The following is a 55,712-nucleotide window of genomic DNA, read 5'->3' as shown; positions in this document are numbered from 1 at the left end:
AACTGTTTAACGATATAGATAGCCAAGCGCTGGTAACGCTTGGGGTGATCCTGGCCAGCACCATCCTGCTGATTGTAGCCAGCCAACGTGGGTTGAACTGGCTCGCAAACCGCCTGCACGGCCAATTGCGCTTTCGAGTTTTTGCCCTGGTGCCGCTTACGCGACTGCTAATTTTAATAGCAGCGCTCGCCATTATTGTGCCAATCGTTATCGAGCCTTCACTACGCAATATGGTCACGCTGCTGGGGGCAGTTGGTTTAGCCATTGGCTTTGCCCTGAAAGACTATGTCAGCAGCCTGATTGCTGGGGTGGTATCTGCTGTGGAGCTACCGTACCGGCCCGGCGACTGGGTCAAAATTGATGGCACTTACGGTGAAGTGAAGCATGTCGGGATGCGTACGGTGGAAGTCCAAACGCCGGACGATGACCTGGTTGCCGTGCCGCATTTAAAGCTGTGGGATACCGCCATCTATAACGCTAACAACGGCGGCACCAGCCTACAGTGCGTGGCGAGTTTTTACCTACACCCTGAGCATGAAGCCGGTTGGGTACGTAAGGCGCTGCGGGATGTAGCGCTGACCAGCGCGTACTTAAAGTTTGACCAACCGATTATTGTGGTAGCCGAGGAGAAGCCCTGGGGCACCCATTACCGCATCCGGGCTTACCCCGTTGACCCCCGTCAGCAGTTTCTGTTTATCACTGATTTAACGGTGCGCGGCAAAACAGTGCTTAGTGCTGCTGGCATTCAACCAGCGCTGCTGCCGCCGGATGCGGCACTGGATGCATGAGTTGGATGAATAAAAGCAACCCGACCGCTGGCAGAGATGCCAGCGGCCGAAGGGTGGATCTTTGTACCGAAAGATGCGTTAAGCGAATAGCCGTTTAAGCGTTCTCTTCCGGCAGTTCGGCGCTGTGGAAGACGTTCTGCACGTCGTCCAGATCGTTCAACATGCCCAGCAGTTTTTCAAACATCGCTACGTCATCGCCTTCAATCGGCGTGGTGGTTTGCGGCAGGAACTGGATCTCGTCGACTTCAAAGTCGATTTCGCCGAAGGCATCCAGCAGCGCCTGCTTGGCTTTGGCGTAGTCGGTGTGCGGCGCAAACACCGTGATACGCCCCTCTTCCTGCTCGATGTCAGTCACGTCCACATCCGCTTCCATCAGCGCTTCCAGCACCGCTTCTTCATCGCTGCCGTTAAAGGAGAAAATTGCACAGTGGTCGAACATATGGCTTACGCTGCCCGGCGTGCCGATCTTGCTCTTGGTTTTGGTGAAGCAGCCGCGCACATCGCCAAAGGTGCGGTTGGGGTTGTCGGTGAGGCAGTCGACAATCACCATGGCGTTGCCGGGGCCAAAGCCCTCGTAGCGCGCCGGGGAGAAGTCTTCGCCACCCGCGCCGCTGGCTTTATCCAAGGCTTTATCAATGACGTGGGACGGCACCTGGTCTTTCTTGGCACGCTCCATCAAACCGCGCAGCGCGAGGTTACCGTTGGGGTCCGTGCCGCCTGCTTTGGCACAGACGTAAATTTCACGTCCATACTTGCTGTAAACCTTGGTTTTCGCAGCGGCCGTTTTGGCCATGGATTCCTTACGGTTTTGAAACGCCCTACCCATATTGAAGTCCTTTATTAGCCATGAATCGCCTGCATGGCAGGCGTCATCGTGTTCAAAAAAGGGAAAATTTTACCCAACAGCGTACCATGCTAACAGCGTTATTTAAGCGCCTTGGAGGTTTCAGCAGCGCTAGGTAGGGTAGCAGCGCCCAACCTGTCCATCATTGGCCTCCGATTAATCCGGCTTTGGCGTATACTGGCCTGCTCATAACAATGCCATCCATGGAGGAGAAGATGCCGCTAACACTCTGGCTTTCGCTGGCTGCCATTTGTGCGATGGGGGCCATGTCGCCTGGGCCTAGCTTAGCGCTGGTGCTGCGCCATACCTTGGGAGGTGGCCGCGTACCGGGGATGACGGCTGCTATCTTTCATGCATTAGGCGTGGGGTTTTACGCGCTGCTCACCGTGCTGGGCTTGGGTGCTGTGATGGTACGCTTTCCCGAGCTTTTTCAGGTCATTACCTGGTGTGGCGCTGCCTATTTGGCGTGGCTGGGGATAAAAGCATTGCGGGCGGGCCGTAGTGGCTCGCTTGCGCCGGGCGCCGTGACCACCACGCCGCGCCAGGCAGCCAAAGAGGCGGTGCTGGTGGCTTTAGGTAATCCGAAGCTAATCATCTTTTTTGTGGCGCTATTAAGCCAGTTTGTAACGCCAGAGATGAGCCTGCTTGCCAAGGCGATTATTGTTGCCACGGCTATTATTATTGATGGTGGTTGGTACGTGCTGGTAGCCGTGGGGCTTTCTCACTCCCGGGTGCTGCCGTGGCTGCAGCGCCACGCCCACTGGATTAACCGCATTACCGGCGTGCTGCTGATTGCGCTGGCGCTTCGGGTAGTGGCGGGCCCCATCATTTAATCTCCGGGCTGGTGTCACTACCGTTGCCGTGGCAAGGTAAGGTGTATGCTGGCAAAGGCATTTTAGAGGCCTGGCGATGACGATTTACGAGCAGGATTGTTATACCCACCAAGGTGAGCCTTTCAACCTGCGCGCCCTGCGCGGACAGGTGTTACTGGTGGTGAACGTGGCCAGCCAGTGCGGCTTTACCCCTCAGTTAAAAGAGCTTGAGGGGCTGTATCAGCGCTATCGGGATCGCGGCTTTATGGTGTTGGGTTTTCCCTGCAACCAGTTTGGCCGTCAGTCGCCTGAGAGTGCTGAGGCGTTTTGCGCCTTTGGCGAGCAGCAGTTCGGGGTGAGTTTTCCGCTGTTGGAGAAGGTGAAGGTCAACGGCCCCGATGCCCACCCGCTATTTGTACAGCTCAAGCGGGAGGCGCCAGGGATTTTGGGCACCAAAGCTGTAAAGTGGAATTTCACCAAGTTTCTGGTAGGCCGAGATGGCAAGGTCATCGCCCGCTTTGGCCCCAAGGATCATGGGCTAACGCTGCGCTTAGCCCTGGAGGCCGCTCTGGATAAAGAGTGATCAGCCAGCCGTTAAACGTCTCCACGCGCGACCATGAGGCGTTGCATTAACTCATTCCAGCGATGGCGAACCATCATGGTTGTCAGACCGGAAAAGAGCGCCCAGCTTTTGCGCCGCCAGCCTTTCAGTTTCAGATTGTGGTTCACCAGCTGCTTCATCAGTTTGTAGTCATCGAACTTGCGCCACTCGCTGGCGACGGAGAGCTGGTGGCGTGACATCACTGGCGCCAACTCTAAGCGCAGCATCCACTCCAACTCCTTGAGCGACATTTGGTGCTGTTCGATCACCTCGATCATACGGGCATAGTCGCGCTCGCTGGGTTCGCGATCAAGCCAGAGAGGGGCGAGTGCTAGCCACACATCGCCTCGCTCATCGACTAGCTGCTGTGCATTCATTCAAGATCCCGTCGGCTGGTGGTGGGCAGGCCGCTATCCTGCCGCGAATGGCGGATAAGCTCAAGAGCGGACAGGGCGCGCCGAGACCGCTAGAATACCCCCATTGATAACCCGGCACCGTCGTGCCGGACGCGATACTCATCTGACAAAGGGGTCCAATGTGATCATTAAACCGAAAGTGCGTGGCTTTATCTGTACCACCACCCACCCGAAAGGCTGCGAGCAGAACGTTCTCGAGCAGATCGAAGCGACCCGCGCCCGTGGTTTGGATAAAAGCCAAGGCCCGAAAAAAGTGCTGGTGATCGGTGCCTCTAGCGGTTACGGCCTAGCGGCACGTATCACCGCCGCCTTTGGTTACGGCGCTGACACCCTGGGGGTGTTTTTTGAAAAGCCAGGCACCGAGAAGAAGCCGGGCACCGCTGGCTGGTACAACAGCGCCGCGTTCGACAAATTTGCCAAGCAGGAAGGCCTGTACAGTAAATCCATCAATGGCGATGCGTTTTCCCACGAAGCGCGGGAAAAAGCCATCGAGCTGATCAAGCAGGACATGGGTGAGATTGACCTCGTGGTCTACTCGCTGGCCTCGCCGGTACGTAAGCTGCCGGATACGGGTGAAGTCAAGCGCTCCAGCCTGAAGCCGATTGGTGAGACCTATCGCGCTACGGCCATTGATACCAATAAAGACGCGATCATTGAAGCCGAAGTAGAACCAGCGACCCAGCAAGAGATCGATGACACCATCACCGTGATGGGCGGCGAAGATTGGGAGCTGTGGATGAGCGCGCTGGATGACGCGGGCGTGCTGGCCAAAGGCGCACGCAGCGTTGCCTTTAGCTACATCGGCACCGAAATTACCTGGCCTATTTACTGGCACGGCGCCCTGGGTAAAGCCAAAGAGGACCTGGACCGCGCGGCGGCAGCCATTGATGCCAAGCTGAAAGAGAGCGGCGGCGGTGCCAACGTGGCCGTGCTGAAATCCGTCGTTACCCAGGCCAGCGCTGCGATTCCCGTGATGCCGCTGTATATCGCCATGGTCTACCGCATCATGAAAGAGCAGGGCCTCCACGAAGGCACCATCGACCAGCTGAACCGCCTGTTCGGCGAGCGTCTGTACTCTGGCCAGCCCGGCGAGATGGCTACCGACGATCAGGGCCGCCTGCGCCTGGACGACTGGGAGCTGCGCGACGACGTTCAAAAAGCCTGCCAAGATCTGTGGCCGGAAGTCACCACCGAGAACTTATTCGATATTACCGACTATGCTGGTTACAAGCATGAGTTCTTGAAGCTGTTTGGCTTCGAACGTAACGATGTGGACTACGACGCCGATGTGAACCCGGAAGTCGAGTTTGATGTCGTAACGCTATAGGGCAACGCGCGACGGGTAACGCTTGCCGCCGCGCTGTTGATCATCTAACCGGATAGGATGAGGTGCTGTATGGATACCAGAGAGAGCAAAACCCGGGAAGAAGAGAAAGAGCATGTGTTAAGCGAGCGCATACCTGAAGATTTCGAGACCTCGCAGCCCCAACAACAGCCAGAAGCGAAAAAGTCCGCTAATGGGCTGCATAAAATGCTGCCGTTAATCATCGTGATTATGGGCATCATCGTCGCTGGCATTGTGATGCTGGGGCTGGGCAATAGCGGCGGCTAAATCTTGCGCTTTTGCGGTATATATCGCCGGGCCTATGGCCCGGCGATGTGCGTTTAAGCCCTTTGGTTTTGCATTCTGGGCGATGACTACGCCAAGTGATCAATTTAATGTTTGTAAGCTTTTGCGCCTATCTCCTACTAAAAAGTCGTTAACCTAAGTACAACGTTGCTGTTTCTTACCATTTTACATTGCGTTTCAGCGCTGTGGTTAACTAGTTTGCAAAGTGTACTTCAGGAAAAAGTGCACTTCAGCAAAAGGAGAGAGGGTATGAAACGGACAGCACTTGTAGTCGCCATTGGTACGGTATGCGCTAGCTTGTCAGGCGTTGCTTTAGCACAAAACGATGACCAAACCGATGCCTCGACCACGCGGGATATGTCGCAACAGCGGCAGAACGAAGTGGCCGAACAGCAGCGCCAAGATGGTCAAAACCAAGATAGCCAAAACCAAAATGGCAACGAGACGATGGATGTCACGGTTGACCAAGCGCCTGCGGATGTTCAGGTTCAGCAGGAGTCGCCCAACATCAAGGTCGAGCAGTCCAAGCCCGATGTCACCATTGAGCAGCCTAAGCCCGAAGTAACCATTGAGCAGCCCGAGCCGGAAGTGACGGTAGAAGAGGCGGAGCCAAACGTCACCGTTGAACAGCGCGGCGAGCCGGAGGTGACGGTCGAGCAGGCCGATAACGCCGACGTAGAGGTGAACCGGGGTGACGAAGAGCGTGACCAAGAACAGCCGTCAGCGCAACAGCAGAACCAGCAGGTTGTGCAGGAAGACGTTCAGCAGAGCGATCAGGGTAATTCGCTGATGGCAGAGCGCGCACGGGACCTGGAAGGCATGACCGTTGCTAACCAGCAGGGGGATGAAGTGGGTGAAATCCAGCACATCGCCCGTCATCAAGAGAGTGGCGAGCTGTTTGCGATTGTTTCGATCGGCGGCATCTGGGGATTCGGCGCCAGTGACGTAGCGCTTCCCGTGAAAGAGATGCAGCGCGAAGGTGATCGTTTGATCGTCAACACCGACTACGGTAGCGAAGAGATCGAAGCGTCCGCCGACGAATACCGCGATAGCGACTACCAGATTATCGATAACCAAACCACGCTCTCCGACGCCGAAGAGAACAGGTAACACTCACTCGCTATAGCCCTGCGACGTCTTTTTTGAGATAGCGACAGCAGGCGCTGCCTTCAGTGGCACAATTGGGTAAGATGTTGGTCATACAAATGACCCAGTTAGCCAGCGGCGGTTTTCATGCAGCGCAATAGGCAGCATAGCGAATTCACATGCATTCCAGTACGTTAACGCCACCCCCTAGCCACCGCAGGCGGGTGGCGTTTGTGCTGCTGCCGGGGTTTTCGCTGTTGGCCCACGCCGGCGCCATCGAGCCGCTGCAAATGGCCAACCAGCTAAGCGGCCAGATGCTGTACCACACCGTGACCCTCAGCCTGGATGAAGAGCCGGTACGCAGCGGCGCACAGCTATCACTGCTGGCACAGCACACGCTGGCCGAGCCCCTTGGTCCGCTGGATCTGTTGCTGGTGTGTGCGCCCACGCCGCTGCCTTACGCGCTGCCACCTAAACTCAATGAGTGGCTGCGTAGCCACCAGGGGCGCGGCGTTGCTATCGGCGGTTTGGCTGGAGGCACCGAGGTGCTCGCCCGCAGCGGGCTGCTGGAAGGCTACCGCGCCACCCTGCCTTGGCAGCGTTTTGACGCCTTTGCCCAAGCCTACCCCCAGGTGACGCTCTCCCAGCAGCTGTTTGAAATTGATCGTGACCGTCTCACCTGCGCGGGTGGCACCGCTGCAATGGACATGATGCTAACGCTAATTGGCAAGCATCATGGCCCGCGCCTAGCCGAGCAGGTCTCCGAACAGTTCGTCTGCGACCGTATTCGCTTGGCCGATGAACGCCAGCACGTACCGCTGCGTAACCGTTTGGGCCACGCGCCCCAGAGCTTGGTGGATGCGGTGACTCTCATGGAAGCCAATATCGAAGAGCCACTTTCGACGCTGGAACTCGCCGAGCATCTAGGCATTTCTCGACGTCAGTTGGAGCGCCTGTTCAAGAAGTACCTGCAGGCGGTGCCCAGCCGCTACTATTTGGATTTGCGCCTGCAGGATGCCCGCAAGCAGCTAAGAGAGAGCGACCGTCCGGTAGGGGATATCGCCCTGATGACGGGGTTCTCTTCCGGCGCGCACTTTTCCACCGCCTACCGTAACCACTTTGGTATTACCCCGCGGGAAGAGCGGCTGGGTTGAGCGCAGCTTTTCATAATTTACCGTCCCAATACTGAAAGCAGGGCGTCCATCGCCCCCCGTATACTGAATCCATCGCTTACTCCACTGGAGGTACTGTCCCATGAGCCACACCCCGAGCCGTCAAGATTTCGACCACTACATGACGCCTAACTACGCGCCGCAGCAGATTATTCCGGTACGTGGGGAAGGCAGCCGCTTGTGGGACCAAGAGGGGCGTGAGTACATTGATTTCGCCGGCGGTATCGCGGTGAACTCCCTGGGCCACTGCCATCCGGTGCTGGTCAATGCGCTGAAAGAGCAGGGCGAAAAGCTTTGGCATCTCTCCAACGTATTCACCAACGAACCGGCGCTCAAGCTGGCCAAAACCCTTACCGAGCGCACCTTTGCCGATAAGGTCTTTTTATGCTCCTCCGGCGGTGAAGCCAATGAAGCCGCGCTGAAGCTGGCCCGCCGCTGGGCGGTAGACCACCACGGCGAGCATAAAGACAAAATCATTTCGTTCTACCAGTCGTTCCATGGCCGCACGTTCTTTACCGTGAGCGTAGGCGGCCAGCCCAAGTACTCCCAAGGCTTTGGCCCGGTGCCGGGCGGTATTCTCCACGCCGACTTCAACGACCTGGAGAGCGTTCGCAAGCTCGTGGGCGACGACACATGCGCCATTATGGTTGAGCCGATGCAGGGCGAGGGCGGCATCGTCCCCGCGACCCAAGAGTTCCTGCAGGGCCTGCGCGATCTGTGTGACGAGCACAACGCGCTGCTGATTTTCGATGAAGTGCAAACCGGCGTTGGCCGCAGCGGCGAGCTCTACGCCTACAAGAACTTTGGTATCACGCCAGACATTCTCACCAGCGCCAAATCCCTGGGCGGCGGCTTCCCGATTGGTGCCACGCTGACCACCGATGCCATCGCCAAATCGCTGGCCATCGGTACCCACGGCTCTACCTACGGCGGCAACGCGCTGGCCTCAGCGGTAGCGCTGGCGGCGGTTGAGTTCATCGATACGCCGGAGGTGCTGCAAGGTGTTAAACATCGCCACGACCTGTTCCGCGAGCACCTGGAAACCATCAACCGCAAGCACGGCGTCTTCAAAGAGATCCGTGGCATGGGCCTGCTGATGGGTGCCCAGATGTCGGATGCCTTCGAAGGCCGCGCCAAGGATATTCTGCCGCTAGCGATTGAAGAGGGCGTGATGGCGCTGATTGCCGGCCCCAACGTGCTGCGGATGGCCCCCTCGCTGGTGATTCCCGAGGAAGACATTACCGAAGGCATGGCGCGCTTAGAGCGCGCCATTGAGCGACTTGTTGCCAGCGCATGAGCAGGCAGCAAGTCACACAAGAGGGGGCGATCAATATGTTGGTAATCCGACCGGTCACGCTGGCTGACCTTCCCGCCTTGGAGCAACTGGCAGAGCACGCGGTGCCACGGCTTACCAACCTGCCTGCCAATCGTGAACGCCTTGAGGAGCGCATTGTGCGCTCCCAGGAAGCATTTGCCAGCGATATCGAGTTCCCCGGTAACGAGCACTATATGTTCGTGTTGGCGGATGATAGCCGCAACGACGTGCTGGGCACGGCCACCATCCGTGCCCAAGCGGGGGCCGCCGAGGCCTACTACACCTACCGCCAGGAGACGCTGATTCACGCGTCCCAGCAGCTCAACGTGCGCCGCGAGGTGCAAACGCTGGCGCTTTCCCATGAAGCTTCGGATGCCACGCTGCTTTGCGCGCTGTCGCTCAACCCGCGCTACAAAGGCACCAGCGCGGAGAGCCTGCTGCGCCGGGCGCGGCTGATGTTCATCGCCCAGTACCCGGAACGCTTCTCGCGGATTCTGGCGGTGGCCTTTCCCGGCTATTTGGATAGCCAGAACGAATCCCCCTTTTGGGAGAGCGTGGGCCGCCACTTCTTTGCCCGCAGCTTTCAAGAGATGAATCACATGGCGGGCGTGCGCTCGAAAAGCTTTATTGCTGAAGTGATGCCGCAGTTTCCGCTCTACTTACCGCTACTCACGCCCCAGGCCCGCGCTGCGATTGGCCGCGAGCACCCGGCCCATGAAGAGGCGCTGGCGGAAATGTTGGCTGAAGGCTTCGTGCGCTCCCGGCATGTGGATATTTTCGACGCGGGCCCCATCGTCAAAGCCGAGCGCGAACGCTTAGAAACGTTCCGCCGTGCCGCCTGGCACCCGGTACGAATACGCCCCGAGCATGCGCTGCCGGATGCCGAACCGGCGATGATTGCTAATCAAACGCTGGGCGATTTCCGCTGCATCGTAGCGCGCTATGCGCTTTCGCCTACGGGGCAGCTGATGCTCTCCCCGCAGCATGCCGAATGCTTAGGGGTGGAAGAGGGGCGGGCGGTGCTGGCCGCGCCGTTAACCCTGCCCAGCGCGGTAGATGCGCTTGATGAAGGAGAGATGTAATGCGCATTCGACCCATTGCCCGGGATGACCTGGATGGCCTCCAGGCGCTTGCACAGCAGGCAGGCGTAGGCTTTACCTCGCTGCCGGATAACCGTGAGTTTCTGGCCGGTAAAATCGAGTCCGCCGCCCGCGCGTTTGAAGAGCGCACCCCTATTGATGACCGTCTCTACTTCTTCGTGCTGGAAGATGAAACCAACGGCGAGCTGGCGGGCTGCTGCGCCATCGAAGGCCAGGTAGGGCGCGAAGTGCCGTTCTACAACTACCGGCTCGGCACACTGGCGCACTCGTCAGTACAGCTTGATCTACATCGCACCATCGACACGCTGTTTTTAAGCTCCGACCACACCGGCGACGCCGAAGTGTGTTCGCTATTTCTGCGCCCGGAGTATCGCGGCGAGGCCAACAAACATCTGCGTAACGGAGCGCTGCTCTCCAAGGCGCGCTGGCTGTTCATTGCCCAGTTCCGCGACCGCTTTCCGCAGAAAGTGCTGGCCGAGATGCGCGGCGTGTTCGATGACAACAACGTCAGCCCCTTCTGGGAAAGCCTGGGGAAACACTTCTTCCCCATGGATTTCAACGAAGCCGACCGCTTGACCGGCCTGGGCCAGAAGAGCTTTATCGGCGAGCTGATGCCCAAGTTCCCGATCTACACCACCTTCATGTCGGAAGAGGCGCGGGCGTGTATCGGCCAGGTGCATAGGCATACTCGGCCAGCGCTGGAGATGCTCAAAAAAGAGGGGCTGCGCTGGGAAGGCTACATCGACATCTTCGATGGTGGCCCCACCGTCGAGGCGTACATTGACGACGTGCGGGCGATTCGCAACTCGCAGCTTTATCAGGTGGAAGTCTCCTCTAACGCGCCACAAGAGAGCGTTAGCCGCTGGCTGGCGGCGTCTACCCAGATGCTGAGCTTTACCGCTAGCTGGATAGGCCGCGGCCCGGCAGATGGCAGCACGATTGTGCTCACCCCCGAGGAAGCCGAGCGGTTAGGTGTCTCCACCGGTGACGCCATTCGCCTGTTGGAAACCTAATATTAGACTTAAGCGCCCCCCCACTCGACCCACGCCAACGACGACAAAACTCAGCGAAGGAGAGCATGATGCACCCCCAAAACATGCACGCCCAACAGCAGCAACTGATCAACGGCGCCTGGGTAACGGGTGAAGCCGACCCCTTTACCAAGCACGACCCCGTGGCGGGAACGTTGCTGTGGCAAGGGGCAGCTGCCTCTAGCAGCCAGGTGGGTGCGGCGGTAGACGCGGCCCGTGCGGCGTTCCCCGCTTGGGCGCGCACGCCCTTTGCTGAGCGGCAGGCGCTGGTGGAGCGCTTTGTGGACGTATTGACCGCCCGCCGGGAAGACTTGGCCATTGCCATCGCCTCGGAAACCGGCAAGCCATTGTGGGAAGCACGCACCGAAGCAGGCGCGATGATTGGTAAGGTCGCGCTCTCTATTAAGGCGTACCACGAGCGCACCGGGGAGCGCGAAAAAGAAGTGGGCAGCGCCAAAGCGGTACTGCGCCACCGCCCCCACGGCGTCATGGCGGTGTTTGGCCCCTATAACTTCCCGGGCCACCTGCCCAACGGCCACATGGTGCCTGCCCTGCTAGCGGGTAACACCGTGGTGTTCAAGCCCAGCGACCAAACCCCGCTCACTGCGGATTTCACCCTGCAGTGCTGGTTAGAAGCCGGGCTGCCTGCCGGAGTGATCAACCTCGTGCAGGGCGGTGTTCCGGTCGGGCAGGCGCTCTCCGCCCACCCCGGCATCGATGGCTTGCTGTTTACCGGCAGCGCCAAAGTGGGTGGAATGCTGCAGCAGCAGTTTGCCGGGCAGCTGGATAAAATCCTCGCGCTGGAATTAGGCGGCAATAACCCGCTGGTGGTGAAGGACGTCGACGACGAGCGTGCGGCGGTACTGACGATTCTACAGTCGGCGTTTCTCTCCGGCGGCCAGCGCTGCACCTGCGCCCGCCGCTTGATGGTGCCCCAGGGCGAGGTGGGCGACCGGCTGATCGATGCACTCTCGGATGCTATCGCCAAGCTGCACGTGGCCGGGCAGTTCGATGAAGAACCCGCGCCGTTTTATGGCGGCTTGGTGAGCGTTGCCGCAGCCAATGGCCTGCTCAACGCCCAGGATGAACTGGAAGCCATGGGCGGCACGGTCATTAACCGTATGCAGCGCCTCAAAGAGAACACCAGCCTACTTAGCCCCGCGCTGATCGACGTGACGGGCCTGGACGTGCCCGACGAGGAGCACTTCGGCCCGCTGCTGAAAATCCATCGCTACGCGGATTGGGATGAGGCGCTGACCCTTGCTAACGACACCCGCTACGGCCTTTCTGCAGGGCTGATCGGCGGTGAGCAGGCGGATTGGGACGACTTCCTGCTGCGTATTCGCGCTGGTATCGTGAACTGGAACCGCCAGACCACCGGTGCCTCTGGCGATGCGCCCTTCGGCGGCGTAGGCGACAGCGGCAACCACCGCCCCAGCGCCTACTACGCGGCGGATTACTGCGCCTATCCGGTCGCTTCCATGGAAGCCGATAGCCTGGAAATGCCCGAAACCCTGCCACCGGGAGTCAACCTATGAGCGTGAATAGCATCCGCGAAGTCAACTTCGATGGCTTGGTAGGGCTTACCCACAACTACTCGGGGCTTGCCCACGGCAACGTAGCCTCCATGAGCCACGGTGGCTTGGTCTCCAACCCCAAAGAGGGGGCGCTGCAGGGGCTGGCCAAAATGAAGTCGCTGATGGACGCAGGCTACGCCCAGGGCGTGCTGCCTCCCCAGCAGCGCCCGGATTTGGGCGCGCTGCGAGAGTTGGGCTTTAGTGGCAGCAATAGCGAGATCCTCGCCCAAGCCGCAAAACAAGCGCCGCAGCTGCTGCGGGCAGTATGTTCAGCCTCCAGTATGTGGACGGCTAACGCAGGCACAATTACCCCCAGCGTCGATGCGCCGGATGGTCGGGTGCACTTTACCCCCGCCAACCTGCAATCCAGCTTCCACCGTTACCTGGAGCCGAAAACCACTGGCCGGGTGCTACAGGCGATTTTCCGCGATGAGCAGCGTTTTGCTCATCATCCGGTGCTGCCCGCTACGCCCGCGTTTTCCGATGAAGGGGCGGCCAACCACACTCGCCTGTGCGGTGAATACGGTGAGCCAGGCGTTCATCTTTTCGTTTACGGCCGTCAAGCGTTTGGCGACGCGAGTAGCAGTGGGCGCCAACCCAAGCGCTATCCCGCCCGCCAAACCCTGGAAGCCAGCCAAGCGGTGGCTCGTCAGCACGGGCTGAGCGAGGCGCAAACCGTCTTCGCCCAGCAGCATCCGGAGGCCATCGATGCCGGGGTATTCCACAACGATGTGATTGCCGTGGGTAACGGCCCGGTGTTGCTCTATCACGAAATGGCGTTTCTCGATGAAGAGCGCACGCTGGACGAGCTGCGCGCCAAGATGAGCACGCCGCTGATTCCCGTTCGGGTGCCGGTGGAAGCGGTGAGCATGGAAGACGCGGTGGCATCGTACCTGTTCAACTCCCAGTTGCTCTCCAACACGGATGGCACCATGACCCTGGTGGTGCCCAGCGAGTGCCAAGAGCGCGAAGCCGTGTGGCGCACGATTCAGGACTTCATCCTGGCGGGCAATAACCCCATTGGCGAAGTGATTGTCAAAGACGTGAAGCAAAGCATGCGTAACGGCGGCGGCCCCGCTTGCCTGCGCTTGCGGGTGGTGCTAACGGAAGCCGAGCGCGCCGCCCTTACCGGTCGGGTACTGCTCAACGATGCACTTTATAGCGACCTCACCGCCTGGGTGAACCGCCACTACCGCGACCGCCTCACCAGTGACGATCTTGCTGACCCACAGCTGGCGACAGAAGTGCTTACTGCGCTGGACGAGCTGACTCAGCTCCTGCAAATCGGGCCGGTGTATCCGTTTCAGTTGGGGTAGGTAGGGGGTAGGAAGTGGACGTGTGGTTCTTTCGCCTTTCAGCTCCCTAGGGTCTCATGCGTTTGGACAAGCGGGTGTCTTAATCTGTTAACGTGCATCGTCTACGCTTAACGTAAAGCAACTTAATGCACATACAAAGGCACTGTAATGAGCCACGCATTGACTGGACATAACCGCCCTCAGCAGGTCATCGAGGCAATTCAACAGGCGAATGCGCCGCTAAGTGCGGCTCATCGGCAGGCGAAATACGCCAAAATGGCGGCCTCTCCCTATCGTTTCTTTCGCGGCTCCAACCACCTCTATTGGCAAGACGTATGGCACGACTGGCGCTTTGCGCTGTTCGGCGGTTGGCCTAATACCCAAACGTGGCTGCAGGGCGACGCTCACGCCTACAACTTTGGCGCCTATGGGCATCACGATGACCAAGTGCGCTATGGCATGGACGACTTCGACGATGCGCTGATTGGTGATTACCAATATGACGTGTGGCGGCTAGCAATTAGCCTGGTGTTGGATGCCCGTGAAAACGTTGAGCTAAACCCCAAGGCAATTGATAAATCGCTTAAAAAATTGTTGGAAGGGTATATGGAAACCCTTGCTGCCCACCGTGAGGAAGAAGTGCCAATCCACGCGATTACGCTGGATAGCGCCAAGGATCCGCTCAAGTCGTTTATGGGCAAGGTGGCCGACAAGCAGAGCCGTGCGCGCATGCTGGAGAAGTGGACAACACTAGACTCTGAGAAAGGACGGCTGTTCGCCGAGCGCCCTGGCAAGCTGGCGAACCTACCTGCTGATGTGGCAAGCCAGCTACGCCGCATCATCGAGCAGGAGTACCAGCAAACGCTGCAGCACCCCATTAAGGAGAGCGATCCTCAGCACTTCTTTGTCAAAGACACCGCCCGGCGTTTAGATGCAGGTACCGGATCGCTAGGAGTGGAGCGTTATTACGTGCTGATTGAGGGCGGGGCGGACCATGAACACGATGATGTGATTCTAGACATCAAGGAGCAGGTCACGCCAGAAGCCTACCGTCTGATGGATAAAGCGCAGCAGCAGGCATGGCGTAAACTGTTCCCCAATGAGGGCATTCGCCATGCCGCGGCGTTTCATGCTATTGCCGAGCACCCGGACGCCTACCTTGGCTGGTTGACTATGAACGGCAAAGTGTTTTCGGTACGTGAACGCTCTCCGTTCAAAAAAGACTACCCCACCCACAAGCTCTCTGGCGGTAAAGCCTACCGCAAGCTGGCGCGTCAATGGGGCGAAATTTTAGCGCGTGAACACTTACGCGGTGCGCAGGCGCTGAATCGCGGTAAAACCGTTCCGTTTGCCGACGCAGTATGTCGGCGTTTAGATGGGCGCGAGGAGCAGTTTATCGAGGTGGTCTCTACCCTGGCTAAAGCCTACGCCGACTGTGTGGCTCAAGACTATCAAGTGTTTATGGAACACTTTTTGGCCACCGACACCGCTTAGCTCTCAGGCGATACAGTATCGGTGGCTTAGCGCTTAACTAGCTACTGCTGCTGGCACCACCGACAATGCCACTTCTTAAGCCGCTTTCCTGACCGGAGCGGCTTTTTAGATGATTCGCCACGGTGTCTTCTGGGGAGCCTGCCATCTCACGGAACATACCCATGGAACCCAGCAGGGCCGAAGACTCGTAAGGTACGAATACCCGCTCACCGTCTTTGGCCATGGTGGGCAGCACCTTGATGTAACTTTGGCCAAGCAGATAACCCACCACCGTGCGCTTGTTCTCTTCGCTATCGCCGATGGCGCTAAGCACCAGCTTGATGGACTCTTGCTCACCCTGGGCACGTAGAATGGCGGACTCTTTATCACCCTGGGCGTTTAAGATGGCCGATTCGCGCTGGCCTTGTGCCATCGCAATGGCGGCCGATTTTTCCCCTTCGGCTTCGGTGACAGTAGCGCGCCGTTTCCGCTCAGCCGCCATCTGCAGGCGCATGGCAGATTCGACCTCTTCTGGCATAGCAATATCCTGCACTTCTACCCTAGAGATTTTAACGCCCCATTTAGACGCAGGTTCCTCCATCGCCGCCTGAATCTCGTTGTTGACCTCCGCGCGGGACTCAAACAGTTTATCCAGCTCCATTTTGCCGACCACCGAGCGTAGCGTGGTTTTCGCCAAAACCTCCACGGCTTGGCTCATGTTTTCGACTTCATAGACCGCCCGCTTGGGGTCAATGATCTGGTAATACAGCGCGCCATTAATGCGTACCGTGACGTTGTCCGTGGTGACCACAGGTTGGCCAGGGAAATCCATCACCGTTTCGCGGCGGTCAATGCGAGTCTCATCGGTGGTAATGGCGGTGTACTCTTCGCCCATTTTGCGATACCGCAGCATGGTGATGGCACGGGGCTGTTCAATAAATGGAATGATGATGTTAATACCGCTTTCTAGCACGCGATGAAAAGAGCCGAGGCGTTCAATCACCATCACTTCTGATTGGCGAACAATCACCAAGCCTTTCGTAATGATCAAAATGCCAATCACGACAATGATCAGGCTAATCAATAGGCCAGGGCTAATTGGTAAATCCATGTTAAGTCTCCTTGGTGTTGGGTGTGGCGCGTTTAATATCGTCTGTGTCAGCTGATGGCAAACTCACCAGTGCGGTCGTGCCATCAAAGTGTTTAAACACGACCTGAGTGCCTGGTGGCAGCTCTGTTTGACCGCTCTCAAGCACTCGTAAGCGGTAAAAATCGCCGTTCACTTTGATGCCCGTGGCATTGTCGAACTCACGAATCAGTGTGGTATAGCGGTTGCCTTTTTCGACTCCTGTGCCGGTGGTCCCATAAGCAACGCCTTTGGGAGAGAAGCGTGGCCGAATAACCATCACGCCCAATGGCACCAACACACCGCTGAAAATCCCCATGCTGAGCAACTGCCAGGGCAGCGATAGCCCCAATGCCGTTACAGCGGCGGTGAGTGCGGCGGCAATACCTAGTGCAAGCAGCACCATTGCACCAGAGGTCAGCTCAGCCAGGCTCAATAAAAGGGCGAGTACCAGCCAACTGTAAGCGGGGTTCCAGTCCATAGGTGTTCCTCGTATTAACAATAGATGTTGAGGGGTAACGTATCACCGCTTTGGTGACGACATAAACAAAGTTTAGTTGTTTTAAGTAGATAGTTTGCCGGAGTGGGTTGAGTGTTATCCTGCGCGTCTGGTGCGCTATTTATCATCCATGTCGTTGGTAGAAAGGTGTTGATGGAAAGGGTTTTGGTGAAAAGCGAATTAAGGAGAGCCGCGTGTCGGGCGTGATTTATTGGTTGGATATGGCGGGAGTGATTGTGTTTGCCCTGTCGGGGGTAATTTTGGCCTGCCGCTCGCGGATGGATCCGTTCGGCATGCTGGTGCTGGCGGCGGTGACCGGTATTGGGGGCGGGACGTTGCGCGATTTAGTGCTGGGCGTGCGGCCGGTGTTTTGGGTGACTGACCCGACCTACCTGTGGGTGATTTTGGCCACGGTGGGCGTGTCGCTGGTGGGGTTTCACTATATCCACCGGCTATCTCGAGGCTTTTTGCCGGTGGCGGATGCCTTTGGGCTAGCGCTGTTTACCGTGATCGGGACGCATAAAGCGCTGCTGCTGGGTACCTCCGGCGTGGTGGCAGTGCTGATGGGCATGATGACCGGGGTGGCGGGCGGCATGATTCGTGATGTGCTGGCCCAACGGGTACCGATGGTGCTGCGCGAAGAAATTTATGCCACCGCCGCCATGGCGGGCGGAATCGTCTATGTGGCGTTCCAAGCACTGAATGCGCCGCTCACGTTAGCGATTGCCGCCGCCTTGAGTGTAACGCTAGGCCTGCGCTTAGCCGCTATTCATTGGCACTTGGCGCTGCCGGTATTTGCCTGGGTAACGGTGCCGCCTAAAAACCATGACGAAGCCGCCGCACCTCTTTCTACACCGCAAAAGGCCAAAGAGCGTGTGCGGATGATTCGTCGGGAGCGCACGCGCCGTTAAGGCCTAGGGAGGCGCTGGGCTTCTCGCCAGCGTTCAAACCAGCGCTTGGCTTGCACTACCCGCAGGGTCGGCTCGCTGTCGTTTAGCTCTACGCCGAGGCCCACGGCACCAAGCCGAGCATAGAGCGCGCCATTGGCTTGGCCGTCCGCTAAGGTCACATCGGAAAGTAGCCGCAGCGGCCCGCCTGTGAGTATGAGGTCATGCAAGTGGATTTGCTCGCCGCTCACCGTGAGCTCAGCGCTGCCGTTGATATCATGCACGTTAAGCAGCCTGCCTAGCCAGTCGCTCTCCCTGGCACGGGCGAGAAATAGCCGTGCCAGCAGGCCGGTATCGCGCATTCCTAAACGCAGTTGGCTGGTGAGCTGTATTGGGTCGCCCCAGTCTAGCTGCGCTTGTTCCATGGTGAGCTGAACCCACCAGCCTGCATCCTGAGTGCCGTTGTCGCTCTGGCGAAAAACATTTTCCAGGCGCAGGTAGGAGTCGTTGGCGGTGAAGCGGCGTGTTTCGATATTTCCTTCGGTGAGCTGTAAGTGCAGTGTCATGTCTCCGCGCAGGCGCTGCTCCAGTAGCGCCATTTCTGTCTCGAAAGCGCGTAGCGTGATATCGCCTTGGGCACGCAGCCCTTCTAACAGCCACTCACTGGTGAGGCTGGCACTGCCGGAGAGCAGTTGAATGCCCGCGTCTTCCGGCAGATAGCGGTTGTAGCGGGTAATATCGGGCACCTCGGTAATAGGGAGGGCAACGCGGGTGGTGAAGTATTCTGGAGCAGGGGTGTCCAGCACGTCACGAAAGCGGTCGGTTTGAGTGGTGAGGGCAAAGTGGCGGCCTTCCAAGTGTGGCCGGTCGTCATCCTTACGCCTTAATGCAAACTGCGGAATGCCCAGCGAAAGCTGTGCCTGCTCGGGGCTATCTAACTGGGCGGTGAGTTCGCCGCGCCCGCTGGCTAAGTAGTCGAGAAATGTCACTTCAAGCTGGTTGGCATTGACTCGCAGCCGCGTAGGGGCTTGCAGCGTGTCATCGATAAAGGCGCCCTGCAAAAAGAGCTGGCCGTTGCCGGAAAGCGCTACGCCGTGGGCATCCGGTAAAAACGTATTGAGAAAACCTAGCCGTTGCACGCTGCCTTCCAGCATGAACCGCCCGCTGGGAGTGGCGTTTTGGCGCTGAAAGCGGCCGTCGCGTAGCACTAGCGTACTCTCTAGCGTCTCGCTGGGACTCTGTGGGTCGGCCACCTGCCAGCTTAACCGCGAGCCGCTGATATCCAGTGCCGTGCCATCCAGCGCCGCTTGGCGGATAGCCAGTGTGAGCTGGGCGTTGCTTACTAAGGTGCCGCTCTGCTCGCTGTATTGCCAGCCGGTGGTCAGTGCGTTGCCAGCCAGGTGAAGCTCTCCGTTAAGCTGCTCGGTGGTAACGCGTAGCTGCCCGTGGCTGGTGGCGGTACCGCTATTTAACGTCAGCGGGGAAGGGCTGGGCAGCAGCGAGGCAAGATAAGGCTGCAGTGCTTGGATATTTGGCAGCGTCGCATCTTCCCAGTTCAGCGTAGCCGCGGCGTCTTGCTGGGCCTGCGCTGGATGGAGGGGGCTTTGTGCCACCAGCGTCAGCGCTGCATTGGCCAACAGGGTTCGCTCCTGATGGTGTAGAGTGGCTTCGGTTAGCGCTAGCGTCGCCTCTATCTGCTCATCGGGGGAGAGTGTCGCGTTTAGCGTGCCGCTGCCTCGGGCGGTGAATTCAAGCAGCTCAGCGCCTAGCGTGGGGGCTTGAACCGCTAGCGACGCCTGATAAGGGCGTGCATCCCGCAGCGTTGCGCTAGCCGTAATCTGCCCCTGGCCGGAAAGCCGAATCCCCTGGCCGTCGAAGGTAGGCGCTAAGTAGCGGTCAAGCATATCCAGACGCGTCACCTGCCCCGATAGCTCAAATGAGGCGCCGGTGGGCAGGTCGAGCCGGTCCAGCCGCTGGTTGGGGATATGGGTGGCGAGCGCGAGTTGCGTGTTCGTGGCGTAGGGGTGCGAGTCAGCCAGCGTGACGTCTTCCAACTGGGTAGTGAAGCGCAGCTGCTGCTCTTCAACGGCAAGCTTGACACGCCCTTGTCCCGTGGCGGAATGAAGCGGCGGAGATTCATCTGCCACCAGCCAGCGGCGCGTGTTCTCGGTGCCACTCAAGCGCTGCTCGTCCAGAGACAGCACGAGTTCTGGGGCATTCAGCGTGAGTTCGCTGCCCGGCTGCAGTTGGCCCGCGGCAAGCGCTAGTTCACCTTCCAACACACCGCTGCCCGCCAGGCTTAGCCAAGGCAGTGCCTCTAGGTAGGGCATAAACACATCCCAGGCATCGGCGTAGGCAGTGATCGTAAGCTGTGCGGTGAGGGCGTTGAGCAGCGCCTCGGTTAACGCATCGCCGCTTTGCTGGGTAGCGAGCGAGTCAAGCGACGCCGTGCTGCGTAGCTGAATATCCTGCACTAGGGTGGTTTGGTCACTCAGGCGCATCAGGCTGCCCTGGGTAATATCCAGCGTGAGGCTAGGTACGGCAAGGGTGTCTTGGCTGAATTGTGTATCCGCGACCTGTAGTTGACCCTCCGCCTCAAGCGCAATATCTCCTACGGTGAAGCGGCGAATACCGTCGGCATTCAGCGTTTTAATATGCAGCTCGCCGCGCAGCAGGGCGAGCAGCGACAGGGAGAGCGTGGCTTGCCTGGCTTCTACGGTGATCGGTAGTGCGCCGTCCTCACGTGCAAGGTAAAGGTCCTCTACCTCCCAGCGCCCAGGATGGAAGCTCTTGGCATTCGACCAGCGCACTTCCACGCCTTCAATATTGGAGAGTTGCTTGGGCAACCACTGGCTGTTCAATAGCCAGTAACTGCCCAGTAACCAAACAGATGCGAGAACCAAAGCGCTGAGCAGTATATTCACCATAGCGCGCCGACGGGGGCTGGCGGTAGGGTTGACCTTTATCATACGGGTTTCCTAGCAGATGACTCCTGTTGGCGCGTGTTTTATGGCATTATGCGCGCCTTGGAGCAGTTATGGGTTTTCTATTTCAACGCTAGGCAGGCAGCAAAGCCATGTTCAAGGATTATTACGCGCAGCGCGGAGAGTATGTAGTGATCTCCGCTGAGCAGGCCAGCCGCTTCGCTAAAGGCGTGGCCGGTGACTACAACCCGATTCATAACCCGGATGCGCGGCGTTTCTGTGTGCCCGGCGACCTGCTATTTACACTGGTACTGGTGAAATTCGGGCTGTCGCGGCAAATGGAATTTCGCTTCACCAATATGGTGGGTGCTGATACACCGCTCAAGTTCAGTGAAGCCAATAATGGCGATATTCACGTCTGTGACGAGAGTGGTAAGTGCTATTTACAGGTGGTGCGTAGTGGCGACATTACCCGGGATGAAACGGTGGTTGAAGGGTTTGCCCGCTGCTATGTGGCTTTTTCAGGGAAAAACTTCCCCCACTACCTCAAGCCGTTGATGGAGGAGCATGGGGTGATGTTTAACCCCAAGCGCCCGCTGGTGATCTACGACAGCATGGGCTTCTGCCTTGAGCGCTTAGACGGGTTTTCGCCCAACCTGGCGCTCACCCAGTCATCTCTGGATGTGCAGGGCAAGCGCGCCGATGCGCTGCTGGAGTTCTCCATTGAGTCGGCCGGTGAAGCGGTGGGCGTGGGTTCTAAGAAGCTGGTAGTGAGCGGACTATGCGACTACGACGCCACTGAAATGGCCGCGATTGTCGATGAGTTTTACCGTTTGAAAGCCGCCTACGAAGCAGCGTAACTCACTGCTTGGTAGCCCTGCCGGTAAGTGGCTAGCAGGATGGTGCGTTAGCGCAATGGCGGGTGCCATTAACGCAACTGCTAGGGTATTCTCAAAGCCGACTAATTAAAAAAACACCCAAAGCGCTGCAAGGCGCTTTGGCTGGACAACGAGGCTTTGCATGAACCGAATCAAAACGCTGACGCTTGCCTGCGCCGCAGCCGCCCTGGCGGTGTCCTCTGTTAGCGCCCAGGCGCGTGACTTCCGCTTGGGGCTTATTACTCCGCCCCAGCATCTGTGGTCCACCGAAGCCGAAGCGTTTGCGCAAACGCTAAATGAGCGCTCAGGCGGCGAGCATAGCGTGAGCGTGTTTCCTGCTCAGCAGCTAGGTAACGAAGCGCAAATGGTGCAGCAGCTGCAAACCGGCGCGCTGGACATGGCCTTTCTAACCATTGCCGAAATCTCCAATCGCATACCCGATTTTGGCGCGCTTTATGCGCCGTATCTGGTCGATGACGTGAACCACGCGGCGCGCCTGTTGCGCTCCGATGCCGCCGGTGAACTGCTCGACTTAATGCCGGAAGGCGTGGGCCTTGTTGGGGTAGGTTACGGCATGGTGGGCATGCGCCAAGTATTGAGCCGCAGCCCCATTGAAAGCGCTGAAGATCTGCAGGGTCAGCGGCTGCGTATTACCCCCTTCGAGCCGATCCGCGACTTCTACACCGCCACTGGCGCCGCTCCTGCGCCCATGCCTCTGCTGGAAGTGTACGATGCGTTGGCGAATGGCCAGGTCGACGCCATCGATATGGACTTCGACTCGATTCTGATTCTGAAATTCTACGAGCAAGCGGATAACCTGCTGATCTCCAACCACATGATGTTCCCGATGGTGGGGGTGGTGTCTGGTCGGGTGTGGCGCGAACTCTCTGAGGCAGACCGCGAGCTGATCGATACTGCCATGGCCGAGCACCTGGAGAACGTACTGAGCGGTTTTGAGGAGATGGACGCCGCCCAGGAAGAGGAGATCCGCGCGCTGGACATCAATATCGTCGAAGCCGATGCCGAGTTCTTCTCCGAGGCGATTGCTGAGTGGGAAAACATTTGGGCACCGAAAGCGCCTATGCTGGAAACTCTGCGCGCCGAGGCGGACCGCCTGCGCGACGAGTAACCCTTAACGCCAAATAAGCCGTTGATAAAGGCCTTTAATCATCATGTTGCAACGCCTTTCCAAAGGGCTTGCCCGCTGTGAAGAGATCACCGCCGCTGCCTTGGCAGCGGCGGTGACGTGTTTAATCCTCACCAATATCGCCTTTCGCGCGCTGGGCAGCCCGCTTTACTGGATCAGTGAACTGGCGATTTACGCCATGATCTGGATGACCTTTTTAATTGCCGGGGCGGTGCTGAAACGCCGCCAGGGCATCGCAGTGACGCTGGTGAGCGACCTGCTGCCGCCAACGGGTAGAAGGCTGGTGGGCGTGGCGGTGGATGCCATGGTGCTGCTGTTTGCCCTGCTGCTGGTATGGCTCTGCTGGCGCTGGTACCAGCCGCTGACGCTGGCCCAAACCGGCTTCGATACCCGGGCGTTTCAGGGGCAAACGTTCAATTTCATCTATGCGGAAAACACCTCCACCCTGGGCATTAAAAAGTTCTGGGCGTGGCTGATCGTGCCCTGGTTTGCGCTCTCGCTAAGCCTGCACGGCGTGGCGAACCTGACGCAATCGCTAATGGCATTAAGGGGGCGGGTATGACGGTCGCGGTGTTCTTACTGCTGCTACTGGGAGCGGTGCCCATTGCGCTGGTGCTGGCGCTCACGGCGATGTGGTATATCCAGGCCTCTGGCAATACGGTGCTGTTCGATTCCTACCCGCAGCAACTGTTTAGCGCGATTGAAAGCTACGGCCTGCTGGCGATTCCGCTATTCATGCTGGCCGGGGAGCTGATGAACGAAGGCGGGCTGACCAAGCGCTTGATAGCCCTGGCGCGAATTCTGGTGGGTGGCTTTCGCGGTGGCCTGGCCTATATCAACCTGGTCGCCAATATGATGATGGCGGCAATTATTGGCTCGGCGGCTTCACAAATTGCCATTATGTCCCGCGCCATGGTGCCTGCGATGGAGCAGGAAGGTTATGACACCCCCTATAGCGCGGCAATTACGGCGGCCGGTGGGCTGCTGTCACCAATTATTCCGCCCTCCATGCTATTTGTACTGTTTGGGGTGATGGCTCAGGTGCCCATTGCAGAGATGTTTATCGCCGGGCTGCTGCCGGGGCTGTTATTGGGGGCGAGCTTTTTTGTGGTCATCGCCCTGGTGGGTCTGGTGCAGCAATACCCGAAAGGGGAGTGGCCCCGCCGCCAACAGGCGCTGCACGATGCGCTGTGGGGCATGCCCGCGCTGTTGATACCGGTGATTATCATCGGCGGCATTTTACTGGGCATTGCCACGCCCACGGAGTCGGCGGCGCTTGCTTCGCTGGCGGCGCTATTGATGGGCCGCTTTGTGTATGGCGACCTGCGTTTGACGCAGCTCCCCCAGGTACTTACCCGCACGGCGATCAACGCTGGGCTGGTAATTATGCTGATTGCGGCGGCAGGCGTGTTTGGCTGGGTAGTGATCTACGAGCAGCTGCCGCAGATGGCCGCTGAGTGGATTGCCGCACTGACCAGCAGCCCGTTTCTGTTTCTGCTGCTGGTGATTGGGGCCCTGCTGCTGGTTGGCATGGTAATTGACGGCATTGCCGCGCTGATTCTGGTGGTGCCTATTTTAATGCCCATCGCTCAAAGCCAGTTTGCGATTAGCCCCTACCAGTTTGGTGTGGTGGTCTGCCTGACGCTGGTGATGGGCCTACTCACCCCACCGGTGGGGGCGGGGCTGTTCATTGCCTCTTCCATGACCGGCGCGCCGCCGCTAAAAATCTTCCGTGCGCTGTTGCCCTTTTTGCTAGCCACTCTCGTTACATTAGTGCTGCTGGCGTGGCTGCCTTGGCTAACCGACGGGCTGGTCCGGCGTTAGAAGCCTAGCAGGCAACAGCGCAGCTTGGCCGCGCTGTTGCCTGGGCAACCCAGTTCTACGTCTATTCTTTGCTTGGAGCGCCTCTATGAGAAAAAAGGTGCCTCCTACTTTGCAATAATTGACGTTTACGTTAACTTGCTGATATACCCTACAGGCTCTCTATTAAATCGAATAACAAACACAACCATGAGGAATAGCATCATGTCCGTTCGCGAAATACCCATGTATATCGATGGCCAGCCAGTCATGTCGCAAAGCCAGGAGTGGCGGGACGTTGTTAACCCGGCCACCCAAGAGGTAGTGGCTCGCGTTCCGTTCTGTACAGCGGAAGAGGTTGAGCGTGCCATTGCCAGCGCCAAAACGGCGTTTAAGGAGTGGCGTAAGGTGCCGTTGGGCAAGCGTATGCGCATTATGCTCAAGCTTCAGGCCCTTATTCGTGAGAATACCGCAGAGCTTGCGGCACTGATTACCGAAGAGCACGGTAAAACCCTGCCTGATGCCGAGGGGGAAGTAGGCCGTGGGTTAGAAGTAGTAGAGCACGCCTGTTCTATTACCTCGCTGCAGCTAGGCGAGTTGGCGGAAAACGCAGCGAACGAGGTAGATGTTTATACCATGCACCAGCCGTTAGGCGTGGGCGCGGGTATTACGGCATTTAACTTCCCGATTATGCTGCCCTGCTTTATGTTCCCGCTGGCTATTGCCACGGGTAACACCTTTGTATTGAAACCCTCCGAGCAGGACCCGAGCTCTACCATGCGGCTAGTCGAGCTAGCCCATGAAGCGGGCATTCCCGCTGGCGTGTTAAACGTGGTGCACGGTGGTCCGGATGTAGCGAATCAAATTGCTGACCACCAGGATATCAAGGCGCTGTCGTTTATCGGCTCGACTCATGTCGGCTCGCTGCTATACAACCGTGCCGCGGCGGCAGGCAAACGGATGCAGGCGATGATGGGGGCCAAAAACCACTGTGTCGTTATGCCGGACGCTAACCGCAGCCAAGCCATTGATAGCCTGTTAGGGTCTGCCTTTGGGGCGGCAGGGCAGCGCTGTATGGCTAACTCAGTAGTGGTACTGGTGGGTGAAGCTCGTGAGTGGATAAAAGATATTGAAGCCGGTGCTCGTGGCATGAAAGTAGGGCCAGGCACCCAGCGCGATGCGGATCTCGGACCATTGGTATCGCCCCAGGCGAAAGAACGGGTTGAGCGCTTAATCAGCGCCGGTGAAAAAGAGGGAGCAACACTCCTGGTGGATGGCCGTGGCTATACGGTGGATGGTTACCCGGAGGGTAACTTTGTAGGGCCAACGCTATTTGCCGATGTCACAGCGGATATGACCATTTACCGGGAAGAGATTTTCGGCCCAGTGCTATGTGTGGTCAATGTGGAGACATTGGATGATGCCATCGACTTTATTAACGCCAACCCCAATGGCAACGGTACGTCGATCTTCACCAACTCCGGCTGGGTGGCTCGCCGCTTTGAAACGGATATTGACGTTGGTCAAATTGGTATCAACGTGCCGATTCCTGTGCCCGTTGCTTACTTCAGCTTTACCGGTTCACGGGCGTCCAAACTGGGTGACTTAGGCCCCAACGGGAAGCAGGCGATTGCTTTCTGGACGCAAACCAAGACCGTCACGGCACGCTGGTTCGAGCCTGAAAACGTCTCTAGCGGTATTAATAGCACCATATCGCTATAAGTGATAAACCCAAGTGAGATGCGCGCCTCTTCCGTATCAACGGAGGAGGCGCAGCCGAGCGGTACTAAAAACGATCAAACAGAGGCAGGCTTTCGTTGAGTAGCTGCTCAATGGGTTCAAGCTGGCTCTCATGAAGTACTAGCAGGTAGGGAGCATCGTGCTGCTCGCTCATTGCCATTGGTACCAGCAACGCGAACTCTCCTTCTTCCAGATGAAACTCATGTATTTCACGGGGGCCATGTGGTGTCTCGCACTGCGAGCAGCGGTAACTGTCATCTTCGCCGTAAACCAGGCGGTGATACATCTTAAATAGCGTATAGAGGGCTAATCCACCATCAAACGCAGGCCAGCGTGCTGGCGTCTCAATAATATCGTCTGTCAGCATTTTGCCTTCCGCTTCGGCGCCTGCGATGGCATCGGCAAGCGGAGCAGCCAAGATGGCTGTGTTATCGGCAGGGAGCGGAATATTTTGCCGGGCGGCGGTGGTAAAGCACTCCACGGCAGTGTGGAAGTCATCTAAGCTGTGTAGCGCATAATCAGCATGCTGCAGGTCAGATGGCTCAAAGCCGCCGTTCTCCCAGCCATGAATGACGCGTAGGGTCACCTGCCCGCGCTGCATAGGGCGTGCCAGCAGCGTATGAAGCATAACGCGGATATGCAGCTGCCGCTCATCCGTATCGTTTTCGAACGCACGGTAAGGGTCGGCGAAAAGCTCGTGCAAACGCCCTGGCGTGTGCTCTTTAGCTTCGGAGTATGTCATGGTGGTTTCCCTATTAGTACACCGCTTTGCTTATAGCGTGCGGCTCTTATAACACTCAATAATTTAGAGTATGGCGAGCGTTAACGCGTAATGAAAGACTCTTTAGTTAGCAATTTGTTACCAGCTAGCTCAGTCGTACTTTTCCTATCACGCAAACAACAAAAAAGGTGTGAATATGTCTGCTGCTATTAGCCGCTTTAAACTTCCTGAAACGCTGGATGATGTGCCAAGTGATATCCGAGACGCCATGTTGGCGGTTCAGGAAAAAGCGGGATTTGTGCCTAATGTGTTTCTGATGTTGGCCCATCGCCCTGAGGAGTTTCGTGCCTTTTTTGCCTACCACGATGCCCTGATGGAGCGTGTCTCTGACACGCTGACAAAAGCTGAAAAGGAGATGATTGTCGTTGCCACCAGCGCCCGCAATCGCTGCCTGTACTGTGTAGTGGCTCATGGTGCGCTGGTGCGCATTTATAGTAAAGACCCACTGCTGGCCGATAATATTGCCATTAATCACACCGTAGCCGGGCTGAGCGAACGCCATCGTCGAATGCTCGATTTTGCGCTGCATAGTGCCATCGAACTAGGGGAGTTTTCGCCGCAGTGGCAAGCTCGCTTAGAAGAAGTGGGCTTTACCTTAGACGACTGCTGGGATATTGGCGCTATCGCGGCGTTTTTCGGAATGTCAAATCGCTTAGTTACCTTAGCGGGAACGCCGCCTAACCCAGAGTTCTACCTGATGGGGCGCGTGCCGAAAAAGCCTGACGAGTAGGCACACAAAATAGCGTAAGACTTTACTAAGGCGCTACTTTCATTGAGGATAGCGCCTTCATTCACTGTCGCCAGGGGAGCCCTAAATAGGCTGAGAATGCGTAACCGCAGACCCTGGAACCTGATCCGGCTTGTACCGGCGGAGGAAGCGCGACATGCCATACCTAACGTCTGCTGTGCTAGGCGCAGCGCTCTGCTGCTTTGCTTTTTTAGGCCTTCGGGCACGCTTTGGGGGAAGTTCGCTGGATGACTATGTCACCGCGCGCAACTCGCAAGCTGCCTCTACGCTTGGGCTGTCTTTTTTAGCCTCTGGGATGGGCGCCTGGATTCTGTTTGCCCCGCCTGAGATTGGTGCTTTTGTTGGCCCTGTGGCGCTGTTGGGCTATGCCCTGGGCTCGGCGCTTCCCTTTATCGTGCTTGGACTTTATGGGCCAAAGATACGCCGAGCGCTGCCTGAAGGGCGCAGTATTGCTGAGTTTGCCGAGGCCTGCTATGGCCCAGGTGTGCGCCGCTTTGTGGCGCTCGTCTCGGTGGCCTATATGGGCTGTTTTTTGGCGGCAGAGCTGACGGCCATTGGCGCCATTACCGCACTGCTTTCCGATGTATCGCCTGCACTGGTGATTATTGGTGTTGCCTTAACAACGCTGGTGTACACCGTGATGGGGGGCCTGCGCGCCAGCTTAGCGACTGACCGCTGGCAGGCGTGGCTACTGCTGGGGCTATTACTCGTCGTGGCCAGCGTAACGTTGTGGCGACTGCCGACGATGCCGAATACGGCGGTGCTGCCTTCCTTGCCCTTGAGCAGTTCGCTTAGTGTGGCGTTAACACTCGTGATTGCCGTCACTGCCGCCAATCTATTTCACCAAGGGTACTGGCAGCGAGTGTGGGCCGCTAAAGATAACGAAAGTCTTGGGCGCGGCGCGTGGTTAGGCGGTGGTATGACGGTGTTGGTGATTATGGTGATTGGTGGTGTAGGTATGATGGCTGCTATGAGTGGCATTAGCCTAGGCGAACCGCCCATGCCGTTTTTTGCTCTGTTAAGTGATGCTCCCGTGTGGATTACGCTACCTTCGCTGGTACTTGCTGTCACTCTGGTCACCTCCAGCGTCGATACGTTGCAAAATGGTATTGCTTCGCTATGGGCAGGTCGTGGCGACCATCCTCGTGCGCTGAATACTGCCCGCTGGATAACGGTAGCGCTGATGATTCCGGTGATTGTGATTGCGTTACAAGGTCTTTCGGTGCTCCGCCTATTTCTCATTGCTGATTTACTATGTGCGGCTATCGTTGTGCCGGTACTGCTTGGCTTATGGCAGCGTATGACACCGATAGCGGCGATAGGCGGCGGTCTAGGGGGGTTATGCGGTGCCGTATTACCCGGCTGGGTGAGCCAGGGAAGTTTGAGTGCTGGCATTATGGCGGCCACCTTTCCAGGCAGCGTGCCTACGCTGGGGCCATTTGTTGGGGCGTTGCTGCTTTCGACTGCGGTGAGCCTGGTGTTAGCGTTCACTGCAGGACGCCGTTTGCCAAAAAATATCGCGCCTAATAGTTAATCATCCCAATGCTTAACACCCCCAACCCTTAACGAACCCAGGGAAGAAGATGATTCGTTGCATATTAACGACCCCAGAAGGCGACGCACGAGAAGGCGATACGCGTCTGATTGATGAGTGGGAAGCAATGCCTACCGCCCATTTGTGGGTCGATATGAAAGGGGAGGGGGAAGCGCAGGAGCGTGAGGTGTTAGAGCGGTTTGAGTGTCATCCCTTGGCCATTCAAGACGCACACAAGGAGCGCCACCCGCCAAAGATCGAGGAGTTTGAAAACCATACGCTAATTATTTATCGAGGTATTTCATCGTTTGATGCCCAGTTAAACTTTGTACCCCAGCAAATCTGCTTTTTTATCGGTGAGCGATTTCTAGTGACGCTCCACCCTGGAGAAGCGCTGAGTATTGAGCGTTTGCTGAGTGACCAAGGTAAAGCTCTGCTGGCGCTCTCGCCGGAGCAGGTGGCATTAAAAGTGATGTATACCTCGGCAGGTTTCTATATTGATAGCCTGCTGGAGTTTGAAACGGAACTCAGCGACCTTGAAGACGAGCTGCTGGAAAACGGCAACGACGTGTTGATGCGGAAAATTACGACTTACCGCTCGCGGCTAGTGAAAATGCGCCGCATCTTTAGTTACCACAAGGGCATTACCCAAGAGCTAACGGCGTATGACTACGCCCACTTGCCCAGAGGAGAGAGTGAAACCCTACACGCGATTACCGATGTGGAGGAGCGGTTTGAGCGCCTCTACACGCTGACACAAATGTACTATGACATTTGCGGTGATTTGGTGGATGGCTATATCTCTATTTCCTCCCACCAGTTAAACATCACGATGCGTGTTTTGACGGTGATTACCGCCATTTTTGTCCCGTTGACATTTATTGCTGGGATTTACGGCATGAACTTCGAGTATATGCCAGAGCTTAGCTATCAATATGGCTACTTCTTTGTGTGGGGAGCCATGCTGGGAATTGGTGGAAGCTTAATTTGGCTGTTTAAGCGCAAAAAGTGGTTCTAAAGCCCCTGCCGAGCGGTAAGCTGGCGTAAACGATAAGCCAGCAAACACAGGCCTAGCGCGATAAGGAGCCACAGCCCGGCCAATAAAATAGGAAACGCTCGCGCTCCGGCGACATCCAGCAGTGGGCCTGTTAAAGAGGGAATAATCAGCGCACCGCTGCCTGCAGCGGTAAAAATAGCGCCGGTAGTGCGCCCACGCATGGCCATGGATTGGTTGCACAGCGCAAAGAGTGTCGGAAAAAAGGCAGAGGCCGAAAGCCCGAACAGCAGTGCGCCCGCACTCAACGGAAGCCAACCCAGGTGTAAGCCGCCAGCCGCCGTCAAGCCTAGCGCCACGCAGCCCGCTAACACGTGCCACGGCGTGCAGACACGCAGCAGGGGAATGGCCAGCAAACGGCCAGCAGAGAGCGCCAACCAGAATAGGGTGGCGAGCAGCGCCGCCTGCTCGGTGGCCAGGCCCGACAGTGTTCCATAGGCAGTGACCCAGCCAGCAAAGGTAATCTCCACGCCGACATAAAGGGAGAACAGCAACATAAATATCCCCAGCAGCAGCGTGTCGCGGTGTTTAAGCGCGGTTACGGTTTCCGGGTTAGGATCCACGGCGGGCATAGTGGGGCTGGCAAAGCGTGACAGTGGCCACAGCATGGCGGCCACGCTTAATGCCACAATCCAAAACGTAAGATGAAACTGCCCGGTCAGTGAGAGCGCAGCAATCATAATCAATGGCGTGAGCATATTGCCGAAGCTAAAGCAGAAGTGTAGCGCGCTCACGTTAGGGCCCGCCGCATCGCGGTGTAGCCATAGCAGCAGCGTATTCCCCCCTGCGTTGAGCGATACCTCCGCAAACCCCAGTAGCATGAATAGCAGCGTTAACAGCACCAGGAGTGGGCTAAGCGGTGCCAAGGCGAGTCCTGCCACCGCCAGGATACCCATCATTAACAGCACGCGATGGCCGTTAAAGCGATCCATCAGCAGCCCCGTGACGATAGCACCACTCATATTGCCCACCGCCCGGGCGGTAAACAGCACGGCAATCTGGCTCATTGACGAGCCGCTTGATGCCGCTAAATGGGGGAGAGCAGGACCAAGTAGCCCACCCGTCATGCCTATAGCAATAAACAGCCCAAAATAGGTCCAGGTAAGTCGACGATGATACGCAGAGGTGAAGTGAAGCATACCGTTCCTTGGTAGGGTCTGAGAGGCGCTACTGCGACGTTAGCTTGACGGTTTTTAGTGCTCGCTACCATTGGCGAAAAGTTGACGCACTGCCATAAGAAACCGAATGGCTCAAAAATATACCGGTATTTGGCTAGTGCGTTGAAATTTCTGGCACTTTAAACCTATTAATATCTTGAACCTTGCATGGCGTTTGTTATTGTCGCGGCTTATACACTAACAAGGAGCCAGCCCATGGCCGAAACGCAGCACAATGCCCCCGCGACCCCTATTCCGGCAACCATGTCGGCAATGCTATTAACCGGCCACGGTGATGTCGATGCTTTGCAGTATCGACAAGATGTGCCAACGCCGCAGCCAGGACCTGGCCAAGTGTTGGTTCAGGTAACGGCCACCGCGAAAAACAACACCGACCGCAAAGCACGGGAAGGGCTGTACCCCACGAAGGGCAAAGAGGAAGTGACCTCATTTGCCATGGGCGGTTCGCCAACCTTAACGTTCCCACGCATTCAGGGAGCGGATGTGGCCGGGCGCATTGTTGCGGTAGGCGAAGGCGTTGATGAGCGGCGTATTGGTGAGCGCGGCCTGCTGGATTTCAATATCTATGCCGATGAGCGCCGTGACATCAACCTGACGCCGGACTACTACGGCCACGGTGCCGATGGCGGCTATGCCGACTACATCGCGGTGCCCGCCGATCAATTCCACCACGTTGCTAACCCAGAGCTGCATGATGCTGAGCTGGCCGCTATGGGCATGTGCTCCTATCAAACGGCCTACCACATGATGACTGCCGCCAACGTGTGCGCAGGCGAGCGGGTATTGGTCAGCGGCGCCAGCGGTGGGGTAGGAACAGCGCTGATTCAGCTATGCCGTATTGTTGGAGCGATTCCCTATGCGGTCAGCCAGTTGGATAAAGCGGATGCACTGCGTGCTCTGGGTGCGGAAGCCGTGATTGACCGTGGCGATCTGCCAACGTTTGTCGAGCGTGTGCTAGCGGAAACCGGCGGTAAAGCGATTGATGCGGTGATGGACCTAGTGGGCGGTGAAATGACCGACCTCTTCATCGACACCATGATTGGCGACATGCAGAGCCGTGCCACCTACCCAAGGCTCTCGATTGCCGGTGCCAGCGGCGGCAATATCAGTGAAATCATGTGGACCCGCATTTATCTGTATCAAGTGCAGATTTTCGGTGTGTCCCACGGTACCCGGGAAGAGGCGGAGCAGCTGATTGCCTGGATTCGCAGTGGCGAACTTAAACCGGTTCTGCATGGCGCCTTTAAGCTCTCTGAGCTGCATGATGCCGAACGCTATTTTGTAAATCGTGGCAGTAACTACCTGGGTAAAATCGTGATTGTTCCCGATGCCCAGTGGGATGCCCACGGCGCACCTTTTGCCCTTACCACTGCCTAGGAGGCAGGTTTGTGAAGAACCTCCATACGATTCAATTGTTGGACACCCATGCGGGCGGCGATGTCAGCCGTATTGTCACTGGCGGTATTGATAAGCTGCCTGGCGCTACGGTTCGTCAGCAGATGGAGTATCTGCGCGATGATGCTGACGGTCTTCGGCGGCTACTGTTGGAAGAGCCTTACGGCATTCCTGAGATGTCGGTGGACTTGCTGGTTCCCGCCACAGACCCAGAAGCCGTGGCGGGGTATATCATTATGGAAGTAATGGGCTACCCGATTTACTCTGGCTCCAACACCCTGTGTACGGCCACCGCCGTGCTGGAAACCGGTATTGTGCCGAAGCAGGAGGGCATCCAGCGCTTTAAGTTGGAAGCGCCTGCGGGGCTGGTGCAAATTGAAGCCCGCGTGCATAACGGCGTGGTGGAATCGGTCACGTGTGAAGGTTTGCCCAGCTATATCGACACCTATCGAGATACGATCCAAGTGCCGGGGATCGGTGAAGTGACCTACTCGGTGGCTTATAGCGGCGGTTTTTACGCGCTAGTGGATGCAGAAGAGCTGGGCTTTAAGCTGGTGCGCGATGAAGAGCAGGCGCTTTCCGACTGCGCCTATAAAATCGTTGAGGCGATCCAGGCGCAGCGTGGCTTCTCCCACTACACCTTGGGGGATGTAGGGCCGCTGCCATTTTTGCACTTTATGGGGCCTGAAGAGCAGGTAGCCGAAGGCTACGTCCGCTCCCGCTCGACCACCTATGTGCATCCTGGTGTTATCTGCCGCAGCACGACAGGCACCGGCACCTCGGCACGGCTAGCGCTGATGAATTATGAAGGGCGGTTAAAGCTGGGCGATAAGCTGGAAACGGTCTCGCTGCGGGAAACCGGGTTTATCGGCACCTTTACAGGCACTCACCAAGAGGGCGCCTACCAAGTAGTGGAGAACACCATTACCGGGCGCAGCTATGTGCTGGCGGATTCCAAGATTGTGATTAACTGCGACGACCCAATGGTGGCTTGTGGTGAACTTCACCATATCCTGAGCGACCGCCACAGCGAATAATGTTGAGTGAGGAGTGTTGAGCGAGGAATGTTGGGCGAGTAAGTAGCTCAATCGGTAGTCTCACCGCCTCTAACATACCCTTCCTGCTCAATGCGTTCCCAGACCGGGGCCTTTTCGGCCTCGGTCATACTTCCCCAGCAGGCAATTTCATCTAGCGTGCGGCCACAGCCTTGGCATATCGCCGTGCTCGGCTCTATTCGACAGACCTGAATACAGGGCGATAAAGGGCGGTTTGCAGTCGCTATCGTCGTTGTCATGGTGTCTTGGTCATTGAGTGTTGGTCAATTACGTCGTTAGATTAAGGAATAGGAAGCCTACTTTTTAGCCCATCGTGACTTTTTAGCCCATCGGGACTTTGCCGCGTAGCGACTTAATTTTGCCCTTGCGGGTTTTATGGTCCACCCGTCGCCGCTGCGAGCCTTTGGTGGGCTTGGTGGGGCGGCGCGCTTTTGGTTGTTTCGCCACGCTCTGAAGCAATGCCCGCAGGCGGTTTAACGCATCCTCTTTATTCAGCTCTAAGGTGCGGTAGCTTTGGGCTTTGATAATCACCACGCCCTCTTTACTGATGCGCTGGTCGGAGAGAGCCATCAAGCGCTCTTTATAGATCGCGGGTAGGGTGGAGCGCTGAATATCGAAACGCAGGTGCACGGCAGAAGCGACTTTATTCACGTTCTGGCCGCCAGCGCCCTGGGCGCGAATTTGGCTAATATCAATTTCCCACTCCGCCACGCTGACGCTATTGGAAATAGTGAGCATTCAGTTCCTCTGTGTCGTCTGTGGCGTAGTAGGCTAGCACATTTGTCAGGGAGGCGACGGCCGTCGGCTCTGCTACTTCGCTAAATTAGTGACCGCCTGACCCCTTTCAAAGGCCAGCAAATTGCTAAACGCATCGTGGAAATAGAGCTCGTAGCTATCTTTTTCTACATAGCCGAGGTGGGGGGTAGCGGTGAGATTCGGCAGTGCTAACAGTGGGTGGTTAATCAGCGGCTCTTCGTCAAAGACATCCACTGCCGCACGGCCCGGTTGGCCCGCTTTTAATGCAGCTTCAAGCGCGCCTGGCGCGATTAACGGCGCTCGGCTGGTATTCACAAGCAGGGCGGTTGGTTTCATGAGTGCAAGGTGGGCTGCGGTGACAATGCCTTGGGTAGCCTCATTCAAGCGCAGGTGCAGGCTCAGCACATCCGACTGTGCAAACAGGGCTTCTTGGCTCTCTGCCACTGCTAATCCGGCCTCCTTAGCGCGCTGGCGGGTGCCTTCGCGCCCCCAGACCAGAACCTTCATCTCAAAGGCCTGGCCATAGCGTGCGACTAGGCTGCCGATTTTGCCGTAGCCGAAAATGCCCAGCGTGCGTCCTTTCAGCCCTGTGCCTAAAGTACGCTGCCAACGGCCTGCCTTTAGGTTATCAACCTCCTCGGGAATATGCCGCATTGCTGCTAATACCAGCCCCCAGGTGAGCTCAGCGGCGGCATAGGGGGAGCCTTTTCCGGTCATCACCGTCACGCCATGGCGGCGGCAGGCGTCAAGGTCCACATGGGCGACGCCGCCCCCGGTCTGGCTGATCACTTTTAGCTTGGGCAGTCGCTCCAGCAGGTCCGCCGTGATGGGCGTCCGCTCGCGTATCAGCACTAACGCATCCGCTTCTCTAAAGCGCTCGACCAGGGCGTCTAGCTCGCTAACCGTATCGTTATATAGCGTGACCTGATGGTCATGAAGCAGTGCAAATGCGTCAAGGCCTCGCACACAATCCTGATAGTCATCTGGAATGACAATATTCATAGTCCGTTTCCTTGCTAGGCAGCCTGATGAGTGGCAAAACGTAAAGTAGAGTAGAGCGTCACAAAGCGGTAGAGCGCCACAACATAGTACCTCCACATATTTTCCAAAAGGAGCGCCCATGGAAGTCTTGCTAGAGACAGCGCCACTGAGTGCTGGCGTGCTGTACCGCCTGCTATCTGGCAGCGTATGCCCACGGCCTATCGCCTGGGTGGCGACTCAGGATAAACGCGGCAACGCGAATCTTGCGCCATTCTCATTTTTCAATATTGCCAGTGTGGATCCTCCTGTCTTGGCTTTTTCGCCATTGTTGGATGGCAATGCCCAGCCAAAAGATACCCTGCGAAACTTAAATGAAGTGGAAGAGTGTGTGGTGCATGTAGGTACGGAAAGGCTTATTGAGGCGTTAAACACCACCAGCGCGAGCCTACCAAGAGAAGAGGATGAGTTTGTCCTGGCGGGGCTGGAAAAAGCCGCCATGCCAGGCGTGAGCGTACCGCGGATAGCAGCAGCACCGGTGGCATTTGGTTGCAAACTGGTGGATATCATTCGTTTTGGTGAACGGCCATTATCAGGAAGCCTTGTATTGGTACAAATAGTGGCGATACATGCGGGTGATGACGTTTGGGATGGGCACCATGTGAACATGGAAACGCTTCAACCCATAGGTCGCTTAGCAGGTAGTGATTATGTCCGCATTACCGACCGATTTGCGCTTAAACGCCCTATGTAGAACGTGACACGTTTTATTACATTCTGTTTAAGGCTGTCTAGGCGTAAGTCGTATATGCTTTCGCCGATATTAGAAAAAAGCACCATGGGGTGGGGGAACACGATGCGGCGTTTAAAGGCATGGCCATTCATAGTCGGGCTGTTAGCGGCACCTCTAGCTCAGGCAGAGCTCACGGTAGGTATCGTCGCCCCGTCAAGTGGGGGGGCTGCTCCGTTAGGTATCGGTATGCAGCAGGGGATCCAAGCTTACTTTTCCAAGATAAATGCTGAAGGGGGAGTTAATGGCAATCCGTTGGCGTTAAAAGCTTACGATGATCAATATGTGCCGCTACAGGCTGCCAAGCACACCCGCGACTTAGTCAGCGATGAGAAGATACTGGCGGCCGTTGGTAATGTGGGAACGCCGACCGCGGCGGTCACCATCCCCATTTATAATCAGGCCGAGACGCTGCTATTTGGCGCGTTTACCGGTGCAGGGATTCTGCGCCGTTCGCCGCCTGACCGCTATGTGATCAACTACCGAGCAAGCTACGTGCAAGAGACCGCTGCCATGGTGGATGGGCTGCTTGCGGCGGGAATTCAGCCAAATGAAATCGCTTTTTTCACCCAGAACGATAGTTTTGGCGATGCGGGCTATAACGGTGCAATAAGCGCCCTACAAGCACGAGGGTTCTCTGATACGGCTAGCTTGGTGCATGGCCGATTTACCCGTGGAACTCGAAATATTCACCAGGGCTTAGCGACGATCCTCCAAGCACCAGTCACGCCACGTGCGGTCATCATTGTGGGTACGTTCGGCCCTGCCGCAGATTTTATCCGCGAAGCCCGGCAAGACCTGCCGGATACCCTTTTCCTTAATGTCTCGTTTGTGGGCAGTCAGGCGCTGCTAGAGGCCCTGGGTTCGCGCGCAGAAGGCGTTATTGTGACCCAAGTGGTACCGCCGTTGGATGCTGATCTTCCTGCGGTAGCAGAGTATCGCCAAGCGCTGACGGAATATGCCCCTGACGCCGTCCCTGACTTTATCTCCCTAGAGGGCTACCTTGCGGCCAAACTGTTTGTGGAGGGAGTTAAAGCCGCAGGTAGCAATCCCGACCGTGAAGCAATAGTAGATGGCTTATTAAGCCTTGGCAGCATAGATATAGGTGTTGGGGAGCCGCTTACTTTGGGCCCGAATGACCACCAAGCAAGTGATGCTGTGTGGCCTACGGTTATCCAAAACGGCCAGTTCGTGCCGGTGGATTGGGCCAACATAGCCCAGTAACTCCCTGTTTGCATTATCTCTGACACGGCGAACGACCCTAATGAAAAAGACCATAAGTATCCGTGCTATGTTGATTAGCCTATTTGTCGCTGCGGTGCTGGGCGCTATTGTGCTAGCGGGAACGGGCTGGATGACCAACCAGCGGTTAATTAATGTTCAGCAATTTATTACCGATGAAGTGCTGCCCCTGCAGGATGCTAGTCGTAGCATGGTGCTGACGATGGGCGCTTTTGGGCAGCGGCATGCTGATTTGCTGGCGGCTGAAGATCCACAAGCGTTGTCAGATGTTACGCCTCGCAGCGCCTTAGAAGATCGCTATGCCCAGGCGCGAGCAGGGCTTGCGCGTATTGAACAGACGGGAGCAGCAGACCAGCTGGCTGCGCTGGATAACGACTACCAAATGCTCTTATCAGGTGACGAGGCGCTAGAGCGAGTGCGCCACGATACGCTGAGCCTGAAGGCGCAAATGGCCGAGCAAATCATCCAAATGGAAGCCGCCATTACCAATGTGATGCGCAGTGCCGAAGATATTGCGGGCCGCACGGCACTTGCCGAAGTGCGTGAAGCGCGCATCCAGCGTGCGCTAGTGGAAGCCTGGCGGCAGGAGGGAACGACCACGCTGCCGACGCGGCTACTGGATCGCATCTTTGACGCACAGGTAGATGTCGGGCGGCTAAGTAGCAACGCACGCATGGCAGTAGCCGCCCTTTCCGATTTAGGGCGCCAGATGATGCAGGTGGATAGCGTGGATGCGCTGGTCAACCTGCATAGCAACCACATCGCTCAGCAAGTGTCGCTAGCGCGCCAATCGTTAGCGACTATCGCAGAGGCACCGGATACGACCTTTGTTCAGCGTGAAATGATTAAGCAGCTTGATGCGGTCATCGTTGAGCTGAATGGCCTGATGGTTGAGGATGCAGATTCTGTCTATGCACTGCGCCAGCAGCAGCTAGCGCTAGGTGCCCAAGTGCAAGCTGCTCTGGCCGATGTGGCCCAGGCCACCACGCAAATGCGTGGAGCACTGAATAATATCGAAGCTTACACGGTTGAGCAGGCGGCAAATGCTAGCGATGAAGCACAAGCTCTAGCGAATGCAGGGCGTACGCTGCTGATGTTGGTGACGTTAGGCGTTATCGTCGTACTCGCTATTTTCGGTTGGCGTACCCTGGTCCGAGTGCTAGGCCCGCTAGTGGCAATGCGGCGTCAAATGGAGAACATTAGCGGCGCTGCTGGCGAAAATGCGGACCTCTCCATGCGCTTAGCGCTAGAGCGCAACGACGAGGTTGGCCAGGCCGCACAAGCCTTTAACCGGATGATGGACACTTTTGAAGGCATGGTGGCGCAAATTCGTGAGAGCGCTGAATCGATTGCCACCAGCAGTCGCCAGATTGCCGCAGGGAATGAAAACCTATCTCAGCGGACCGACCAGCAGGCGGCTTCGCTGGCCGAAACAGCCTCTAGTCTGGAGCAGATTACCGCCACGGTAAAACAGACTGCCGATTATGCCGACCAAGCCAAAGGAGCGAGTGGTAGTGTCGATGAGCGTGCCCGCTCTGCGGGGGATGTTGCCAAGCGCACCACGGCGGCGATGAGCGATATTCGGCAGGCGAGTGAAAAGATCACCTCGATTATCAAAGCCATTGACGATATCGCTTTCCAGACGAACCTGTTAGCTCTGAACGCTTCGGTAGAAGCCGCCCGGGCAGGCGAGCAGGGGCGTGGTTTTGCGGTTGTGGCCCAGGAAGTACGTAAACTGGCAGGACGCAGCGCGGAGGAGGCCGCTCAAATTCGCCACTTGGTGGACGATAGCGTGCAGAAAGTGAGCGAAGGTGAGCAGTTAGTCACTGCCTCTAGCCATCATCTGCAAGATATTATAAACAGCCTCGCTGAAGTCACTCGTTACGTGACGGAGATTGCGGATGCCACAAAAGAGCAGTCAACGGGTATTGAGCAAATCAATCGGGCCATTTCGCAGCTTGATCAAGTGACGCACCAAAACGCCCGCTTGGTACAGGATGCAGCCAGTGCTAGCCATACCCTGGATGAACGTGCAAGTGATATGCAAACCTTGGTGAGCCGCTTCAACGTTAACCATCCTCCTGGGAAGCGCCATGCCACATTGCCTGCCAAAAATGATGTGGCACGCTTAACCTAACGCTGAAAGGCCGATGCTTTAAAAACGGCTCTTGCACAGGCGATAGCGAACACCCGGTGGTGTTCGCTATTCCCCTATCTGCCTGTAGGTCTACCCCTCAAGACATAATATTGCGCTGTGTAGTAAAGGCGTACTACCCGCCAGAGTGTGGCCCTTGCTAGTCTCAATAAACACGCCCGTGGCGTGTGCTCCACCTCAACACAATCACAAGGAGAACGGAGATGAGCGGCAAGCGTATTCTAATGATTACCGGCGACTTCACCGAAGATTACGAAACCATGGTGCCCTTTCAGGCGCTGATGGCGGTGGGGCACCAAGTAGATGCAGTTTGCCCCGGTAAAGCCTCGGGGGACACTGTTGCTACAGCCATTCATGATTTTGAAGGCGATCAAACCTACACTGAAAAGCCAGGGCACCGGTTTGCGCTAAATGCGGACTTTGCCAACGTTAATCCCGCTGATTATGACGCCTTGGTCGTGCCAGGTGGCCGTGCGCCAGAGTATCTGAGGCTGAATCAAGAAGTACTGGCGATGGTAAAGCACTTTTTTGATACCCAGAAACCGGTAGCGGCGATTTGTCATGGTGCTCAGCTGCTGGCCGCCGCTAAAGTGCTGGAGGGCAAACAGTGCTCGGCTTACCCCGCTTGCCAGCCGGAGGTTGAGTTGGCCGGTGGCCGGTTTGCTAATATCGAAGTGACGGAAGCCGTGACCGACGGCAACCTGGTGACCGCCCCCGCGTGGCCTGCCCACCCCGCCTGGCTAGCGCAGTTTATGGCGCTACTGAATAAGTAGTGTCGCGGTATAGCTCAGATGCGCGCCCAGTTTGCTGGGCGCGCAATACGCCAACCGCTATGCTGAACAGGAGCGATATCATGTTGGTGGGGGTAAGGAGATTTTAACTGATGCTTGATACTTGCCTATTGTTGATCAAAACTATCCACTATGGATAAAAAATATCGCATCAGTGAATTTGCAAAACGGGTGGGGCGCTCTCCTAGCACCATCCGGCGCTGGGAACGCGAAGGTCGACTTGTCTCAAAGCGGATGCCTTCCGGTCATCGCTATTTTGATGAAGCCGATGTCCGCCTTATTCTCCAGAGGAAGCCCGAGCGTCGATTAACGGTTGTCTATTGCCGCGTCAGCAGCGCAGGGCAGAAGGATGACCTGCAATCCCAAGTGGATGCCATGGAGCAGTTCTGCCTTTCCGCTGCCCTACCGGTGGACGAGTGGGTCAAGGAAGTCGGTGGCAGCATGAACTTCAAGCGCAGAAAGTTCCTGTCGCTGCTGGATCGAATACAGCAAGGCGAGATCGAGCGGGTCGTTGTGGCTCACCGAGACAGACTCGCTCGTTTCGGCTTCGATCTGCTCGACCACATCGCCGCCGAACATGGGTGCGAGATCATTGTGGCCAATCAGGAGACGCTGTCTCCTGAACAGGAAATGGTCGAGGATCTTCTGGCCATCGTTCATACCTTCAGTTGTCGATTGTACGGCATGAGAAAGTACAAGCAGCAGATGAAAGCAGACTATCCCGCGGCCAGGGAGCCGAGAGAGGAAGTGTTATGACCACCGTCACACGCATTCTTTATGCAACGAGTCCGGATCTTTCGCGTTTGCTGGCGATGTGCCGGACGATGGGGTTCATTCGGGCCGACCTTTGGCGCCGGTACGGTGCCCTTGGTACCGTTGGCAAGAGCGCCAGCGCCGTTCGCAAGGAAATAACCCAGGGTGGCTGGCATACAGACTTGCCACTGGATGGCACGGTTCGCGCCGAATCCACTAAGGATGTGATCAACGACATCCTGACCTACAAGGCGGCTGCCAAGCACAAGGTGCGCCGGGCCGTGGCCGCACGCACCACGGACGAAACCGAACGCAAACACCTCTACACGCTGCTGAAACAGGACAAATGGCTAGAAGATACCTATCTGCATCGCATGATGCGCAAACATTTCAGGCATGGCAAAAGCCAGTGTAGTAACCAGTTCGTCGTCCGTTCCGACAAGCACAGTGAGCGAATCATCGACGGCCAACTGGTTATTACATTGCATCTGTCCAAAAAGGTGGGCGGCAGCATCACGCTATACACCACGACGTCAGGCAAGAACGTCAGCCTGGAAAAGAAGAATCTGCGCGTCATCGTTCGGGAGGGAAAGGTCGAGATCCATTATGCCTACGAGAAACCGCCAGGGCGGCCTCATGGGGACAAGGTAATGGGTGTCGATAAGGGCTACACGGAGGCCTTCACTGACTCGCAAGGCCAGCATCATGGCGAGTCGTTCGGTCAAGTGCTCACTGCGTACAGCCATCAGGTATCCGCCACTGGCAAGGCGCGCAATCGCCTGCACGCCCTGGAAAAGAAGCATCGGGCGGCAGGACGGATCGCCAAGGCCGAACGCATCCGCGCCAATCATCTGGGTAAGAAGAAGCAAGTGGCTCGCCGCCAGCGCACCCAGCAGCACCTTCGCACCATCGCCTATCAGGCGGCTCATACCATCATGGACGAGGCGGCGCTTCTCGCTTCGGAAGACCTGACTCAGCCCATCGCGGGCAAGGTACAGTGGCGGGATTACAACCGCCGCATGAGCCACTGGGCCAAGGGGGTGCTGGCCCAGGCGCTCGACGAAGTATCGCAGCAGCGTGGCACCCGTCACGACATCGTGAACGCCGCCTATACGTCGCAAATGGACTCGATCACGGGACGCCTGGAAGGTGAGCGCCGTGGCGACAAGTTTTACCGTGCAAACGGGGACGTGATCCAGGCGGATGTCAATGCTGCGCGGAATGTCCTGGCAAGGCTTGATGACCCCGACATTACGCGGTACATGCCGCACGGCGAGGTCAAGCGACTATTGTTGGGACGTTTCTCCGGCGCAACTGAGCGTCAAGAGGCCCGAGTTGTTTGCCAGCACGGCATGTCAACCGGGTGCGGATAAATCCTTTTTGGCCAATGATGGCCAAGCTTTAAGGAGCAGATAACCGCTATGTGCAAACTGTTTATTGATGCGGACCCAGAGCTGTGGCGTAGCGCTACGCACTCGCTACGCATTGATGGCATGGTGACAAGCGTGCGAATGGAAAACTATTTCTGGCGGCTGCTGGAAGAGATCGCCCAGCGGGACGGTATGAACACGGCGCAAATGATTACTCGGCTCTACCACGAGTCGATTGATGCCGGGCATGATTTGGGTAACTTTACCTCGTTCTTGCGGGTATGCGCACTGCGCTACCAAGCCCTACAGCTCAGTGGCGATATTCCACCTAGTATGGATGTGCCGATTGGCGGGCTGGATGCGCAGCATATCCTCACACGTGAGAGCGCTACCCATAAAAAGCAAGTTCACTGAGTCTTTATTAGTGAAACCTAGCCTTTCTGTAAGAGATATAACATATCAATGAATCAACCCAGCACCGATACGTTAGCCACCCAAGTACGCACCTTGTTACACCAAGCGCCCACAGCTACCCTGCCCATGACCTATCAGCAGGTAGCCAGCGCCCTGGGGCTGACTCCTCCGCGTACCATTGCACGGGTTGCCCAGGCACTTGAGCAGCTGATGGAAGAAGATGTGGCTGCCGGGCGGCCCATGATCGCAGCGCTGGTGGTGAGTCGTCGAGGCGATGCTTTACCGGCCAGCGGCTTTTTTGAGAAAGCCGTCGCGCTTGGCCGTTTCCCTAGTGAAACTTCCGAGCATAAGGCTCGCTATGCCGATGAGCGTGATCAGGCGCTGTGTGCCCGTTAGCGGTTGTCGGCTCCCTTTAAGTGCTGGCGCAGCGCAGGTCTAACTTCTCCGGCTCTTGAGAAATTTATCGTTTCATCAAAAAACAATTGTTTTTATTTTTGTATAGCGCCTTTTAGGATAGTGGCACGGTGGCGGCGCAGCGCGCTAGCCACTTACCCATAAAAGCGACACACCAGGAGATATCCATGAGCCTTTCCCCTTTTCACTTGGCGATACCCGTATACGACGTTGCGCTGGCTCGAGCCTTTTATAACGATGTGTTCGGCCTGGAAGAGGGTCGCTCAAGCGACCACTGGGTAGACTTCAATTTCTTTGGCCACCAGCTGGTGATCCATGAGCATCCCAAAACGCCGGGCCAGGAGAGCGCCCACACCAATCCGGTGGATGGCCATAACGTCCCAGTGCCGCACTTTGGGGTGATTCTAGAGTGGGACGAGTGGGAAGCACTGGCCGAGCGCTTGAAAGCGCGCGGTACTGACTTTGTCATCGAGCCTTACATTCGCTTTAAAGGCGAAGTGGGCGAGCAGGCCACCATGTTCCTGCTCGACCCCTGCGGTAATGCCTTAGAGTTCAAGGCGTTTAAGGATAAGAGCCAGATTTTTGCCAAATAAGCCTTTCGCTATCAGGCGCGCAGCGTCTGCTCCTGGCGTCGATGCTGCCGCGGCGAATCGCCAAAATAGCGTTTATCGTAGCGGCTGCGCCATAAGCAAGCGCAGCCGCTACTCCGCAAAGCGGGTTTGCAGCCGCGAGAGCGCCAGGATAATGCGTGAGTAGTTGCCGTGACCTTTCACTAACGCCTATAGGGCAGGGCCTTGCTCGCCTTTCAGCATTTAAAACACCACATCGCGTCTTCGCACTTCCCCCATAGTGCTCCTGCGGGATGTATTAAAAAGGAGTTTCCATGAGCCAAGCAAAATCCTACGCCGCGTTTTCCGCTGATAAGCCCCTTGCGCCGTTTACCTTTGAGCGCCGCGAGCCGCGCCCCGATGATGTTGCCATTGAAATTCTTTACTGCGGCGTGTGCCACAGCGACCTGCACTTTGCCCGTAATGACTGGGGCATGAGCCAGTACCCGGTGGTACCGGGCCACGAAATTGTCGGCCGTGTGACGGCGGTGGGCAGCGATGTCACGCGTTTTAAAGCCGGTGACTTGGTGGGGGTTGGCTGTATGGTGGACTCTTGCCGCACCTGTTCTGCCTGCAAAGATGGCGTTGAGCAGTACTGCCTGGAAGGGTTCACCATGACCTACGGCAGCCCCGATCGCCAGGACGGCACTTTGACCCAGGGCGGCTACTCCGACTCCATCGTTGTGAGCGAGCACTTTGTCTTGCAAATGCCTGACGGTATTGATCTTGCCTCCGCTGCGCCGATCCTGTGTGCCGGCATTACCACTTACTCGCCGCTGAAGCACCACGGCGTGGGTAAAGGCCATAAAGTGGGCATTATTGGTATGGGCGGCCTGGGTCACATGGGCGTCAAACTGGCCAAAGCCCTGGGTGCCGAAGTGACCGTGTTCACCCGCTCTAATGCCAAAGTCGAAGAAGCCAAGCGTAACGGGGCCGACCATGTGGTGGTCTCAAGCGACCAGGCGCAAATGGACGCTGTTGCCGATACCTTCGATTTTATGCTGGATACCGTTCCGGTCCAGCACGACCTGAACCCCTATCTGAAGTCGCTGAAGTACGATGGCACGCATATCCTAGTCGGTCTCTTAGAGCCTATCGAGCCTGCCATCGAAGCCTTTAACCTAGTATTCAAGCGCCGCGTTGTAGCAGGTTCACTGATCGGCGGTATTGCCGAAACCGAAGAGCTGCTCAAGCTGTGCGCCGAGCAGAACATTACCTGCGATATTGAGATGCTCGATATTAATAAGATCAACGAAGGCTTTGAGCGTATGGAGAAAGGCGATGTGCGCTACCGCTTCGTGATCGATATGGCGACGCTGAAAAATGGCGCTGCTTAAGGCTTGCAGTGGTAATCATCTTTCGAAGTGTGGTTGTTGCTAAACGCAGGCTTTAGCTTAGCGCTTCATGGCTGCGGCTGGTGATCAGCCGCAGCCTCTTCAAACGTGGGCAACCACGCGCAACCGAACGTAATCCGCCGTCCAGTTACCATGCCCATCGCTTAGGCTGTGTGCTAACAGGTTAATCGTGTTATCGAAAATAGCCTCTTTTAGATCATCCTCCAGTCCGTGGAAGAAGGGGCTGGCGTAGGTGTCTAACCAGTTTCCCATCCCATTGGGAAGTGGCGTGGGACGAGGGATTAGTTCGATGCTGTCGATGTGAAAACCGACGGTTTGCAGCAGGTTGGTATACTCCTGTGTGGTAGGGAAATACCAAGGATGACGCCCTTTTGAACTAATGCCCCGAAACTGCAGCGAAGCAATTAGCGCGGTGCAAATAGCGGCGACGTTACCATGGCCGCCAAACTCGGCAACAAAGCGCCCGCCTGGTTTCAAGGCTCGTTTCACCCCTGATAACACCGCTTGTGGGTCAAGCATCCAGTGCAGCGCATCATTGCTGAATACTGCGTCAAACTCATGGTCGAACGGTAGCTGGTGGCCATCAATGACCCGGGCTGTGACTCCCCGTTGCTGTGCGGCTTCCACCATGTCGGGGGAGGCATCAACACCCAGTACATCAGCACCTAACTGCATGATGCGCGCGGTTAAAGCGCCGTCGCCACAGCCAAGATCCAGAATGCGTTGCTCAGGCTGGGGAGAGAGCAGTTTTACAACGTCGTTGCCCAGTTTAGGTGAAAAGGCGGTGTGTTCCGCAGAACGGCTAGCATTCCCTGCCTGTCCTGACGGTGTATGAAAGGCGTTTGACATATCGGCTTCCTAGCATCGTTTATTAATCCTGAAAGGATATCCATAGTATAGCGAGCGTTCATTTTGATGCGCGCAGCATCACGCAAAAATCCTCATCTACCGTACGTTATTAACTAAGCGATAACCACATTGCACACCTACCCAACCATAGGCAATACGGTTACGCTGATGAATGACCAGGGAGGGAACCTATGCATCAGCAGCATCAAGCGGACGATAATTTTGAAGGTGGTGAAGAGCATGGAGAGGACAGCTCGCGAAGTGAGTCGTCTTCTTCCGAGGACTCCTCCCCCAAAGAAGAGCGTGAAGCTAAGCTGCCCTCCAGGGCGGCGGTGGTGCATCAACACTTGCGGTTAGAGGGGCAAAAAGAACTCTCCCGAGACTCTATGGCGCTGCTTTGGTCGGCTATTGCGGCCGGTATCTCCATGAGCTTCTCCATGGTAGCGCGTGGCGTTCTGCATGCCCACTTGCCGGAAACGGATACTGGTTTTTTGGTGGAGTGTATTGGCTACACGGTTGGTTTTATTGTTGTTATTTTAGCTCGACAGCAACTGTTTACCGAGAATACGGTTACCGCCGTACTGCCTGTAATGAGCCACCCGACGCTGCCTAATGTTGGCGCCTTGGGCCGGCTGTGGGGCGTGGTGCTGATCGGTAACTTACTAGGGGCAGCGCTCTCATCGTTTACCTTTCTGCATTTGCCAATGTTCGATGAGGCTACCCACCAGGCCTTTATTGCCCTGGGTGAGCACATGATGGCAAATACGCCGATGGAGATGTTCTCTAAGGGGATATTGGCGGGCTGGATGATTGCCACGCTGGTGTGGCTGATTCCCGCCGCTGATCAAGCAAAAGTCTGGATAATTATTATCATCACCTACGTGATGGCGATTGGTGGGTTTACCCACATTATCGTCGGAACGAGCGAAGCACTTTATTTAGTCTTTGATGGCCAACTCTCTTGGTACGACGCAGTGGTAGGCTTTGCGCTTCCTACGCTGGCCGGTAACGTGATTGGCGGTACGTTCATTTTTGCGCTGATTAGCCATGCCCAGATTCGTGGCGACGTAGAAGCGCAGCGGGAGTGTAAACAAGGCTTATTTCAGCGCCGTAAGCGCTAACCGAGTAACCGTTAATCGACTTTATTGAAGAGGCACCTGTTATGAATGATGTTATTAAATTACTGCAGTCCCACCGTTCGATTCGTAAATTTACCGATCAAGAAGTGCCTAAAGGCTTGCTGGTTGAGTTGATTAAAGCAGGCCAGGCCGCGGCGACGTCCAGCCACGTGCAGGCGTACACCGTGATTCATGTCAAAGATCCGGCCAACCGTGAAGCGATTGCCGAGCTGGCAGGTGGGCAGGGCTATGTCGCTAGTAGCGGGGCGTTTCTGGTCTTCTGCGCGGATATGAAGCGCCCAACCGAGGCTTCCGCCCGCACGGGCGCAAACGTTGAGCGCGGCATGACCGAGCAGCTGCTGGTCGCCACCGTGGATACCGCGCTTATGGCACAAAATGTGGCGGTGGCTGCCGAGTCGGAAGGCCTAGGAATCTGCTATATCGGCGGTATTCGCAACAACCCAGAAGCGGTAAGCGAGCTGCTGCGGCTTCCTGCCCATGTTTATCCAGTATTTGGTATGTGCCTTGGTTACCCCGCCCATCATCCAGAAGTGAAGCCGCGCCTGCCCGTTGAAGCGATTCTGAAAGAGGACTACTACACTGATGATAGCGAGTATGTGGCTGCCTTTGACGACACCATGCAGGCGTACTATCACTCTCGTAGTAGCGGCAATAAAAATAGTGATTGGTCGCACAACCTAACCCCTCTGTTTGATAGCAAGCTGCGCCCCCATATGCGTGATTTCTTGGTGAAACGCGGCTTTACCATGAAATAAGGAGTCCTCTATGTCCCTTCAGCGTGCCTATATTCTACTGGCGGTGCTATACAGCCTGCTTCCCGTGATAGGTATCGTGGCCGTGTTTTCCGGTGGAGGAACACCATTTGCCTTGGCGCACCTGTTTTTTGGTGTGCTAGGCGTGGTCGGACTGTGGGGATATATTCTCAAGCGTGGTGTCATGGGCCAGCGCATGTGGCGGCCGTTGGCAGGAGTGTTTGTGGTGGGGAGTGTGGCTCAGCTAGTGATTATGCTGACCATGCCCGTTTCCGGTGTTTTGCTGACCTGGATGCTTACCAGCAGTATTTTTGCCATGCTACTGGCGGTGCTACTTTACCACTATGGCAACCGTGACCAGCCGCTGTGGGCGACGGACGAGGAACGCGCTACCGCGCAAAGGCTAGCAGCCATGCTCGAGACAAAAGCGACGGTGACTGCCGTGCATCGTGAGCCCGGCCATGAAAATAGCGTCAATGTGGCCAAGGTTGGCAGTGTCTATCACGCTCGGATAACGCGCCGCACAGAGCGTAGTCAGGAAACCTTTGAGCGGCGCTTCCGCCATCCTGAAACCCTGGTATTTTTTGTAGAGAAGTTTGCTAGCGTAACACCGCAGGAGTTCACCTCCTCCGGTGCGACCTCCTAAAGGCGTCAATGCGGGTGATTACTTTACTAACTCAAGCAGGCGGTCGGGGTAGTCGGTAAACAGGCCGTTCGCCCCCAGCGCCCTTAAGCGCTGCATCTCATCTGGTTCATTGATGGTGTAAACGTGTACTGGCAGACCGTTAGCTTGGGCTTGGCGGATAAAGGCCTCATCAATTACTTCGTTGCCCTGATAGGTCGCGTTGGTGCCAATTCCTACCGCATACTCGGCAATAGCCTGGAAGTCAGCATCGCTAATCTCACCTGGCCCTGGTGTGGTGTTATTCCACTCCACCAACCGTTCGCTATTTTGCTCGCTAGGGGAGTACCACAGCAGTTGAATTAGCGGCAGATTAGGGTTGAGTGCCTGCAGTTTGAGCAGGCTTTGCTGGTCAAACGATTGCACCAATACTCGGCCTTCATCAATCATATCGTAGGCTTCAAGACGCTCCACCAACGCCTCTTCCAGGCCAGGGTTAAGGTCAGGGGATTTTGTCTCGATGTAATAACGCGTCGTTTGACCAAAGTGGTCGAACAGCTCGTTAAGCGTCAGGATCTGCGTGCCGGAAAAATCCGTATCTGCATACTCGGGATTCGCTTCGTGAAACCACGAGCCGGTATCCAACGCTTTCAACTCAGCCAGGGTGTAATCATGGATATGGCCTTCGCCATCGCTGGTGCGTTCAAGGGTGCCATCGTGGAAGATCACCACCTCGCCATCAGCGCTTAGCTGGGCATCCAGTTCCAGATAATCCACGCCCCACTCATGGGCCAGCTCGTAGGCTGCTAATGTGCTTTCCGGCGCATGCCCGCTTGCCCCGCGATGGGCAATCACTTGGAAATTTTCTAAGTCGTTAAGCTGTTGGGTAAGCGGTGTCTCGCTCGCCGCTACGGCAGCGGTAGAGGTGCTTGTCAGCAGGGCTAGCGTGGTTATCAATGAATAGCGTGGCATCACAACTCCTTGTTTACCCAAATCAGAATAAGACCATACCTGCCCAAAATGACAAACGCACGCTCGCTGTACCATTTGGGGTTATACCGTGAGTGGAATAAAGTGCCTATTCTCACGGAGCAGGAGCCTGCTCATGCATACGCACCACGTTGCGCATAGGCAGGGCTGGGCTTCCTTTGATAGCTAGTGCCTGGGGGCAAGACATCACCTAATATCAACTAAGTTGAACCCAGGTCCTCAAGAGGCTGCTCTATGACCCACAAAGAACACCATCGCTCCCACCGTGCAGGCTGGCTACGGGCTGCCGTGATGGGCGCAAACGATGGCATTGTTTCCACTAGCAGCCTAATTCTCGGGGTGGCGGCAGCTTCTACTATTCAAAGCGATATTGTATTAGCGGGGCTGGCGGGTTTGGTCGCGGGGGCCATGTCAATGGCGGCGGGGGAGTACGTATCGGTCAGTTCGCAATCAGACACCGAGCGCGCCGATTTAGCCATTGAGCGCCATGCCCTTGCCGATCATTTCGAAGCAGAGCAGGAAGAGCTGGCGGCGATTTATGTAGAGCGGGGGCTAACACCTGAACTCGCTAGCCAAGTGGCCGAGCAGCTAATGCAAAAAGACGCGCTGGGTGCCCATGCTCGGGATGAAATTGGCATCACCGATACCACTCAACCTAGGCCTCTGCAGGCGGCGCTCTATTCAGCCGCTACATTTACCTCTGGGGCATTAATTCCCCTTTTGATAGCCTGGTGGGTACCGCTGGTGCTGCTGATTCCGTTGGTCGCCGTGGCATCGCTCGCCTTGTTGGCTTTGTTAGGGGCGCTAGCAGCCAAAGTTGGTGGGGCACCGGTGCGCCAAGCCGCCTTTCGCGTGCTGTTTTGGGGGGCGCTGGCGATGGCGCTTACTTCCTTTATCGGGCGGCTGTTTGGCGTTGTGGCATAACTTCCATCGCTATGAGCATCCAAAAGGAGACATAAGGTGCTGGCACATATAAAGGCTTCTATGCTGCCTATGTTCACGACCTCGACGGCAACAAACGGGCATTTCTAGTGTAATCCGCATAGGGTAGGGCGCTAACCACCTAGCTCCTTCCGTAACCAGCCAGCCAGTGATTCGCTGCGAAGGGCATTAGTATGCGGGGGTAGCCATAGGCAAAGCCTTGCTGGGGTTTCAATACTCCCCCAAGGGGCGATGAGCCGCCCGCTTGTCAGGTCATCGGCCACCAAGAGCGTTGGTGCAATAGCGATACCCAACCCTGCCACCGCTGCTTCCACCAAGTAGTACAGGTGGCCAAACCCCTGGCCTTTGCTGAGCGCCTCTTCAAGTTGCGCCTGCCCAAGCCCGTGGGCGTTGGCCCACTGCGGCCACGCCTGGGGCCGCGACGTAGTGTAGAGCAGTTTATTCGCCAGTAGCGTTTCGGGGCTGAGTGGGTCGATATGGGCGGCCAGCTGCGAACTAACCACCGCGCAAATCTTCTCGGGCATCAGCGCTATCATCTCGCCATCAGCAGGCCAGGGCGGCTCGAAAAAGGCCAGGGTTGCGTTGGCATCGGGTTGGCCGGGTTGCTCGGTATCGCTCACTACCACCTGAAGCTTTAGCTCGGGCAGCGCTTGGTTTAGGCGTTCTAAGCGGGGTATCAGCCAGCGTGCTAGCAAGCTGCCGGGGCAGGCCAGGGTAAAGGGCGCGTCTTTCACCTCATGCTTGAGCAGGGTGCAACTATCTCTAAGCTTGGCAAACGCCTCCCCTACGCCGCTTTGCAGCTGCTCGCCATGGTGGGTAAGCACCAGCCCGCGTCCGGCTTTGGTAAACAGCGCGACGCCAAAATGCTCATCCAGGGTCTTTAACTGGCGGCTTACCGCACCGTGGGTCACGCTTAGCTCGTTGGCGGCGGCAGTCACGCTGCCTAGCCGGGCGGTGGCTTCAAAGGCGCGCAGGGCGCTTAACGGCGGCAGGCTGTGTTGCATGGGGGCCTCTTCAAATAGTTGCGTAAAACTCACAGGTGCTTGCCATCTTATCGATTTTTCTTCCCGCCTGCCTGCGCTAACGTCATCACTATTCTAAATCGCACCCAACCCATAGAGGTCGTGATGAACAAACCGTTAAGTTTTTTGCCCGATGCCAACGGGCTATTCGGCAGTTTCGGTGGCCGCTTTGTCGCTGAAACTCTGATGCCGCTGATTCTTGAGTTGCAGGATGAGTACGATGCGGCCAAAAACGATCCGGAATTCCAGCGTCAGCTTGCCTATTTCCAGGGCGACTACGTCGGCCGTCCTAGCCCGCTCTACTTTGCCGAGCGTCTCACGGAGCACTTTGGCGGTGCGAGTATTTACCTCAAGCGTGAAGAGCTGAACCACACCGGCGCGCATAAAATTAACAATTGCATTGGTCAGGTGCTGCTCGCCAAGCAGATGGGCAAAAAGCGAATCATCGCCGAAACCGGTGCAGGCATGCACGGCGTGGCTACTGCCACCGTGGCTGCTCGCTTTGGGCTGCCCTGCGTGATCTATATGGGTGCCACCGACATCGAGCGTCAGCAGCCTAACGTGTTCCGCATGAAGCTGCTGGGTGCCGAGATCGTGCCGGTCACCTCTGGCACCGGCACGCTAAAAGACGCTATGAACGAAGCGCTGCGGGATTGGGTCACGAACGTCGACGACACCTTCTACATCATCGGCACTGTGGCAGGCCCGCATCCGTATCCGGCCATGGTGCGCGATTTCCAAGCGGTGATTGGTCATGAAACCCGCACCCAAATGCTCGAAAAACAGGGCCGTCTGCCGGATTCGCTGATTGCCTGCGTGGGAGGCGGCTCCAACGCCATGGGCCTGTTCTACCCGTTCATTAATGATGACAGCGTTCACATGGTAGGCGTAGAGGCGGGTGGTAAAGGTGTCAACAGCGGTCTTCACGCCGCGAGCCTCAACGGCGGCACCCCCGGCGTACTCCACGGCAACCGCACCTACCTGCTGCAAAACGAAGATGGCCAGATTATCGACGCTCACTCGATTTCCGCCGGGCTCGACTACCCCGGCATCGGCCCCGAACACGCCTGGCTGCACGAGCAAAGGCGGGTTGAGTATGTCTCTGCCACCGATGATGAAGCGCTGGAAGCGTTTCAAATCTGCTGCCGCCAAGAGGGTATCATTCCTGCCCTGGAAACCGCCCACGCCCTGGCTGAAGTGGCTAAGCGCGCGCCTAAACTTCCCCGCGAGCATCTAATGGTGGTCAACCTCAGTGGCCGTGGCGATAAAGACATGATGAGCGTGGCCCACCACCTGGGCGATAAATTCGGAGTGAAAAACGTATGAGCGCGCTACAGGAGAGCAATGTAGTGGAGGAGAACAGGCTAGTGGAGGAGAGCAGCATGAACACGACGTCGCGTCTTGAAGGGTGCTTTACCGCGCTCAAACAGCAAAACCGCCCGGCGCTGGTCAGCTACCTCACCGCAGGCGACCCAAACGCCGAGACCTCCCGCCGCCTGCTACACGGTCTGCCGGAAGCGGGTGTGGATATCATCGAACTCGGCATGCCGTTCAGCGACCCCATGGCCGATGGCCCCGCCATCCAAAAAGCCGCCCTGCGCGCGCTGGAAAACGGCCAGACCCAAGCCAAAACGTTGGAAATGGTGCGCCAGTTCCGTGAGCAGAACAGCACTACCCCCATTGTGCTGATGGGTTACTACAATCCGATTTATTGCTACGGCGTCGAGCGTTTTTTGGCCGATGCTGCCAAGGCCGGCGTCGATGGGCTGATCGTAGTGGATCTACCGCCCGAACACGACGAAGAGCTGTGCCAGCCCGCCGCTCAGCACGGCATCGATTTTATTCGCCTCGCCACGCCCACCACCGATGCTAAGCGGTTGCCCAAAGTGCTGGCCAACGCCTCCGGGTTTATCTACTACGTTTCCGTGGCGGGGGTAACGGGTGGCAGCGCCCCCACGCCAGAACGGTTGGAAAGCGCCGTTAATCAGCTGCGCGACCACACGCCGCTGCCCATCGCCGTAGGCTTTGGTATCCGCACCGCCGAACAGGCCGCCACTATTGGCCGCTTCAGCGACGCCGTGGTCGTGGGCTCTGCACTGGTGGACTGCATCGAACACGCCAGCAGCGGCGATGACGCCGTGACGCGGGTGCATGGGCTGGTGAAAGAACTGGCGGAGAGTGTGAGAGGGTGTAGACATTAGGCATCGCATCGATGTGCGGTGAATGTAAACAGCGAACGCTTGGAGAAGTCGCAAAAAAAGAGCTAATATGAGGGCTATAAAAGGAGCTTTTTTATGGCTTCAGGAGGTTTCCATGCACCAAGTATTAGCTAACTTTTCGGTCAGTATTTCTGAGCTAAAGAAAAACCCTTCGGCACTGCTGACCCAAGCAAGCGGTGCCCCCATTGCTGTGTTGAATCACAACAAGCCCGCCGCTTACCTTGTCCCTGTAGAAACTTACGAGGCGATGATGGAGATGCTGGAAGACTACGAGCTGGCCAAGCTAGTGGAAGAGCGTCGCGCCGATAAAGACAAGGCTGTCACGGTATCACTGGATGACCTATAAGCTACGCTTTTTGCCCGCGGCCTTGAAAGAGTGGGAAAAGCTTAGCCCACCCGTCAAACAACAGTTCAAAAAGAAGCTGGCTGAAAGGCTAGAAACCCCACGTGTGCCTGCCGATAAACTCAGTGGTTTCGATGCCTGCTATAAAATAAAGCTTCGAAGCGTAGGCTATCGTCTGGTCTATGAAGTAGTGGATGATGAACTGTTTATCTACGTTATTGCTGTGGGTAAGCGTGACAAAGGCAACGTCTACGCGTCGCTAAAGCGCCGGATGTAATCCATCACCTATCGTGCAAATGACCACAAACAGAGGAAGGCAATGGGCAAGCTCTTTTCATTGCTGGTACTGCTGGGGCTGGGCTACGCAGGACTCTATGTCTACTACGGTGTGGTGATCGAGAAGGAAGTCGAGGAGCAGTTAGAAGCCCGTGGGCTGTCATCGGTAAGCGTGGATAACGTCGAGTATGATTGGCTGGCCCCAGTGAGCGACAGCACCAATATCGCCGTTACCGTGGGGTATCGTGGCTCCCAGGCAGTGGTCAACGTGCGCGTGCAAGGCCACCCGCTGTTTTCTGATGAGGTCACGGTACAGCTCGATAGCCTACAAGCGCTGCGCTTGGGCCTTAGCTTTGGGCAGTAATGCTGCACTTGGTAGGTTAATAAAAAATCTTGTTTTAGTTGCTTACTCAACATTTTGTTGTTGAAGTGAACAAAATGTTGAGTCGCAAGGCGCTATATAATGAAAACTGTTGGCTATGCATACCTGCATGAGCATTTGTCGTTAGGGGTATGTCCACCGACGTATCCAGCCCGGGTACGCCCTGTCACCCGTATTATGTGGCTAGAGCAAGAAATAGCGGTGCCGAGTGGGCGAGCGCCAGATGACACGTTGCTTGCCCACTTTGTGTTCGCACTAAAACACGAAGGTATCGACCTGGGGATATTGGCGGCAGCGTTGCCACATTTACCGCAAAGCGCATTGTGTGAGGCCCTAGAAGTTTCACCTAACGGCATTTATTTACGCAAGTTAGGCTATCTCTATGAAGCGCTTGTGTCTCGCCTCCCATGCAATGTAGAAGTTAAAGGTCGGGCAGTTCCATTGTTTGATCCTAAGCAATACATTACCGGGCCTTCAATACGTGACAGCCGCTGGCGAATAGATTTCAATGGATTAGGAACCCTCGAATACTGTGCGATGGTCAGGCGCACACCTGAGATAACCGCTTGGCTGAATGAGGATATTTTGGGGCAAGCTGCTACTTTTATGTCTTCCCTGCCACCGGGCATGCTAGATCGCGCCATTCAGTGGGCTTACCTCAGTG

At 56.7% G+C, this 55,712-nt stretch carries 57 protein-coding genes and 1 riboswitch (2 of these 58 cut by a window edge); of the genes, 44 read left to right on the top strand and 13 right to left on the bottom strand.

Annotation, left to right across the window (positions count from 1 at the left end; genetic code table 11):
- Positions 1 to 788, top strand: the 3' portion of a protein-coding gene (locus LG300_RS11545; RefSeq protein ID WP_404375460.1) for a mechanosensitive ion channel family protein. It extends 25 nt beyond the left edge of the window; 788 of the gene's 813 nt are visible here — the last part of the coding sequence; the start codon falls outside the window, past its left edge; the stop codon is at positions 786 to 788.
- 94 nt (positions 789 to 882) lie between these two features.
- Here LG300_RS11545 and LG300_RS11540 read toward each other — a convergent pair whose 3' ends face one another.
- A complete protein-coding gene (locus tag LG300_RS11540; RefSeq protein ID WP_404375459.1) occupies positions 883 to 1,614 on the bottom strand; it encodes a YebC/PmpR family DNA-binding transcriptional regulator in 732 nt (243 codons plus the stop codon).
- A gap of 233 nt (positions 1,615 to 1,847) precedes the next feature.
- Between LG300_RS11540 and LG300_RS11535 the strand changes: the two genes are divergently transcribed.
- Together LG300_RS11535 and LG300_RS11530 are read left to right on the top strand one after the other, a co-directional pair.
- A complete protein-coding gene (locus tag LG300_RS11535; RefSeq protein ID WP_404375458.1) occupies positions 1,848 to 2,465 on the top strand; it encodes a LysE family translocator in 618 nt (205 codons plus the stop codon).
- A gap of 76 nt (positions 2,466 to 2,541) precedes the next feature.
- Positions 2,542 to 3,027, top strand: a complete 486-nt coding sequence (locus LG300_RS11530) for a glutathione peroxidase (protein ID WP_404375457.1) — start codon at positions 2,542 to 2,544, stop codon at positions 3,025 to 3,027.
- 11 nt (positions 3,028 to 3,038) lie between these two features.
- Here LG300_RS11530 and LG300_RS11525 read toward each other — a convergent pair whose 3' ends face one another.
- Positions 3,039 to 3,422, bottom strand: a complete 384-nt coding sequence (locus LG300_RS11525; RefSeq protein ID WP_404375456.1) for a hypothetical protein — start codon at positions 3,420 to 3,422, stop codon at positions 3,039 to 3,041.
- Between the two features lie 160 nt (positions 3,423 to 3,582).
- Here LG300_RS11525 and fabV point away from each other — a divergent pair, with 160 nt between their 5' ends.
- The 10 genes from fabV (at position 3,583) to LG300_RS11475 (ending at position 15,161) form a co-directional block, all read left to right on the top strand.
- Positions 3,583 to 4,788: an enoyl-ACP reductase FabV gene (gene fabV, locus LG300_RS11520; protein ID WP_404375455.1), complete on the top strand. Its 1,206-nt coding sequence runs from the start codon at positions 3,583 to 3,585 to the stop codon at positions 4,786 to 4,788.
- Positions 4,789 to 4,857: 69 nt separating this feature from the next.
- Entirely contained in the window at positions 4,858 to 5,073 is a 216-nt protein-coding gene (locus tag LG300_RS11515; protein WP_404375454.1) for a hypothetical protein, read from the top strand.
- A 267-nt stretch (positions 5,074 to 5,340) separates the two neighbouring features.
- Positions 5,341 to 6,201: a PRC-barrel domain-containing protein gene (locus tag LG300_RS11510; RefSeq protein ID WP_404375453.1), complete on the top strand. Its 861-nt coding sequence runs from the start codon at positions 5,341 to 5,343 to the stop codon at positions 6,199 to 6,201.
- Positions 6,202 to 6,356: 155 nt separating this feature from the next.
- Positions 6,357 to 7,331 carry a GlxA family transcriptional regulator gene (locus LG300_RS11505; protein ID WP_404375452.1) on the top strand — a complete coding sequence of 325 codons (975 nt, stop codon included), beginning with the start codon at positions 6,357 to 6,359 and terminating at the stop codon, positions 7,329 to 7,331.
- A gap of 100 nt (positions 7,332 to 7,431) precedes the next feature.
- Positions 7,432 to 8,646, top strand: coding sequence for an aspartate aminotransferase family protein (locus tag LG300_RS11500; RefSeq protein ID WP_404375451.1), 1,215 nt, complete (start codon positions 7,432 to 7,434; stop codon positions 8,644 to 8,646).
- A gap of 35 nt (positions 8,647 to 8,681) precedes the next feature.
- Entirely contained in the window at positions 8,682 to 9,746 is a 1,065-nt protein-coding gene (locus LG300_RS11495) for an arginine N-succinyltransferase (RefSeq protein WP_404375450.1), read from the top strand.
- The gene (astA, locus tag LG300_RS11490) at positions 9,746 to 10,777 is read left to right on the top strand and encodes an arginine N-succinyltransferase (protein WP_404375448.1); all 1,032 of its coding nucleotides are present in this window, start codon (positions 9,746 to 9,748) and stop codon (positions 10,775 to 10,777) included. Before LG300_RS11495 ends, astA begins: the two co-directional genes overlap by 1 nt.
- Positions 10,778 to 10,860: 83 nt before the next feature.
- Complete coding sequence (gene astD / locus LG300_RS11485) at positions 10,861 to 12,333, top strand: succinylglutamate-semialdehyde dehydrogenase (protein ID WP_404378031.1); 1,473 nt, start codon at positions 10,861 to 10,863, stop codon at positions 12,331 to 12,333.
- Complete coding sequence (gene astB / locus LG300_RS11480) at positions 12,330 to 13,688, top strand: N-succinylarginine dihydrolase (protein ID WP_404375447.1); 1,359 nt, start codon at positions 12,330 to 12,332, stop codon at positions 13,686 to 13,688. The genes astD and astB overlap by 4 nt, the downstream gene beginning before the upstream one ends.
- Positions 13,689 to 13,835: 147 nt before the next feature.
- Positions 13,836 to 15,161: a DUF2252 domain-containing protein gene (locus tag LG300_RS11475; RefSeq protein WP_404375446.1), complete on the top strand. Its 1,326-nt coding sequence runs from the start codon at positions 13,836 to 13,838 to the stop codon at positions 15,159 to 15,161.
- Positions 15,162 to 15,198: 37 nt separating this feature from the next.
- Here the strand turns inward: LG300_RS11475 and LG300_RS11470 are convergent, their stop codons facing one another.
- Positions 15,199 to 16,251, bottom strand: coding sequence for an SPFH domain-containing protein (locus LG300_RS11470; RefSeq protein WP_404375445.1), 1,053 nt, complete (start codon positions 16,249 to 16,251; stop codon positions 15,199 to 15,201).
- Position 16,252: 1 nt separating this feature from the next.
- Positions 16,253 to 16,747: a nodulation efficiency, NfeD-like protein gene (locus LG300_RS11465; protein WP_404375444.1), complete on the bottom strand. Its 495-nt coding sequence runs from the start codon at positions 16,745 to 16,747 to the stop codon at positions 16,253 to 16,255.
- Between the two features lie 212 nt (positions 16,748 to 16,959).
- Between LG300_RS11465 and LG300_RS11460 the strand changes: the two genes are divergently transcribed.
- Positions 16,960 to 17,676 (top strand): trimeric intracellular cation channel family protein, encoded by a 717-nt coding sequence (locus tag LG300_RS11460; protein WP_404375443.1) that lies wholly within the window; start codon positions 16,960 to 16,962, stop codon positions 17,674 to 17,676.
- Here the strand turns inward: LG300_RS11460 and LG300_RS11455 are convergent.
- Positions 17,673 to 20,621 (bottom strand): hypothetical protein, encoded by a 2,949-nt coding sequence (locus tag LG300_RS11455; protein ID WP_404375442.1) that lies wholly within the window; start codon positions 20,619 to 20,621, stop codon positions 17,673 to 17,675. The genes LG300_RS11460 and LG300_RS11455 overlap by 4 nt on opposite strands.
- 107 nt (positions 20,622 to 20,728) lie before the next feature.
- Between LG300_RS11455 and LG300_RS11450 the strand changes: the two genes are divergently transcribed.
- From LG300_RS11450 to LG300_RS11430, 5 genes are all read left to right on the top strand, one after another.
- Positions 20,729 to 21,436, top strand: coding sequence for a DUF3581 family protein (locus LG300_RS11450; protein WP_404375441.1), 708 nt, complete (start codon positions 20,729 to 20,731; stop codon positions 21,434 to 21,436).
- A 160-nt stretch (positions 21,437 to 21,596) separates the two neighbouring features.
- Complete coding sequence (locus tag LG300_RS11445; RefSeq protein ID WP_404375440.1) at positions 21,597 to 22,583, top strand: TRAP transporter substrate-binding protein; 987 nt, start codon at positions 21,597 to 21,599, stop codon at positions 22,581 to 22,583.
- A gap of 43 nt (positions 22,584 to 22,626) precedes the next feature.
- On the top strand, positions 22,627 to 23,163 hold the full coding sequence (locus LG300_RS11440; RefSeq protein ID WP_404375439.1) for a TRAP transporter small permease: 537 nt from the start codon (positions 22,627 to 22,629) through the stop codon (positions 23,161 to 23,163).
- On the top strand, positions 23,160 to 24,425 hold the full coding sequence (locus LG300_RS11435; RefSeq protein WP_404375438.1) for a TRAP transporter large permease: 1,266 nt from the start codon (positions 23,160 to 23,162) through the stop codon (positions 24,423 to 24,425). Before LG300_RS11440 ends, LG300_RS11435 begins: the two co-directional genes overlap by 4 nt.
- A gap of 201 nt (positions 24,426 to 24,626) precedes the next feature.
- Complete coding sequence (locus tag LG300_RS11430; protein WP_404375437.1) at positions 24,627 to 26,123, top strand: CoA-acylating methylmalonate-semialdehyde dehydrogenase; 1,497 nt, start codon at positions 24,627 to 24,629, stop codon at positions 26,121 to 26,123.
- 64 nt (positions 26,124 to 26,187) lie between these two features.
- Here the strand turns inward: LG300_RS11430 and LG300_RS11425 are convergent, their stop codons facing one another.
- Positions 26,188 to 26,883, bottom strand: coding sequence for a hypothetical protein (locus LG300_RS11425; protein ID WP_404375436.1), 696 nt, complete (start codon positions 26,881 to 26,883; stop codon positions 26,188 to 26,190).
- Between the two features lie 175 nt (positions 26,884 to 27,058).
- On the opposite strand from LG300_RS11425, the gene LG300_RS11420 reads away from it, so the two are divergent.
- The 3 genes from LG300_RS11420 (at position 27,059) to LG300_RS11410 (ending at position 30,222) form a co-directional block, all read left to right on the top strand.
- Positions 27,059 to 27,652, top strand: a complete 594-nt coding sequence (locus tag LG300_RS11420) for a peroxidase-related enzyme (RefSeq protein WP_404375435.1) — start codon at positions 27,059 to 27,061, stop codon at positions 27,650 to 27,652.
- Between the two features lie 62 nt (positions 27,653 to 27,714).
- A riboswitch (TPP riboswitch) is annotated at positions 27,715 to 27,817 on the top strand.
- Positions 27,807 to 29,204, top strand: coding sequence for a sodium:solute symporter (locus tag LG300_RS11415; RefSeq protein ID WP_404375434.1), 1,398 nt, complete (start codon positions 27,807 to 27,809; stop codon positions 29,202 to 29,204). Its footprint overlaps the riboswitch before it by 11 nt.
- A gap of 49 nt (positions 29,205 to 29,253) precedes the next feature.
- On the top strand, positions 29,254 to 30,222 hold the full coding sequence (locus tag LG300_RS11410) for a magnesium transporter CorA family protein (protein ID WP_404375433.1): 969 nt from the start codon (positions 29,254 to 29,256) through the stop codon (positions 30,220 to 30,222).
- On the opposite strand, the gene LG300_RS11405 is transcribed toward LG300_RS11410, so the two are convergent.
- Positions 30,219 to 31,397, bottom strand: a complete 1,179-nt coding sequence (locus LG300_RS11405; RefSeq protein WP_404375432.1) for an MFS transporter — start codon at positions 31,395 to 31,397, stop codon at positions 30,219 to 30,221. The two genes, LG300_RS11410 and LG300_RS11405, sit on opposite strands and share 4 nt — an antisense overlap.
- Before the next feature lie 234 nt (positions 31,398 to 31,631).
- Here LG300_RS11405 and LG300_RS11400 point away from each other — a divergent pair, with 234 nt between their 5' ends.
- Together LG300_RS11400 and LG300_RS11395 are read left to right on the top strand one after the other, a co-directional pair.
- Positions 31,632 to 32,813 carry a zinc-binding dehydrogenase gene (locus LG300_RS11400; RefSeq protein WP_404375431.1) on the top strand — a complete coding sequence of 394 codons (1,182 nt, stop codon included), beginning with the start codon at positions 31,632 to 31,634 and terminating at the stop codon, positions 32,811 to 32,813.
- Positions 32,814 to 32,824: 11 nt separating this feature from the next.
- Positions 32,825 to 33,868 (top strand): proline racemase family protein, encoded by a 1,044-nt coding sequence (locus LG300_RS11395; RefSeq protein WP_404375430.1) that lies wholly within the window; start codon positions 32,825 to 32,827, stop codon positions 33,866 to 33,868.
- Between the two features lie 47 nt (positions 33,869 to 33,915).
- On the opposite strand, the gene LG300_RS11390 is transcribed toward LG300_RS11395, so the two are convergent.
- From LG300_RS11390 to LG300_RS11380, 3 genes are all read right to left on the bottom strand, one after another.
- Positions 33,916 to 34,125, bottom strand: a complete 210-nt coding sequence (locus LG300_RS11390; protein ID WP_404375429.1) for a DUF1289 domain-containing protein — start codon at positions 34,123 to 34,125, stop codon at positions 33,916 to 33,918.
- Between the two features lie 82 nt (positions 34,126 to 34,207).
- Positions 34,208 to 34,624: an alternative ribosome rescue aminoacyl-tRNA hydrolase ArfB gene (gene arfB / locus LG300_RS11385; protein ID WP_404375428.1), complete on the bottom strand. Its 417-nt coding sequence runs from the start codon at positions 34,622 to 34,624 to the stop codon at positions 34,208 to 34,210.
- Between the two features lie 72 nt (positions 34,625 to 34,696).
- Positions 34,697 to 35,644, bottom strand: a complete 948-nt coding sequence (locus tag LG300_RS11380) for a D-2-hydroxyacid dehydrogenase family protein (protein ID WP_404375427.1) — start codon at positions 35,642 to 35,644, stop codon at positions 34,697 to 34,699.
- A 118-nt stretch (positions 35,645 to 35,762) separates the two neighbouring features.
- On the opposite strand from LG300_RS11380, the gene LG300_RS11375 reads away from it, so the two are divergent.
- From LG300_RS11375 to LG300_RS11330, 10 genes are all read left to right on the top strand, one after another.
- Positions 35,763 to 36,374 carry a flavin reductase family protein gene (locus LG300_RS11375; protein WP_404375426.1) on the top strand — a complete coding sequence of 204 codons (612 nt, stop codon included), beginning with the start codon at positions 35,763 to 35,765 and terminating at the stop codon, positions 36,372 to 36,374.
- Between the two features lie 54 nt (positions 36,375 to 36,428).
- A complete protein-coding gene (locus LG300_RS11370) occupies positions 36,429 to 37,634 on the top strand; it encodes an ABC transporter substrate-binding protein (protein WP_404375425.1) in 1,206 nt (401 codons plus the stop codon).
- A gap of 40 nt (positions 37,635 to 37,674) precedes the next feature.
- Positions 37,675 to 39,789 carry a methyl-accepting chemotaxis protein gene (locus tag LG300_RS11365; RefSeq protein ID WP_404375424.1) on the top strand — a complete coding sequence of 705 codons (2,115 nt, stop codon included), beginning with the start codon at positions 37,675 to 37,677 and terminating at the stop codon, positions 39,787 to 39,789.
- 221 nt (positions 39,790 to 40,010) lie between these two features.
- Positions 40,011 to 40,580, top strand: coding sequence for a DJ-1/PfpI family protein (locus LG300_RS11360; RefSeq protein ID WP_404375423.1), 570 nt, complete (start codon positions 40,011 to 40,013; stop codon positions 40,578 to 40,580).
- A gap of 150 nt (positions 40,581 to 40,730) precedes the next feature.
- Positions 40,731 to 41,354 (top strand): IS607 family transposase, encoded by a 624-nt coding sequence (locus LG300_RS11355; protein WP_404375422.1) that lies wholly within the window; start codon positions 40,731 to 40,733, stop codon positions 41,352 to 41,354.
- Complete coding sequence (locus tag LG300_RS11350) at positions 41,351 to 42,724, top strand: hypothetical protein (protein ID WP_404375421.1); 1,374 nt, start codon at positions 41,351 to 41,353, stop codon at positions 42,722 to 42,724. The genes LG300_RS11355 and LG300_RS11350 overlap by 4 nt, the downstream gene beginning before the upstream one ends.
- A gap of 48 nt (positions 42,725 to 42,772) precedes the next feature.
- On the top strand, positions 42,773 to 43,135 hold the full coding sequence (locus LG300_RS11345; protein ID WP_404375420.1) for a ribbon-helix-helix domain-containing protein: 363 nt from the start codon (positions 42,773 to 42,775) through the stop codon (positions 43,133 to 43,135).
- A 48-nt stretch (positions 43,136 to 43,183) separates the two neighbouring features.
- Positions 43,184 to 43,531 carry a hypothetical protein gene (locus LG300_RS11340; protein ID WP_404375419.1) on the top strand — a complete coding sequence of 116 codons (348 nt, stop codon included), beginning with the start codon at positions 43,184 to 43,186 and terminating at the stop codon, positions 43,529 to 43,531.
- A gap of 185 nt (positions 43,532 to 43,716) precedes the next feature.
- Positions 43,717 to 44,142 (top strand): VOC family protein, encoded by a 426-nt coding sequence (locus LG300_RS11335; protein WP_404375418.1) that lies wholly within the window; start codon positions 43,717 to 43,719, stop codon positions 44,140 to 44,142.
- Positions 44,143 to 44,432: 290 nt separating this feature from the next.
- Positions 44,433 to 45,494: an NAD(P)-dependent alcohol dehydrogenase gene (locus LG300_RS11330; RefSeq protein WP_404375417.1), complete on the top strand. Its 1,062-nt coding sequence runs from the start codon at positions 44,433 to 44,435 to the stop codon at positions 45,492 to 45,494.
- 99 nt (positions 45,495 to 45,593) lie between these two features.
- On the opposite strand, the gene LG300_RS11325 is transcribed toward LG300_RS11330, so the two are convergent.
- The gene (locus LG300_RS11325; RefSeq protein WP_404375416.1) at positions 45,594 to 46,361 is read right to left on the bottom strand and encodes a class I SAM-dependent methyltransferase; all 768 of its coding nucleotides are present in this window, start codon (positions 46,359 to 46,361) and stop codon (positions 45,594 to 45,596) included.
- 191 nt (positions 46,362 to 46,552) lie between these two features.
- Here LG300_RS11325 and LG300_RS11320 point away from each other — a divergent pair, with 191 nt between their 5' ends.
- Genes LG300_RS11320 through LG300_RS11310 form a run of 3 tightly spaced genes read left to right on the top strand, consistent with a single transcriptional unit; the run spans position 46,553 to position 48,898 of the window.
- Positions 46,553 to 47,482, top strand: a complete 930-nt coding sequence (locus LG300_RS11320; protein WP_404375415.1) for a formate/nitrite transporter family protein — start codon at positions 46,553 to 46,555, stop codon at positions 47,480 to 47,482.
- A gap of 41 nt (positions 47,483 to 47,523) precedes the next feature.
- The gene (gene nfsA, locus LG300_RS11315; protein ID WP_404375414.1) at positions 47,524 to 48,255 is read left to right on the top strand and encodes an oxygen-insensitive NADPH nitroreductase; all 732 of its coding nucleotides are present in this window, start codon (positions 47,524 to 47,526) and stop codon (positions 48,253 to 48,255) included.
- A 10-nt stretch (positions 48,256 to 48,265) separates the two neighbouring features.
- Positions 48,266 to 48,898 (top strand): hypothetical protein, encoded by a 633-nt coding sequence (locus LG300_RS11310; protein WP_404375413.1) that lies wholly within the window; start codon positions 48,266 to 48,268, stop codon positions 48,896 to 48,898.
- A gap of 18 nt (positions 48,899 to 48,916) precedes the next feature.
- Here LG300_RS11310 and LG300_RS11305 read toward each other — a convergent pair whose 3' ends face one another.
- Positions 48,917 to 49,846 (bottom strand): glycerophosphodiester phosphodiesterase family protein, encoded by a 930-nt coding sequence (locus tag LG300_RS11305; protein WP_404375412.1) that lies wholly within the window; start codon positions 49,844 to 49,846, stop codon positions 48,917 to 48,919.
- Between the two features lie 252 nt (positions 49,847 to 50,098).
- Here LG300_RS11305 and LG300_RS11300 point away from each other — a divergent pair, with 252 nt between their 5' ends.
- A complete protein-coding gene (locus tag LG300_RS11300; protein WP_404375411.1) occupies positions 50,099 to 50,788 on the top strand; it encodes a VIT family protein in 690 nt (229 codons plus the stop codon).
- A gap of 131 nt (positions 50,789 to 50,919) precedes the next feature.
- Here LG300_RS11300 and LG300_RS11295 read toward each other — a convergent pair whose 3' ends face one another.
- Positions 50,920 to 51,810 carry a LysR family transcriptional regulator gene (locus tag LG300_RS11295; protein WP_404375410.1) on the bottom strand — a complete coding sequence of 297 codons (891 nt, stop codon included), beginning with the start codon at positions 51,808 to 51,810 and terminating at the stop codon, positions 50,920 to 50,922.
- Positions 51,811 to 51,933: 123 nt separating this feature from the next.
- Here LG300_RS11295 and trpB point away from each other — a divergent pair, with 123 nt between their 5' ends.
- The 6 genes from trpB to LG300_RS11265 form a co-directional block, all read left to right on the top strand.
- On the top strand, positions 51,934 to 53,154 hold the full coding sequence (gene trpB, locus LG300_RS11290) for a tryptophan synthase subunit beta (RefSeq protein WP_404375409.1): 1,221 nt from the start codon (positions 51,934 to 51,936) through the stop codon (positions 53,152 to 53,154).
- Positions 53,155 to 53,210: 56 nt separating this feature from the next.
- Positions 53,211 to 54,029, top strand: a complete 819-nt coding sequence (gene trpA / locus LG300_RS11285; protein WP_404378030.1) for a tryptophan synthase subunit alpha — start codon at positions 53,211 to 53,213, stop codon at positions 54,027 to 54,029.
- A 112-nt stretch (positions 54,030 to 54,141) separates the two neighbouring features.
- The gene (locus LG300_RS11280; RefSeq protein ID WP_009100484.1) at positions 54,142 to 54,393 is read left to right on the top strand and encodes a type II toxin-antitoxin system Phd/YefM family antitoxin; all 252 of its coding nucleotides are present in this window, start codon (positions 54,142 to 54,144) and stop codon (positions 54,391 to 54,393) included.
- Positions 54,383 to 54,667, top strand: coding sequence for a type II toxin-antitoxin system RelE/ParE family toxin (locus LG300_RS11275; RefSeq protein ID WP_281442551.1), 285 nt, complete (start codon positions 54,383 to 54,385; stop codon positions 54,665 to 54,667). The genes LG300_RS11280 and LG300_RS11275 overlap by 11 nt, the downstream gene beginning before the upstream one ends.
- Before the next feature lie 42 nt (positions 54,668 to 54,709).
- Positions 54,710 to 55,030, top strand: coding sequence for a hypothetical protein (locus LG300_RS11270; protein WP_404375408.1), 321 nt, complete (start codon positions 54,710 to 54,712; stop codon positions 55,028 to 55,030).
- 99 nt (positions 55,031 to 55,129) lie between these two features.
- Positions 55,130 to 55,712, top strand: the 5' end (the start) of a protein-coding gene (locus LG300_RS11265; RefSeq protein ID WP_404375407.1) for a Fic family protein. Its footprint extends 923 nt past the window's final position; 583 of the gene's 1,506 nt are visible here — the first part of the coding sequence; its start codon is at positions 55,130 to 55,132; its stop codon lies beyond the right edge, outside the window.

Source organism: Vreelandella aquamarina, assembly GCF_044805175.1.
Taxonomy (GTDB): domain Bacteria; phylum Pseudomonadota; class Gammaproteobacteria; order Pseudomonadales; family Halomonadaceae; genus Vreelandella; species Vreelandella aquamarina_B.
The sequence above is the reverse complement of the archived record's forward strand: the minus strand, read 5'-3'. Positions and strand labels throughout refer to the sequence as shown.

Coding starts and splice junctions, on each gene's coding strand:
- LG300_RS11535 (WP_404375458.1), top strand. CDS start 1,848: ATGCCGCTAACACTCTGGCTTTCGCTGGCTGCCATTTGTGCGATGGGG.
- LG300_RS11345 (WP_404375420.1), top strand. CDS start 42,773: ATGTGCAAACTGTTTATTGATGCGGACCCAGAGCTGTGGCGTAGCGCT.
- LG300_RS11505 (WP_404375452.1), top strand. CDS start 6,357: ATGCATTCCAGTACGTTAACGCCACCCCCTAGCCACCGCAGGCGGGTG.
- astA (WP_404375448.1), top strand. CDS start 9,746: ATGCGCATTCGACCCATTGCCCGGGATGACCTGGATGGCCTCCAGGCG.
- LG300_RS11470 (WP_404375445.1), bottom strand. CDS start 16,251: ATGGATTTACCAATTAGCCCTGGCCTATTGATTAGCCTGATCATTGTC.
- LG300_RS11320 (WP_404375415.1), top strand. CDS start 46,553: ATGCATCAGCAGCATCAAGCGGACGATAATTTTGAAGGTGGTGAAGAG.
- LG300_RS11450 (WP_404375441.1), top strand. CDS start 20,729: ATGTTCAAGGATTATTACGCGCAGCGCGGAGAGTATGTAGTGATCTCC.
- LG300_RS11330 (WP_404375417.1), top strand. CDS start 44,433: ATGAGCCAAGCAAAATCCTACGCCGCGTTTTCCGCTGATAAGCCCCTT.
- LG300_RS11300 (WP_404375411.1), top strand. CDS start 50,099: ATGACCCACAAAGAACACCATCGCTCCCACCGTGCAGGCTGGCTACGG.
- LG300_RS11415 (WP_404375434.1), top strand. CDS start 27,807: ATGCCATACCTAACGTCTGCTGTGCTAGGCGCAGCGCTCTGCTGCTTT.
- trpA (WP_404378030.1), top strand. CDS start 53,211: ATGAACACGACGTCGCGTCTTGAAGGGTGCTTTACCGCGCTCAAACAG.
- LG300_RS11455 (WP_404375442.1), bottom strand. CDS start 20,621: ATGATAAAGGTCAACCCTACCGCCAGCCCCCGTCGGCGCGCTATGGTG.
- LG300_RS11270 (WP_404375408.1), top strand. CDS start 54,710: ATGGGCAAGCTCTTTTCATTGCTGGTACTGCTGGGGCTGGGCTACGCA.
- LG300_RS11430 (WP_404375437.1), top strand. CDS start 24,627: ATGTCCGTTCGCGAAATACCCATGTATATCGATGGCCAGCCAGTCATG.
- LG300_RS11375 (WP_404375426.1), top strand. CDS start 35,763: ATGGAAGTCTTGCTAGAGACAGCGCCACTGAGTGCTGGCGTGCTGTAC.
- LG300_RS11305 (WP_404375412.1), bottom strand. CDS start 49,846: ATGCCACGCTATTCATTGATAACCACGCTAGCCCTGCTGACAAGCACC.
- LG300_RS11295 (WP_404375410.1), bottom strand. CDS start 51,810: ATGCAACACAGCCTGCCGCCGTTAAGCGCCCTGCGCGCCTTTGAAGCC.
- LG300_RS11500 (WP_404375451.1), top strand. CDS start 7,432: ATGAGCCACACCCCGAGCCGTCAAGATTTCGACCACTACATGACGCCT.
- astD (WP_404378031.1), top strand. CDS start 10,861: ATGCACGCCCAACAGCAGCAACTGATCAACGGCGCCTGGGTAACGGGT.
- LG300_RS11350 (WP_404375421.1), top strand. CDS start 41,351: ATGACCACCGTCACACGCATTCTTTATGCAACGAGTCCGGATCTTTCG.
- LG300_RS11365 (WP_404375424.1), top strand. CDS start 37,675: ATGAAAAAGACCATAAGTATCCGTGCTATGTTGATTAGCCTATTTGTC.
- LG300_RS11475 (WP_404375446.1), top strand. CDS start 13,836: ATGAGCCACGCATTGACTGGACATAACCGCCCTCAGCAGGTCATCGAG.
- LG300_RS11440 (WP_404375439.1), top strand. CDS start 22,627: ATGTTGCAACGCCTTTCCAAAGGGCTTGCCCGCTGTGAAGAGATCACC.
- LG300_RS11435 (WP_404375438.1), top strand. CDS start 23,160: ATGACGGTCGCGGTGTTCTTACTGCTGCTACTGGGAGCGGTGCCCATT.
- astB (WP_404375447.1), top strand. CDS start 12,330: ATGAGCGTGAATAGCATCCGCGAAGTCAACTTCGATGGCTTGGTAGGG.
- LG300_RS11325 (WP_404375416.1), bottom strand. CDS start 46,361: ATGTCAAACGCCTTTCATACACCGTCAGGACAGGCAGGGAATGCTAGC.
- trpB (WP_404375409.1), top strand. CDS start 51,934: ATGAACAAACCGTTAAGTTTTTTGCCCGATGCCAACGGGCTATTCGGC.
- LG300_RS11515 (WP_404375454.1), top strand. CDS start 4,858: ATGGATACCAGAGAGAGCAAAACCCGGGAAGAAGAGAAAGAGCATGTG.
- LG300_RS11275 (WP_281442551.1), top strand. CDS start 54,383: ATGACCTATAAGCTACGCTTTTTGCCCGCGGCCTTGAAAGAGTGGGAA.
- LG300_RS11340 (WP_404375419.1), top strand. CDS start 43,184: ATGAATCAACCCAGCACCGATACGTTAGCCACCCAAGTACGCACCTTG.
- LG300_RS11540 (WP_404375459.1), bottom strand. CDS start 1,614: ATGGGTAGGGCGTTTCAAAACCGTAAGGAATCCATGGCCAAAACGGCC.
- LG300_RS11410 (WP_404375433.1), top strand. CDS start 29,254: ATGATTCGTTGCATATTAACGACCCCAGAAGGCGACGCACGAGAAGGC.
- LG300_RS11495 (WP_404375450.1), top strand. CDS start 8,682: ATGTTGGTAATCCGACCGGTCACGCTGGCTGACCTTCCCGCCTTGGAG.
- LG300_RS11510 (WP_404375453.1), top strand. CDS start 5,341: ATGAAACGGACAGCACTTGTAGTCGCCATTGGTACGGTATGCGCTAGC.
- LG300_RS11400 (WP_404375431.1), top strand. CDS start 31,632: ATGGCCGAAACGCAGCACAATGCCCCCGCGACCCCTATTCCGGCAACC.
- arfB (WP_404375428.1), bottom strand. CDS start 34,624: ATGCTCACTATTTCCAATAGCGTCAGCGTGGCGGAGTGGGAAATTGAT.
- LG300_RS11405 (WP_404375432.1), bottom strand. CDS start 31,397: ATGCTTCACTTCACCTCTGCGTATCATCGTCGACTTACCTGGACCTAT.
- LG300_RS11425 (WP_404375436.1), bottom strand. CDS start 26,883: ATGACATACTCCGAAGCTAAAGAGCACACGCCAGGGCGTTTGCACGAG.
- LG300_RS11370 (WP_404375425.1), top strand. CDS start 36,429: ATGCTTTCGCCGATATTAGAAAAAAGCACCATGGGGTGGGGGAACACG.
- LG300_RS11390 (WP_404375429.1), bottom strand. CDS start 34,125: ATGACAACGACGATAGCGACTGCAAACCGCCCTTTATCGCCCTGTATT.
- LG300_RS11360 (WP_404375423.1), top strand. CDS start 40,011: ATGAGCGGCAAGCGTATTCTAATGATTACCGGCGACTTCACCGAAGAT.
- LG300_RS11335 (WP_404375418.1), top strand. CDS start 43,717: ATGAGCCTTTCCCCTTTTCACTTGGCGATACCCGTATACGACGTTGCG.
- LG300_RS11420 (WP_404375435.1), top strand. CDS start 27,059: ATGTCTGCTGCTATTAGCCGCTTTAAACTTCCTGAAACGCTGGATGAT.
- LG300_RS11525 (WP_404375456.1), bottom strand. CDS start 3,422: ATGAATGCACAGCAGCTAGTCGATGAGCGAGGCGATGTGTGGCTAGCA.
- LG300_RS11280 (WP_009100484.1), top strand. CDS start 54,142: ATGCACCAAGTATTAGCTAACTTTTCGGTCAGTATTTCTGAGCTAAAG.
- LG300_RS11310 (WP_404375413.1), top strand. CDS start 48,266: ATGTCCCTTCAGCGTGCCTATATTCTACTGGCGGTGCTATACAGCCTG.
- LG300_RS11465 (WP_404375444.1), bottom strand. CDS start 16,747: ATGGACTGGAACCCCGCTTACAGTTGGCTGGTACTCGCCCTTTTATTG.
- LG300_RS11380 (WP_404375427.1), bottom strand. CDS start 35,644: ATGAATATTGTCATTCCAGATGACTATCAGGATTGTGTGCGAGGCCTT.
- nfsA (WP_404375414.1), top strand. CDS start 47,524: ATGAATGATGTTATTAAATTACTGCAGTCCCACCGTTCGATTCGTAAA.
- LG300_RS11530 (WP_404375457.1), top strand. CDS start 2,542: ATGACGATTTACGAGCAGGATTGTTATACCCACCAAGGTGAGCCTTTC.
- LG300_RS11445 (WP_404375440.1), top strand. CDS start 21,597: ATGAACCGAATCAAAACGCTGACGCTTGCCTGCGCCGCAGCCGCCCTG.
- LG300_RS11355 (WP_404375422.1), top strand. CDS start 40,731: ATGGATAAAAAATATCGCATCAGTGAATTTGCAAAACGGGTGGGGCGC.